Source organism: Sorangium sp. So ce1153, from assembly GCF_051521595.1.
Lineage (GTDB): Bacteria > Myxococcota_A > Polyangia > Polyangiales > Polyangiaceae > Sorangium.
Genome location: NZ_CP150361.1, coordinates 5350415 through 5408085, shown reverse-complemented (window position 1 = coordinate 5408085; position 57671 = coordinate 5350415). Strand labels below are relative to the sequence as shown.

Annotated in this window: 36 protein-coding genes (2 of these 36 running past the window's edge); 30 read left to right on the top strand and 6 right to left on the bottom strand. The window is 67.2% G+C overall.

Annotation, left to right across the window (positions count from 1 at the left end):
- The 9 genes from WME85_RS19310 to WME85_RS19270 all read left to right on the top strand — a co-directional run.
- Window positions 1–1883, top strand: partial view of a type VI secretion system Vgr family protein gene (locus tag WME85_RS19310; protein ID WP_437840098.1) — the 3' portion only. The gene continues 268 nt to the left of window position 1, outside the view; only the last 1883 of its 2151 coding nucleotides appear in the window; its start codon lies beyond the left edge, outside the window; it ends in the stop codon at window positions 1881–1883.
- A gap of 54 nt (window positions 1884–1937) precedes the next feature.
- Complete coding sequence (locus WME85_RS19305) at window positions 1938–2408, top strand: hypothetical protein (RefSeq protein ID WP_437840097.1); 471 nt, start codon at window positions 1938–1940, stop codon at window positions 2406–2408.
- A gap of 18 nt (window positions 2409–2426) precedes the next feature.
- Window positions 2427–2738: a hypothetical protein gene (locus tag WME85_RS19300; protein WP_437840096.1), complete on the top strand. Its 312-nt coding sequence runs from the start codon at window positions 2427–2429 to the stop codon at window positions 2736–2738.
- A gap of 60 nt (window positions 2739–2798) precedes the next feature.
- Window positions 2799–6485 carry an RHS repeat-associated core domain-containing protein gene (locus WME85_RS19295; protein ID WP_437840095.1) on the top strand — a complete coding sequence of 1229 codons (3687 nt, stop codon included), beginning with the start codon at window positions 2799–2801 and terminating at the stop codon, window positions 6483–6485.
- A gap of 2 nt (window positions 6486–6487) precedes the next feature.
- Entirely contained in the window at window positions 6488–6775 is a 288-nt protein-coding gene (locus tag WME85_RS19290) for a barstar family protein (RefSeq protein WP_437842321.1), read from the top strand.
- Window positions 6776–6904: 129 nt separating this feature from the next.
- Window positions 6905–9478, top strand: a complete 2574-nt coding sequence (locus WME85_RS19285) for a type VI secretion system Vgr family protein (protein WP_437840093.1) — start codon at window positions 6905–6907, stop codon at window positions 9476–9478.
- Window positions 9479–9548: 70 nt separating this feature from the next.
- Window positions 9549–10559 carry a hypothetical protein gene (locus WME85_RS19280; RefSeq protein WP_437840091.1) on the top strand — a complete coding sequence of 337 codons (1011 nt, stop codon included), beginning with the start codon at window positions 9549–9551 and terminating at the stop codon, window positions 10557–10559.
- A gap of 56 nt (window positions 10560–10615) precedes the next feature.
- Complete coding sequence (locus tag WME85_RS19275) at window positions 10616–12265, top strand: hypothetical protein (RefSeq protein WP_437840089.1); 1650 nt, start codon at window positions 10616–10618, stop codon at window positions 12263–12265.
- Window positions 12262–13251 carry a DUF2169 family type VI secretion system accessory protein gene (locus WME85_RS19270; protein ID WP_437840088.1) on the top strand — a complete coding sequence of 330 codons (990 nt, stop codon included), beginning with the start codon at window positions 12262–12264 and terminating at the stop codon, window positions 13249–13251. The genes WME85_RS19275 and WME85_RS19270 overlap by 4 nt, the downstream gene beginning before the upstream one ends.
- Here the strand turns inward: WME85_RS19270 and WME85_RS19265 are convergent.
- Window positions 13193–13573, bottom strand: a complete 381-nt coding sequence (locus WME85_RS19265) for a hypothetical protein (protein ID WP_437840087.1) — start codon at window positions 13571–13573, stop codon at window positions 13193–13195. The two genes, WME85_RS19270 and WME85_RS19265, sit on opposite strands and share 59 nt — an antisense overlap.
- Window positions 13574–14929: 1356 nt before the next feature.
- Here WME85_RS19265 and WME85_RS19260 point away from each other — a divergent pair.
- From WME85_RS19260 to WME85_RS19160, 21 genes are all read left to right on the top strand, one after another.
- On the top strand, window positions 14930–15445 hold the full coding sequence (locus tag WME85_RS19260) for a TIGR00725 family protein (RefSeq protein ID WP_437840086.1): 516 nt from the start codon (window positions 14930–14932) through the stop codon (window positions 15443–15445).
- Entirely contained in the window at window positions 15442–16374 is a 933-nt protein-coding gene (locus tag WME85_RS19255; protein WP_437840085.1) for a polysaccharide deacetylase family protein, read from the top strand. The genes WME85_RS19260 and WME85_RS19255 overlap by 4 nt, the downstream gene beginning before the upstream one ends.
- A gap of 92 nt (window positions 16375–16466) precedes the next feature.
- Window positions 16467–17192: a M20/M25/M40 family metallo-hydrolase gene (locus WME85_RS19250; RefSeq protein ID WP_437840084.1), complete on the top strand. Its 726-nt coding sequence runs from the start codon at window positions 16467–16469 to the stop codon at window positions 17190–17192.
- A complete protein-coding gene (locus WME85_RS19245; protein ID WP_437840083.1) occupies window positions 17189–18760 on the top strand; it encodes a carbamoyltransferase C-terminal domain-containing protein in 1572 nt (523 codons plus the stop codon). Before WME85_RS19250 ends, WME85_RS19245 begins: the two co-directional genes overlap by 4 nt.
- Window positions 18757–19884, top strand: a complete 1128-nt coding sequence (locus WME85_RS19240; RefSeq protein WP_437840081.1) for a hypothetical protein — start codon at window positions 18757–18759, stop codon at window positions 19882–19884. Before WME85_RS19245 ends, WME85_RS19240 begins: the two co-directional genes overlap by 4 nt.
- On the top strand, window positions 19881–22142 hold the full coding sequence (locus tag WME85_RS19235) for a glycosyltransferase family 2 protein (RefSeq protein WP_437840080.1): 2262 nt from the start codon (window positions 19881–19883) through the stop codon (window positions 22140–22142). The genes WME85_RS19240 and WME85_RS19235 overlap by 4 nt, the downstream gene beginning before the upstream one ends.
- Before the next feature lie 236 nt (window positions 22143–22378).
- Window positions 22379–22642, top strand: coding sequence for a hypothetical protein (locus WME85_RS19230; RefSeq protein WP_437840079.1), 264 nt, complete (start codon window positions 22379–22381; stop codon window positions 22640–22642).
- Window positions 22643–23081: 439 nt separating this feature from the next.
- Window positions 23082–23339, top strand: a complete 258-nt coding sequence (locus WME85_RS19225) for a helix-turn-helix domain-containing protein (RefSeq protein WP_420894983.1) — start codon at window positions 23082–23084, stop codon at window positions 23337–23339.
- 9 nt (window positions 23340–23348) lie between these two features.
- Entirely contained in the window at window positions 23349–24062 is a 714-nt protein-coding gene (gene queC / locus WME85_RS19220) for a 7-cyano-7-deazaguanine synthase QueC (RefSeq protein WP_061607383.1), read from the top strand.
- Entirely contained in the window at window positions 24059–24700 is a 642-nt protein-coding gene (gene queE, locus WME85_RS19215) for a 7-carboxy-7-deazaguanine synthase (RefSeq protein WP_437840077.1), read from the top strand. Before queC ends, queE begins: the two co-directional genes overlap by 4 nt.
- Before the next feature lie 11 nt (window positions 24701–24711).
- Entirely contained in the window at window positions 24712–25071 is a 360-nt protein-coding gene (queD, locus tag WME85_RS19210; protein ID WP_437840075.1) for a 6-carboxytetrahydropterin synthase QueD, read from the top strand.
- Between the two features lies 1 nt (window position 25072).
- A complete protein-coding gene (gene folE2 / locus WME85_RS19205) occupies window positions 25073–25939 on the top strand; it encodes a GTP cyclohydrolase FolE2 (RefSeq protein WP_437840074.1) in 867 nt (288 codons plus the stop codon).
- Between the two features lie 8 nt (window positions 25940–25947).
- Entirely contained in the window at window positions 25948–26904 is a 957-nt protein-coding gene (locus WME85_RS19200; RefSeq protein WP_437840073.1) for a hypothetical protein, read from the top strand.
- An 11-nt stretch (window positions 26905–26915) separates the two neighbouring features.
- Window positions 26916–28082, top strand: coding sequence for a DGQHR domain-containing protein DpdB (gene dbpB / locus WME85_RS19195; protein ID WP_437840072.1), 1167 nt, complete (start codon window positions 26916–26918; stop codon window positions 28080–28082).
- Window positions 28079–29380 carry a tRNA-guanine transglycosylase DpdA gene (gene dpdA, locus WME85_RS19190; RefSeq protein ID WP_437840071.1) on the top strand — a complete coding sequence of 434 codons (1302 nt, stop codon included), beginning with the start codon at window positions 28079–28081 and terminating at the stop codon, window positions 29378–29380. The genes dbpB (WME85_RS19195) and dpdA overlap by 4 nt, the downstream gene beginning before the upstream one ends.
- The gene (gene dbpB / locus WME85_RS19185; RefSeq protein WP_437840069.1) at window positions 29377–30534 is read left to right on the top strand and encodes a DGQHR domain-containing protein DpdB; all 1158 of its coding nucleotides are present in this window, start codon (window positions 29377–29379) and stop codon (window positions 30532–30534) included. The genes dpdA and dbpB (WME85_RS19185) overlap by 4 nt, the downstream gene beginning before the upstream one ends.
- Window positions 30535–30563: 29 nt before the next feature.
- A complete protein-coding gene (locus tag WME85_RS19180) occupies window positions 30564–33524 on the top strand; it encodes an SNF2-related protein (RefSeq protein WP_437840068.1) in 2961 nt (986 codons plus the stop codon).
- Window positions 33525–33533: 9 nt separating this feature from the next.
- Window positions 33534–35945: a DEAD/DEAH box helicase gene (locus WME85_RS19175; protein WP_437840066.1), complete on the top strand. Its 2412-nt coding sequence runs from the start codon at window positions 33534–33536 to the stop codon at window positions 35943–35945.
- On the top strand, window positions 35942–36820 hold the full coding sequence (locus tag WME85_RS19170; protein WP_437840065.1) for a hypothetical protein: 879 nt from the start codon (window positions 35942–35944) through the stop codon (window positions 36818–36820). Before WME85_RS19175 ends, WME85_RS19170 begins: the two co-directional genes overlap by 4 nt.
- Window positions 36817–40140 (top strand): hypothetical protein, encoded by a 3324-nt coding sequence (locus WME85_RS19165; RefSeq protein WP_437840064.1) that lies wholly within the window; start codon window positions 36817–36819, stop codon window positions 40138–40140. The genes WME85_RS19170 and WME85_RS19165 overlap by 4 nt, the downstream gene beginning before the upstream one ends.
- Window positions 40133–40843, top strand: a complete 711-nt coding sequence (locus tag WME85_RS19160; protein WP_437840063.1) for a hypothetical protein — start codon at window positions 40133–40135, stop codon at window positions 40841–40843. The genes WME85_RS19165 and WME85_RS19160 overlap by 8 nt, the downstream gene beginning before the upstream one ends.
- A gap of 17 nt (window positions 40844–40860) precedes the next feature.
- On the opposite strand, the gene WME85_RS19155 is transcribed toward WME85_RS19160, so the two are convergent.
- The 5 genes in view from WME85_RS19155 to WME85_RS19135 are tightly spaced (at most 13 nt apart) and all read right to left on the bottom strand, a layout consistent with a single transcriptional unit that may run on beyond the window.
- Window positions 40861–47289, bottom strand: coding sequence for an AAA domain-containing protein (locus tag WME85_RS19155; RefSeq protein WP_437840062.1), 6429 nt, complete (start codon window positions 47287–47289; stop codon window positions 40861–40863).
- A complete protein-coding gene (locus WME85_RS19150; protein ID WP_437840061.1) occupies window positions 47286–49559 on the bottom strand; it encodes a hypothetical protein in 2274 nt (757 codons plus the stop codon). The genes WME85_RS19155 and WME85_RS19150 overlap by 4 nt, the downstream gene beginning before the upstream one ends.
- Window positions 49556–50986, bottom strand: a complete 1431-nt coding sequence (locus WME85_RS19145; protein ID WP_437840059.1) for a hypothetical protein — start codon at window positions 50984–50986, stop codon at window positions 49556–49558. Before WME85_RS19145 ends, WME85_RS19150 begins: the two co-directional genes overlap by 4 nt.
- A gap of 13 nt (window positions 50987–50999) precedes the next feature.
- Window positions 51000–56273, bottom strand: coding sequence for a hypothetical protein (locus WME85_RS19140; RefSeq protein ID WP_437840058.1), 5274 nt, complete (start codon window positions 56271–56273; stop codon window positions 51000–51002).
- Window positions 56270–57671 carry the 3' portion of a CHAT domain-containing protein gene (locus WME85_RS19135; RefSeq protein ID WP_437840057.1) on the bottom strand. 587 nt of this gene lie beyond the right edge of the window, so the window shows 1402 of its 1989 coding nt (coding positions 588–1989); the start codon falls outside the window, past its right edge — the gene reads right to left on this strand; it ends in the stop codon at window positions 56270–56272. Before WME85_RS19135 ends, WME85_RS19140 begins: the two co-directional genes overlap by 4 nt.

Below are 57671 nucleotides of genomic sequence, written 5' to 3'. Positions count from 1 at the left end.
GCCTCGTGCCCAGGCTCGCGGCGCTGGCGGACAACCTGGATCATGCGGTGTTCCTCGATGAGGACGCGCTGGACATCGCCGCGTCCGTGCTCGGCGCGCACGGCGTGCGGCTGGAGCGCCGGTGCGAGCGGCCGCTCCCGCGGCGGGCGCAATGCGTGCAGGCGTTCGAGAGCGACTTGGCGTTCGTGACGCGCATCCTCGCCGACGAGGGCATCCTCTGGTTCTTGCACCCGGAGGAGCCGGACGTCCTCGTGGCGGTCGACAACCCGGGGGGCTTCGCGCCGCTCGCGGGCGGCCCGCTGGTCGTCCGGCCGCCGCGTGGCCTGATCGCGGCACGTTCCGCGTGGGCCGTGTCGCTCGCGCGGCGCGCCGCGAGCGACAAGGTGACGCTGCGCGAATTCGATTTTCGCAATCCCGGCGTCGATCTCACGGCAGATGCCGCGGTCGGCACCGGCACATCGGAGCGTTATGAGTACCGGGGCGGATACGCCGATCCGTCGCTGGGCAAGCGACTCGCGCAGATCCGGCTGGAAGAGCACCGGCGCCACGGCGCTGTGCTGCGCGGCACGACGAACGCGCGCGACCTTGCTCCTGGATGCGCGATCGATCTCGAGAACGGTCCGATCGACGACGTGAACGGGCCGTGGATCGTGACGGCCGTCGAGCACGACGGTTCCGGCGTGATCCGATTCGTCGCGGTGCCGCGCGCCGAAGGGTATCGTCCGGCGCGGAGCGCCCCGCAGAAGCCAGGGTTTGGCGGGGCCCAGACGATGGACGTGACCGGCGCAGGAGGCGACGAGATCCATACCGATGAGTTCGGCCGCGTGAAGGCGCGGTTCCGGTGGGAGCGAACGCGGCCGGCGGACGACACGGGCTCCGCCTGGCTTCGCAGCGTCCAGCCCCCCACGTCGGGCGGCTTCTTCCTGCCGCGCGTGGGCTGGCAGGTGCTGACCACCTGGTTTCACGGCGCCCCCGATGAGCCGCTGGAGCTCGGCCGGCTCTACACCGGCGCCGATCCGCCGCCGGCCGGTTTGCCGGGCAAGAAGGTGCGATCGGACCTCGCCACGAGGACGACCCCGGGCGGCGGTAGCGAGAACGGCGTGCGAATCGACGACACCGCGGGAAACGAAGGAATGGCGTTCTCCGCGTCGAGGGACTTCAACGAGCGGACCGAGAACGACAAGGTGACAACCGTCACGGCGGACGACGGATGGGCCATCGGCGGAAACCGGAGCACCGTGGTGACCAAGGTCTACAACCTCAAGGTCGGCGGCGCGCAGGCCTATACGGTGGGAGGCAGCCGCACGGTCAACGTCGATGCAAACAAACTCATCGGGGCCGGCTCGGAGAGTGTCACCGTGGGCGGCGCGCGGATCTTCGACGTCGGCGGCGACAGCACCACGCAGGCGTCGAGCCTGACGCGGATGGTGGGCGCGGCGAAGATGGTGGCCCCGATCGAGCACCAGAGCCAGCTCGTGACCGGCGCGGCGAGCATCCTCGTGGGCGGCTCGTGGAATCAGCTCTCGGGGCTGTCGGCGGCGGTCGACGTGGGCGGCGCGAGCGTGGAGACGGTAGCGGGAGCCAAGATGATCAAGGCCCTCTCCTACGGGCTCAGCGTCCGCGGGGCCCTGACCGAGAGCTTCGCGTCGAAGAAGGTCGACGCGGGCACCGATGCGATCGACGCCGCGTCGTCGAAAGGCACGTTGCGCGCCGCCGGTAGCGTGAAGGTGAAGGGCGCGGACGTCATCTTCATCGCCGACACGAGAATCCAGATCAAGGCCGGCGGCGTCACCATCAAGATTACGCCGAGCAGCGTCACCATCCAGGGCAAATTCAAGAGCTCTCAGAGCGCGGTGGACGACGCGAACGAGGACTACGACTGAGGTTGGCATTGCCGACGATGGCGCCCGGCGGACAGACGGCACGACGGAGGGCTCATGGCGAAAGGGAAAAGCACGGTAGCGAGAAAGCCGAAGCAGGCCGTCGAACGGCTCGGCCCGGGTCTGCACCTGGTCCACCTCGACCTCGGCACGCCCGACGCGACGACGGTACGCACGCTCGACGGCCGGCGGCTCACGGCAGTGCTGGCGGACGAGGTGGATCCGCGCCTCCTCGTCGAGTGCCGGCGCGCCGGTAGGCCCGTGATCGCGTGCGACACCGCCCGAGGCCCTACGGTCGTCGGCGCGCTCCAGACGGCGCCCTCGGTGCAGCACGAGCCCGACGGGACGCTGGTCCTGGAGGGCAAGCGGGTGCGCATCGTGGCCGAGAAGGGCGTCACCGTCGAGGCGGGCACGGCGGCGTCGATGGCGCTGGAGTCCACCGGCAAGGCGCGGCTCGTGGGCGACCGCATGGTCATCGACATGAGCGCGAACGTGCGCGTGCTCTCGGCGCTGGTCGAGCTGCCCTGACAAGGCGAGGAGGAAACGATGCCGACGACGATCGGTGGCAAGCAGGTGATCACGACGTCGAGCAACCATAGCTTCGTGGGCCCCCCGGCGGTGAGCAACATCCCGCCGATGACGCCTCCGAAGCCGGACGGCGTGCCGGCGCCGTTCCCCTACACAGGGCGGAGCGCGACGGGAAAGGGCACGTCCGGCAAGCTCAAGGTCGGCGGCGGGAAGGCGTTCGTAGCGGGAAGCCATGTGTCGGTCGATCCGCCGGGCAACCAGCCCTCACAGCCCGCACCTATTCACGACCTCGTGACGATGCAGGTGAATGCGAAGATCCATGTCCCGTAACGCAGCATGAGGCTGACCGTACGCAGGATTGCTTAGAAACGACGTGGAGCGGGGCCCGCAATGGGAGACACGAAGTCCGATGGGAAGGAGGTCAAGACCACCACGGCCACGTCGCCGGCGGACGGAACCTCGAAGAACGGGCCTACCCAGACGACGGACGCGGCCGTCGGCGGTGGGGGCATGGGAACGGCGAACCCGGACGAGAAGAAAGAGGACGCCAAGGACGACGAGAAGGGCGACCCCGTCGCCGTGGCGAAGGGCGCTGTCACCGAGAACGTGCTCGATCTCGCCCTGCCTGGGCTCGTGCCGTTCCAATGGCGCCGGAGGTACTCGTCCACCGATTTCGGAAAGACGACGCCGCTCGGACGCGGGGGGTGGACGCATGACCACCACCAGTGGATCGAGCCCGAGGGCGACGGGTTCCTCCTGCGAAACTTTGACGGTGTGGATCTCTCGTTCGGGCCGATCCCGGCCCAGGGCGGCACCTTGCACCGCGGGCGACAGCTCTTCCTTCAGCGCAAGGGGGACCGGTTCGATGTCCTGGATCTCGCATCGCGCTGGACGCGCTCGTACGCCCCGTCACGTCAGGGGGGTCGCGCGTGGCTGCGGTCGATCGCGGACTGCCGCGGAAACCGCATTGCGTTCCACTATGAGGGTGAGGCCCTGGTGCGGGTCACCGACACTGCCGGGCGGGAGATCCACCTGCAGCTCGACGCGAAGGGGCGGATCGTCGCGCTCGACGTCGAGGTGGACAAACGGGTTCATCGCGTCTTCACGTACGGCTACACGGATGCAGGAGAGCTCGCGTTCGCGGCGGACGGGCTCGGGCAGCCGATCCGTTACGCGTACGACGGCAAGCATCGCGTCGTCCAGAAGTGGCTGCGAAACGGCTTCAGCATCCGTTACGAGTACGATCCCGTCCACGGGCGCGTGGCACGGACGCGGGGTGACGAGGGCTATCACCAAGTCGAGTTCACCTACGACTTCGACAAGCGCACGACTACCACGCACGGCGAGCCGCAGCCGCGCGTTTATTACTGGGACGCGCACGGCAACGTCGTGCGCGAGGAGACGTTCGACGGGCGGCATGTCATCGAACGCACATGGGATCGCGATCGCCTGCTCGTGTCGGAGAAGAACGCAGCGGGGGAAGAGCATCGCTACGAGCACGACGCGCGCGGCTTCTTGATCAAGGCCACCGATCCGGCGGGAAACATCACCCGGCATGAGTATGTGGACGACCTGCTCCGGCGCGTCATCTTGCCGAACGGCAACGTGCGTGCATACGACTACGACGGGTATGGGGCCCTGTGGGGGCTTACTTTGGAGACGGGCGCGCGCTACTCGGTCGACCGCGACGGGAAGGGGCGCATTGTCGCGCTGTACGGCCCGGGCAGCTTGCTCGAACGCTACGAGTACGACGCACACCACAACCTCGCCAAAGCCACGAGCGCGCGCGGCGCCGTCACGAGCTACGACTACGACGACCTCGGGCACCCGACAACGCGCCGCGACCCGCTCGGGAGGACGACTCGGCTCGAATACGACGTGGGGGGCCGCGTTATCGCGGTAACCCATGCGGACGGAACCCGCATCGACCTCGAGCACGACAGCCTCGGCAAGGTGACGCGCATCCAGAGGCCAGGCGGCGACATCCGGATGGAGTACGTCGCCACGGGCGCGCTCGCGCGAACGGTCATGGAGGACGGCGGTGAGTGGCGCATCTCGTACGACCGAGAAGAGAAGCCGGTCCAGATCGAGAACCCGAAGGGCGAGCGCTATGAGCTCCGCTACGATCGGGCGGGGCGTGTCGTCGAGGAGCGCACGTTCGACGGGCGCGTGATCCGGTACAGCTACAATGCGAGCGGGCGGTTGCATCGCATCGAGCGACCAGACGAGACCTGGCGTGAGTTCGTATACGATACTCTCGGGAACCTCGTCGAGGACACGTCTCCGCACGGCCCAATCACGTTCGAGCGTGACTCCCAAGGGCGTTTACTGAAGGCGACGCTCGAAGAGGGGCCGGTGGTCTCGACGGTGACCTTCGAGCGTGACCATTTCGGCCGCGTTGTTGCCGAAACGCAGGATGGCAAGACGTTCCGCTATGAGTATGATGCTGAGAGCCGAGTCACCGCCCGCATCCTGCCGACCGGAGAGGTGACGCGATTTCGTTACGATCTCGACGGCGAGCTCGCCGAGGTGGAACATGGAGGGCAGGCGGTCAGGATTGCGCGCGATGCTGCGGGGCAAGAGCTACTGCGGCACTTCGCGGAGAGTCCGACGGCAGTGGCGTCGAGTTATGACGCCATGGGCCGCCTCGCATCGCAGGAGGCCGTGCCGCCGCAGCCCGAGGGCGCGGCGTCGATCGCAGCGCTCCTGCGGCGGCGGTGGGAGTACGACGCGGTCGGGCGGCCGCTGCGCATCGAGGATGCTCGGTGGGGCACGACGGAGTACTCGTACGACCGTACCCACAACTTGGTGCGCGCGCAGCGCGGCCGGCTGGACGAAGAATTCGAGTACGATCCGGCTGGCGCACTGGTGCGGACGTTTCAGGGGTTCGCCTCGCGCGGGGAGCGCTGGTCGATGCGCCAAGGCGACGTCCTCGTTCGGACGGAAAAGGCTGCGTACGAGATCGACACGTGCGGGCGGCGCACGAGGAAGGTCGAGCTCGCGAACGGGAAGCCCACCGAGAGGGTGACGGAGTACGTGTGGGACTGCCGCGATCGGCTCCGCGAAGTGCGGACGCCAGGCGGGGAGGTGGTTCGCTATTTTTATGACGCGTTCGGCAGACGGACGCGCAAGATCGTGTTTCCCCTCAGGCCGGCCGAACCGGGCGCGCCCGCGCCGCCTCCGCGTGTGGTGCGCTTTCTGTGGGACGGCGACGTGCTCGCGGCGGAGCTGGACACGGGCCGCGGGGCGCGCGCGTTCGTGCACGAACCAGGAACGTTCCGGCCGATCCTGCAAATCGAGCAGGGCGAGGTGTTCCTGTACGTGCTTGACCAGGTCGGGACACCCCGAGAGCTGCTGGACGTGCAGGGGCGCGTCGCGTGGGCAGCGGCATACAGGGCGTGGGGGCGGGTCGCGGAGGTGCAGCCGGATCCCATGGCAGCGCGAGCGCGCGCTGTAGAGTCACCGTTCCGGCTGCTGGGACAGTATGCGGACGATGAGACAGGGCTTCACTGGACGCGGTTCCGGTACTGGGATCCGGACGTGGGAAGGTGGTGCAGCCCGGATCCGCTCGGAATCGAGGGGGGAGCGCGGTTGTTTGCGTTCGACGGGAGTCCGACCCTGCTCGTCGATCCTTTCGGGCTGGACACACGTCCCGCCCATGGAGCCGCACAGCTGGACACACGTCCCGCCCATGGAGCCGCACAGTTCGCCAAGCTCAAGGATGCATTAAGAACGGCTGAAGCGGCCAATCCATTAATAGAGAGCCTCCGGACGACCGGGAAGCTTCCGTCAAACTATCTAACTAAGGCTCAAGCGGCGGCAGCAGGCTGGCAGGCGGGCAAGCCTGTGGGTACTCATATCCCCGGAGGACAGATCGGCGGAGATGTGTTCCAGAACACCACAGGAGTGCTACCCAGCGCTCCTGGTCGCACGTGGTATGAGGCCGACGTTGGGTTATCCAGCACAATAAGCCGATCCAAGCAACCCGGGACACGGCTGCTATACTCCAGCGACGGACTACTTTACGTAACCGCAGATCACTACGAAACCGTTCACCTTATTGGAACATGGAAATGAACATGTTGGCAGAAATAGACGGACGACGCATCACGAGCGAAATGGATTTTCACAGGGAAATTTCGCTCGCACTCGACTTCGGTCCCTATTATGGAAACAACCTGGACGCGCTCTGGGATCGACTGTCAACCGACGTGGAGCGTCCAGTGACGCTCATATGGAATCACTCAACCGACTCCAAGGAACACCTCGGTGATATCTTCGACAAGATCGTCCACATACTCTATCGAGCGCAGAAGCAGGACGAAGAACTTGGATGGACAGAACGGTTTCAATTTGAGCTGAGGTAGGCACATCATTACACCGGTCCACCTTCACGGCATAGGACACGAGCACTCGCCGTTGCAGGCATCCAAGATGCCTGAATCGTAGAATCGGCAGCAAGGAGAAACAACGCAACGGCCCGCTCCAAGGAACGCATGGCGACAACCGTTACGCTTTACCTCGACGCCCCCTCGCTCCCCCTCTCGCTGCGCGCCGTGACCGGCACGGAGCGCCTCGGCGAGCCCTCACGCCACGAGCTCGACCTCTTCTCCCCGGAGCCCGTGGAGGTCTCCGCCGTGCTCGGCAAGTCGTGCGCCCTGCGCCTCGCGAGCGACCTCGGCGAGCGGTGGATCTCCGGCGTCGTGACCCGCTTCACCCGCGTCGCCACGACGCACGCCGCGCCGTCGCGGCGCTACCGCGCCGTCGTGGAGCCGGCCTGGTCGCTCCTCCGGCTCGGCCGGAAGGTCCGCGTCTACCAGCACGTCACCGTGCTTGATCTCGTCAAGCAGCTGCTCGCCGAGGCAGGCTTTCCGGCGGAGCGGATCGACCTCCAGCTCGGCGGGAGCCACGCGCGGCGCGAGTATGTCGTGCAGTGGATGGAAGACAACCTCACCTTCATCCGGCGGCTCTGCGAGGAGGAAGGCCTCTACTTCCGCGCGGCGGTCACCGCCGACGGCGAGCGCTTCCTCCTTGAGGACACCTCCAGCGCGGCCGCGCCGTTCGACGGCATCGTCCAGATGACCGACGGCTCCGGGCTGACCCGGCCTGGGCTCACCGCCTGGGCCCCGCGCCTGGTCACCGAACGCCGCGCCGGCAAGGTCACGCTGCGCGACCACAACCCGGCTCGGCCCGCCGCTCAGCTCTCCGGCACCGCGTCCGCGGGCGCGGGCATCGAGATCGAGACAGAGGTGTACCTCGCCCCCGGCCGCTTCCGTTCTCCCGCTGAAGGCGACGCCCGCGCGAAGGCACTGCTCGAGAGCCTGCGGGCCGACGCGAGGCGGCTGTCCTTCGAAACGAACGCGTTCGGCCTCGCGCCAGGGCATGTCGTCACGCTCGAGCATGGCGGCGACTACGCCGGCGTCCCTCACGTAGAGGGCGAGCACTTCGTGACGTCTGTCTCCATCCGATGGGAGGAAGGCAGCCACGACCACGGCGTCACGGTCGAGACGATCCCTAAGAGCGTGCCCTTCCGCCTGCCGCGCCGCACGCCGCGCCCGCGCATCGAGGGAGTGCAGGCGGCGGTGGTCACCGGCCCGCCCGGATCCGAGATCCACCCGGACGATGCCGGGCGCGTCTTCGTGCGTTTCTTCTGGGATCGCCTCGGGCCCACGGATCACCGGAGTAGCCTCCCCGTCCGGGTGGTGCAGCCGAACCTGCCCGGATCCATGGTGATCCCGCGGGTGGGCTGGGAGGTGGCGGTCGCGTTCGAGGACGGCGACCCGGACCGTCCCTACGTGCTCGGCCGCGTTTACAACGCGAAATCGCCGCCGCCGGTCGCGCTGCCCGCCAACAAGACCATGACCGTGCTCCGCTCCTTCAGCTCTCCGGGCGGCGGCACGCACAACACCATATCTTTTGATGACGCTGCCGGACGACAGCATGTCTCAATCCACGCCGGGTTCGGCAAAACGACCGACGTCGGCAACAACATGATGGTGCAGACGGCGAAGGTGGAAGAGCAGATCATCGGCGCGAGTCAAACGGTGAGCGTGGGGGTGAAGGACTCCTTGACCGTCAGGGAGGCGCTCATCGCCGAGGTAGGCTCGCAGGCGGCCACGGTGGGCGGGACTCAGGACATCTACGTCAAAGGCGATTTCAGCGTGTCCGTGGGCAGCGAGAGCGTCGTCGTCGGTGGGGCGCTGCTGGAGAAGGTGGGCAATCCCGTGACGGGCGCGCTCAATTTGGGCGTCAACGCGGCGCTCGCCGGCGCCGGCGCGCTCGGGCAGGGACTCGGACGCGTCGGGCAAATCGCCACGACCGTCGCGACGACGGCGGCCGGCGTGGGCTGGGGCATGGTCCAGGCGGCGTCCGCCCCCGGCGCCGGCCCGAACGCCGCGCGCGACGCGGGCGTCCTCGGCCTCGTCGGTGCGGCGGCGGGCTTCGTGCCCGGCGGGAGCGCGCTGTTCTCGTCGATCGCGGGCGGCGGGCGAGCGCTCCCATGGCAGGCGCCGCCGCAGGGGTCCGGCGGCGCCGAGGCTGGCGGCGGCGCAGGTCGTGCGGCGAGCGACGCCGCTGCAGCCCACGGCCCGGGCCCCGGTCACCGGAACGAGATCATCCAGGGGCCCTATTCCGAGATGATCGGCGGCGCGCTCGTGGTCACCACACCCGGGAACATCGCCTGGCAGACGACCGGCGCGTGCTGGATCACGGTCGGCGGAGGCCACGCCACCAAGGCCGTGAGCGTGGGCGCGCAGGTGCTCGGGGCGTCGGAGGAGACGCTCGGGAGCCTCCACATCAACGCCGCGACGTCGGTCGGCCGCGAGGTCAAAGGCCCTGTCACCACGAACGTCGGCGGGAGCCTGAAGGTCAAGGCGAACGGGAGCTACTCGATGAAGGCGGGGTCGAAGATCACGGTGCAAGCGGGCGGCTCCATGAAATGCGATGGCGGCGTGGTGGCCTTCGTGGTCGGTAGCTCGGTGGTGGCCGCGTCGTCGGGCGGTGTGCTCGTGAAGGCCGGCACGATCAAGATCAACGGCGCCACGAAGCAATCCGGGGACACGACACATTGACGAGGACCGGACGCACAGCGGGGGCCATCGTAGCAGTCGCAGAGCGGAGACCGACCACAGGAAGCATGGAATGAGCAGCGCGGTGATCGTCGGGTGTGGCCTCGTTTCGCCGCTCGGGTTGGGCGCGACCGAGCACGCGTTCTACCTGCGCGCGTCGGTCGGCGCGCCGCCGCCTCCGGCGTTCGAGACGGCGGACGGAAAGCCCGTCCGCGCGAGGCACTGCGGCTTCCTGGGCGCATCGCTCGGCATGGCGGAGCGGCTGTCGCGGATGGTGGAGATCGCCGCGCACCAGGCGCTCTCTCCGTGGGAGACGGCCTCTCAGGCGGGCCCGTTCGCGCTCGCGTTCGTGGCGCCGCGCCGCGCGGGCATCCTCGCGGCCGACGTGGCCAAGGCCCGATCCCACGCGGCGAGGCGCTGCGGCGCCTCGGTGGTGCAGACCTGGGTCGACGCGGCAGGCGCGTTCGCCGCGCTGGAACAGGCGGGCGTGTGGCTCTCGGACGGATGCGCGTCCGCCGTGCTCCTCATGGGCGTGGACTCGTTCATCCACCCGGATGCGCTTGCGGAGGATCTCGAGTGCGGCGAGAGCCCCTGGTGCCCGCGCCGTCCGCCTGCCTCCGAGGGCGCCGCTGCGCTCCTCCTGACGCGACCGGAGCGGGCGCGCGCGCTCGGTCTTTCCGGCGCGCGCGTGCGCGGGAGCGGGACCGCGGTCGGGAAAGGCACCGACGAGGACGACGCGATCCTGGACGGCACCGCGATGACGGCGCTCCTGCGCGCGTTTCCTCCGCGGCGGATCGACCTCGTGGTTGGCCAGGAGAAGGTGGACGATCTGCGCCAGCGCGACTGGCACCTGGCCCGCGCGCGCGAGGCGAGCCGATTCGCGGAGGAAGCGGAAGCCGTGACGCTGGAGGACGAGACCGGGAGGCTCGGCGCGGCGGCGGGTGTCGCCTGCATGGCGTTCGGCGTGGGCGCGTTGCAGCACGGGATCTTCCGCGGGCTTTCTCCCACGGCGCACCTCATCGCATGGGCGATCTCGCGCGACGGCACGCGTGGCGCCGCGCTCGTCCAGGGAGGGGTCGGATGACGCCACGCAGCCTGCACGCGCTCGTCGCAGCGCACGAGGGACCTTCGCTTCGTCAGGTGCAACGCGACCGATTCGAGATCGCAGCCGTCCCGCCGGCAATGCTCGAGGGCGAGCTCGCGGAGGAGAGCGACCGCGATGCGCCCCAGCGAAGCGATGGTCCGGACTCCCCTGCGGCGCTCGCCGCGACCGCGGAGCCATTGCCCGCCGTGCTCGGCGCGCTCGACGGTACCGAGGGCGAGCCTTTGGCCCCTTCTTCACCTGGAGACAACCAGACCGCGCCGGTGCGCCAGGCGAAGGGCAAAGGCACCCCGATCCCGCTTATCGCGACGTATGGTGAGGTCATCTCGGCGTGTCTCGATGGCATCGCGCTGGCCGCTCGCCACCGGGCGTTGCTCCCGCGCGAAGGGCGGGCCCGGGAGGAGGAGCGCATCCTGTCCTTCTTGGACGCCCTCGTCGTCACCCCGCGGTTCCCCGCCCTGCTCATCGCCTGGTGGGAGGAGGCGGTCGATCTGCCGGATCCATGGAAGGCCTGGGCTCCCACCTTCGTGCTCGCATGCCTCGACGGCGAGGATCTGCCCGAAGCGATCGCCACGATGGTGCGTCGCCTGCCGGAGGACGACGCGGAGGCCGCTGCAATCGCGGGCGAGGCGCTCGCGCTTGGCGCTCACCCCGAGCGCTTCGACTGGGCTCGCCACCTCATCGACGAGGCTCATCCCGCGGTACGGGCCGCAGGAATCGAGGCGCTCTCGCTGGCAGGCGCGCTCGGGCCGGACGAGCTTGCGCGTGTGCTCGCGTCCGACGCCGCTCGCACGGTGCGCTGGGCGGCTGTACGGGCCGCCGCGCGGTTGCCCCGGACAGCACTACTGACGGACGCCCGACCCACGCCCGAGGAGCGGCGGCTCGATGAGCTGCTCCTGGCCGAGCTGAACCGCGCGCCCGACGCGGAGCTCACCTGGCAAACCGCGCGCGCCCTCGCGCTCCGGGGCATCCCCGCGGGGTACTACGGCATGGTGCACGACGCGTCCATGCTACACCGACTAGGGCCTCGCGCCCTCGACGTGCTGGCGTTCTTCGGCACCGGAGACGACGCGCCGCTCGCACGGCGGATTGTCGCGCGCTGTGGTCTCTCGTCGGCGGTGCTGCGCGGGCTCGGGCGCTACGGGCATCCGGGCGCGGCGCCGGTGCTCGTGAGAGCGCTCGGCGACGAGGACGCAGCGGACGACGCGAGCGCGGCCCTCGTAGCGATCTTCGGGGTGCCCTTCGAGGAGCAGAGGCTCACCTCCTCGGAGGCATGGCGCACCTGGCTGGCCACCGCGGCGGTCGACGAGGCTGTGCGTCACCGTTTCGGCAAACCCTACCGTCCGGGATGCATGACAGAGGCGGCCGCGGATGGCACACGGTCGCAGGCCGAGCTCTCGTGGCTCGTCGATGAGGCCAACGTGCGCGCGGGCCTCGCTGAACGGCCGGCGCTCTGGCGCTGGTCGCCCGCTGCCGACGCCTCGCTCGCCCCCGCGCTCGCCGCGATGTCGCGAGCCGATGGGGGCTTTCTGGGCGATCCCTGGCGCTCGGTCCTGCGCTCGCGGCAGAGACGCACGCCTGCTGCCGACGCGGCTTCGACGTGGAGCGCAGGCTCACCTCCGGGGTCCGCCTCAACGTCGATCGAGGAGCGACCGCCCCCACGGTTCCCTTGGACGAGGGACAGATGAGCCTCTTGAACGCGACCAGCTATCCCGCGCTCGACGTGCCCTATGTCGATCCGAGCGGCCAGCGCGTGGTGATCGCCATCATCAAGGCGACGTTCGAGCTGAGCCGCACGGACAGGCTGGTGCCGTCGGCGGAGCCGTCTCCCGTGCGCGTGGCCGACGTGCTCTGGGACGAGCAGCGCCCTCAGGGCAGCGTCAAGTACCCGTCCGACGTGTGCTGCGCGAAGCGCGGCGCGGACGTGGTGGTGGTCGGGGCCGCCATCTCCCCACGGTCCGTCGCGCGCATGGACGTCCTCGTGCGTGTCGGCGCGCTGGAAGCGCCGCTCGTCGTTCACGGCGAGCGCTTCTTCGTCAAGGGCGCGCGCGGCGTCGTCATCGGCCCTGCCGCGCCGTTCGAGGCGATGCCGGTCGTGTACGATCGCGCCTACGGCGGCATGACGGCCGACTGCGCGCTCGCCGAGGAGCGCAATCCGGCCGGCGTCGGCGTGGCGCACCGCGACAAAGATCTCCTCGATACGCCCGCGCCGCAGATCGAGCACCCCGCCTTCCCGCACACGCGCGCGGGTGAAGACCATGCCCCGGTGGGCTACGGCGCGACGCGATCGCACTGGATGCCCCGTCGCTCGTACGCCGGCACGTTCGACGCGACATGGAAGAAGGCCCGCATGCCGCTCTTGCCGCTCGATTACGACCCGCGCTTCGAGAACGTGGCGCATCCTTCGCTGCAACTCAAGGCGCCACCACCGCCGGGAACGGAGATCGCTGTCCTCGGCATGTCCGAGCGCGGGCTCTTCCGGTGCGAGCTGCCCGACACGAAGCTCGTCGTGCACGGCATTCGAGGTCAGGAGCGTACGACCGTGCGGCCGGTGGTCGACACCGTGCTGATCGAGCCCGCGCGTGGCCGGGTGGAGCTCGTGCATCGCGCTGTCTTCACGATGGGGCGCGGCAGGACGCTCCTCCGAGAGATCCGGGTGGACACCGATGCCTGAGCCTGAAGACGACGTGCCGCTCACGCTGTACGCCGCGGTCGTGGCGGCACTTGGCGAGGGCTATCCGGTTGAGGTCGTCCTCGAGCACGAAGGCCTCTCGCTCGACGCGTGGGAGGCCGCGGAGGAGCGGTGGGTGGATCGCTTGCAGGAGAGCGCCGAGGGGGACCTGTCGCTCTTCGATGCACTCGATCGGGCCCTCGCGACCCAGCGCGCACGCTTCGCTCGTCCCGTGGCTCCGCTCGACGACGACCTCCACCAGTTCCTTGCGTTCCAGCGCCACCTGGCCGAAGCCGAGAACCCAACCGCGATGCTGGCCGAGCACGGGCTCTTCCTCGGCGACTGGGTACGCGTGCAGGAGCGATGGGCCGAGCGCCTGGGCAGGGACGCAGCGCTCCGCGCGGAGGCGACGACGGCGTTGCGGTCCCCGGAGGCCCCGCCGCTCGCGGCGATCCAGGCGGGCGCGCGGAGGCTACCGCCCCCGCTTCGGACGCGGTCATCCGTGCCAGTCGTGGTCGCGGCTGGCGCTCCGGAAGAGGAGCTCCCGGAATGGGGGCTGGATGCCTTGCGGGCTGGAGCACCGCCCACCGCAGAGCAAGCGACGCCCGCCGTGCCGATCGCGCCTGCACCAGCGCCGCCGTCTTCCCCCGTCCTGCCCGCGCCGCCGCGCAGCATACCGGTGTCACCGCTGGAAGGGCTTCCTGGACGGTCGCGACCATCTCTCTCTGCAGTCCCGGCCCCCTACCCTGCTGCTAATCTCCCGCTGAACGACGGGGTGTACGAGGTACCACCAGCGTACTCGGCCCCTCCAGGCACCGTAACAACCGCAATAAGTCTGCCACAGGTCTCGCCGCCAACCCGCGATGGAGTTGAGTCGCGTGAGAGCAGAACGAACGTCAGCCATGACGCCGCTCAGACGTTGTCACCACCTGCGCTGCCGCGAGCAGCGCCACTCCCCTTCCATTCTGACGGGTCACCCCCCTCGTTGGAGGCTACCCTCTTCATTCCCACAGCCCTGGCTCCGGAGGAGCATGGCAATACTCCCCCCAGAGATCTCGCCCAGACGGTGACTTCGCCGCTCGCTCCCCAAAGCTCGGCATTACCATTTCGCCCCGCCAAACTTCCTTCATGGCAGCGAGCTGCTCAGACGCACACAAGCACGAGTCACGACGTCGAATCGCCACATCTTGAGGCCACCACGACCGGAGTCGCCCCTTACGGACCAAGGGGTCCAGCACTACCGTTCCGACCTCCTACATGGACAGAGGACAGCCCCGGAGGCGCTGCAACCGGCCAATCTGACGAGTTCGAAACCAGTCTTTATATCGATCAAAACAAGCCGACATCGGAGGCGCTCTCGCTCGGTCAATATGCCTCGCTATGTGCCGAGCTGGATGTAAACCCCAGCTTGGCCGAGGCGATTTTCCAGTGCTACGGGCTAGGTGGCAGAGAGAAGAGAGCGGCGGTCGATGCTGCCTGGAAAGAGCGACTCCGCCGCAGTCCAATGGAGTACCGGACCTGGCAAGAAATGTACCGACACTATCACGATTACTGGACAAAGCGCGGCACACCGGTGAGGTAAACCCTCTCGCCGGCCACCGCTGCCGTCCTTTACCGGGATCACAGCTTGGGGCTACCCTGGAGCTCTGGGGGACACAGGATGCGCCGACCCGTTGCCGCCGTGATCGGAAGCACTCGCGCGACGACCGACCAGCTCGCGCTTGCCCACGAGCTCGGGGCGGCTCTCGTCGACCAAGGTTTCCGGGTGCTTACCGGCGGGCTCAGCGGCGTCATGGCCGCGGCGCTCCAGGGTGCGCGCTCGTCGGCGCGGTACCAGTCCGGAGATACCATCGCCATCCTCCCAACGTACCGCGCGGGCGACGCGAGCGACGCCGCAGACGTCGCGATCTGCACGGGGATGAACCATGCCCGCAACGCCGTGCTGATAGCATCCTCTGACGTGGTGCTCGCGGTCGGAGGGCGAACGGGTACGCTGGGAGAGCTCGCGCTCGCGTGGGAGCTCGGGCGACCCATCGTGTGCGTCGGCACCTCGGAAGGATGGGCGACGCGTCTCGCCGGCGAAACGCTCGACGACCGGCGCGGCGATCGCGTGCACGGCCCCCTGGCACCTCGCGAGGCAGCGCACCTCGCCCTGACCCTCGCCGAGGCGGTCGTCCCTCCGCCCTCGTTCGTATGACGGGGCAGCTCGCGGTCCTCTGCTACCACCGGGTGATGCCGGATGCGGACCGCACCGGCGACGGATGGCCGTACTTCTCCCGCGGGACGGCCGTCTCGCTCAGCAGCTTCGCGCGCCAGGTGGAGCAGCTCGTGCAGCACGTCACGCCCGTGGACGAGGCGGCAGTCTCCGCCTGGGCCGACGGTCGCACAGAGCTCGACGCCCCTTCCGCCTGGATCACCTTCGACGACGGCTATGCCGATGTCGTCGAGCACGCGGCGCCGGTGCTCGCAGCAGTGGACGCTGCGGCGAGCGTCTTCGTCACCACGTGCACGCTCGCGACGCCGCCTCGAGCGCTGCCCGCGGATCGCTGGTACGCGGCGCTCGCACGCGCACGGAGGCGCCGAGGCACGCTCGTGGTGGGTGGGCACCGCTGGGCGTTCGATCTCAACCGTCCGGACGATCGGGCGCGGCTCGTTGATGGCCCCGAGCGGCGACGTTGCCTCCAGGCTCCCGAGGAGGAGCGGGATGCGATCCTGGCCATGCTGGGCGAGGCGCTGGACGCGCCAGCCGAGCCATCGCGGCGGTTGTACTTGCTGGCCGAAGAGCTTCGCGGCCTCGTGCGGCGGGGCTGGTCGATCGGAGGCCACGGCGCGACGCACAGGCCGTTTCCGGTGCTCGATACTCCAGCACTCACGGCCGAGCTCGACGAGGTGGACCAGGTCTTCGCTCGGCATGGCTTTCCGAGGCCGGCGGCCCTCGCTTACCCCGATGCAGCGTGGAGCGAGGGGTCCGAAGGGATCGTCGCAACGCACGGCTACCGTCTCGGCCTCCTCCTCGGCAACCAGGTGACCCCTCGCCAGCCGCTGCGGATCTGCAGGTTCGTGGTGCCAGACGAGCCTCGCTGGGTGGAGCAGACGCTGCTGCCAGCGCTCGGGAGGCGCGGATGAGCGCTGCATGGCATCGTGAAGCGGAGTGGCTCGACCGCGTCGGGCGCTGGGTCGCCCTCCACCCCGTGTCCGGAAGCGCGTCGGCCCTGGAGGTGGCGACCGAGGTTCACGCTGAGCTGCGCGATCTCGGCTTCGCCGTGGAGGAGCTGCGGCGCTCCGGGCATGCTCCGCTGCTCGTCGCGCGACGTCCCGCGCCGATCGGGATCCCGACGATCGGGCTCTACGGCCACTACGACGTCGAACCTGTGCACGAAAGCTGGCATGGCGACGCGCTGCAGCTTCGGGTCGCCGCGGGGCGCGCCTACGGGCGTGGCATCGCGGACAACCTCGGGCCGCTTGCGCAGCGCCTTCTGGCGGCGCGAGACGTGCGATCCTGGCCCGGCGTGCTCTGGGTGATCGAGGGAGAGGAAGAAACGGGCTCGCCTGTGCTCGCCGGGCACCTTACCGCCCTGCGAGAGATCGACGTGGCGGTGTGGCTCGACGAGACCGGATACTTCGAGGCCCCGGAACGGCAGCGCATCCTGGCGTTCCGATCGGACGAGCGCCTCGGTGATCTTTGCCGCCGCTGGCGGGAGCTTGCCCACGAGAAGTCGATCTCGATGGTGCTCGAAGCCCGCGCGCTGAACCGCGCGTCGGCGGCATCTGCCGGGCCCGTCGGCTCGCTCTTCGGCGAGCGGCCCTATGCGGCCTTCGGACCCAACGACGCGCGCTCGAATGTCCACGGCGCCGACGAGTCGCTGCCGCTCGGCACGCTTGCGTTGACGGCGCACCAGCTCGTCGCGACGCTGGAGCACATGGCCTCGGGGGGGCAGTCATGAAGGTCATCGCGTTCCATGTCCAGCACGACGCGGGTCTCGCCGTGGCCCGCGACGGCGTGCTCGAGCTCGCGCTCGAGCTGGAGAGGTTGTTCGAGGAGCGGTACTTCGCGAGCGCGTGGGATGCCGAGACCTTCCGGGCGCAGTGGCGGCGGGCGATCGAGGTCGCCGTACGAGCAACGGGGATCGAGCGCTTCGACGTGGCCGTGACGAGCTGGGTGATGCCCTCCCTCCGCCGCATCCTCGCCGAGCTGGTCTCGGCCGAGCGCTGGGTGACCGTCGACCACCACCGCGCCCACGCCTTGCACGGGATCCACGACGCGCCCTTCCGGTGCGCCCTCGTCATGTCCTTCGATGGCGGCGGGAACGACGGGACGTGCAACCTGTTCCGCGCGCACGACCGGGCGCTCACGCACCTCGGCCGCGTGCCGCTGAACCTCGGCACCCCGTACCGTTTGCTCGCCACCGCCATGCCCGAGGTCACCGGACGGCGTCCTCAGCCGCGGGCGGGGCACCTCTCTCTCGCTGGCAAGCTGATGGCCTACGCCGCCCTCGGGCGCATCCGTGAGGCGTGGCTCGGTCCAGTCGAGGATTACTACCTGAACTTCCAGGAGCCCTTGCAGGCCCTCTACTCGCTCGGCGAGCAGCTTGGCCTGGAGCTCGAGGCCGACGCTGCCCCCGAGGAAGAAGCGCGCGATCTCGCGGCGACGAGTCAGGCGGTGTTCGAGAAGCTCGTGCTCCGGATCGTCCGAGAGCACCTCGCGGAACACGACGAGGGGATCGTGCTCACGGGCGGATGCGCGCTCAACGTGCGGGCCAACGAGCTCGTCCGTCGGATGTTCGGCCGCCCGGTCCATGTGCCGCCCGCGCCCAACGATGCCGGCATCGCGACCGGTGCGCTGTGGTCCGTCGAGCCGCCCTCAGCGCCGCCGGACGTGTTCGTGGGGCCATGGCTCGACATGGACGTGGGCGAGGACGAGCTTGTGCGGCGCGGCGCCGTGCGGACCGGCGTCGAGGGGATCGCGTCGCTGCTACGCCGCGGCGCCGTGATCGGCGTCGCCCACGGCCGCGCCGAGCTTGGACCACGAGCGCTCGGTCACCGCTCGCTGCTGGCGCTGCCCGGCTCTCGCGAGGTGAAGGAGCGGATCAACGCCCGCATCAAGTCGCGGGAGTGGTACCGGCCCTTGGCCCCGGCCGTCGCGGCGGCGCGAGCGGGAGAGTTCCTCCTGGATGCGGCCCCCTCGCCCTACATGTCCTTCGCCGTCGAGATGCGCCCCGAGGCGCTCGCCCGCTTCCCTGCCGCAGCGCACCTCGACGGGACGGCGCGGGCGCAGATCGTCGCGCCAGAGACGTTCCTGGAGCGGTTGCTCGACGCGCTCGAGCAGCAGGGTGAGCCGCCCATCGTGCTGAACACGTCCTTCAACACGAAGGGCCGTCCCCTCCTCCAGCGCGCCAGCGCGGCGCTGGACGCGCTCGATGAGACGCACCTGGACTTCGCCTGGATCGAGGGCTGGCTGGTGCCGCGCGACGAGGCAACGGTGCAACGGTTCGCAGGAGGAGTGCTCCCGTGACCCAGCGACCGCGCCTGCTCTGCGATGCCAACCCGATGGCCTACGGATCGAGCTCGGCGCTCCTGGCCATCCTGGAGCACGTCAACGCCGAGGCGGTCGCACTGGTGCGCGACGTCACGGCCGAGTTGCTCGGCGCCGACCCGGCGATCACGCGCACCATCGCGGTCGACGTGAAGGATCCCGACGCCGTTGCGAGAGCGCTCGAAAGAGAGCACTTCGACGCGGCGCTCGTGGTCTCGAACCTGGCCAACATCGAGGTCTACCGCCGGCGCGGGCTGCCGATCTTCTTCGTGGATATCCTGTACTGGTACAGCGCACGCAAGGACCATGCGGTGTGGACGGCTGCGCAGCGCGGCTACGCGCAGGCGTTCCCCGGCGTCCGTGAGCGGGTCGAGGTCCTGCCGCCGGACGTGCGGCCGGTCGTGGTCGGCCCCTTGATCCGGACCGTGCCTCCGCGGTCGAAAGCGCCGCAGGGCACGCTGATCAACCTGGGCGGGGTGCGCTCGCGCTTCATCGATCCTGGCCGGGCGCCGATGTTCCTCGAGTGGGTCGCCCGTATCCTGCACGAAGTGGAGCGACTGCTACCTCCCGGGCCGATCCTCATCGCCGCCGGGAGCGATGCGTGCGCCGTGCTTGGTCCCATCCTGCCGCCCCGCGCGAAGGCCGTGAGCCTGCCGCAGCCGGCGTACCTGCAGGCGCTCGCCGACGCCGCGCTGTTCCTGACCGCCCCCGGGCTCAACGCGGTCTTCGAGGCGCTCTGGCTCGATGTTCCTGTGGTGTTCCTTCCCCCGCAGAACGCCACGCAGGTGCTCCAGCTTGCCCGTTACGAGGCCGTTGAGCTCGTCCCGCCTGGCATCAACCTCCCGGGCCTGGTCCCCGCGTTGGACCTGCCCGAGCGGATTGATGATGAAGGCGCCTACACCGAGCGGGTGCTCGCAGCGCTCCGGACGGCGTTACGCTCTGGTGCGGTGCTGGAGGCGGCCGCACGCCACGTGGCGATGCAGATCCGCGAGGTCGCCTCTCGCGAGGCTGCCCGGCGCCGATTCCGGTCATCGCTGGGCGCGCCGGGCGGGGCCGCGATCGCGAGCGACATCCACCGCCTCTGGCGCGAGCGCGCTCCTTGAACGACCAGATCGACGCCGCCGTCATCGTGCCCACCACGGGGCGCCGGCCCATCCTGCTGCGGAGGGCGCTCGCTTCGGTGCTCGCTCAGCTCCTCAGGCCACGCGAGATCCTCGTGATCGTCGACGCGGCGGAGGACGCCGTGCCCGATGTGGCTGCGCAGACCGCGGGGCTCCCCTGCACCGTCCTGGCGGTGGGGGACTCACGAAGTGCTGGAGCCGCGCGCAACCACGGGGCCCGCGTCGCGCGCGCCCACCACCTCTGCTTCCTCGACGACGACGATGTCTGGAAGCCTGGTTACCTCGCCGCGGTCTTCGCGGACGGACCGGCCTTCGATCTCGCGCTGACCGCCTTCGAGAAGCACAACCGCGACGGGGTGCAGCCCGAAAAGGTTCCCCCGGAGACGCTTGATGCGGGGGTGTTCCTGGTGGCCAACCCCGGTCTACGGGGCAGCAACCTCGTCGTGACGCGGGAGCTCTTCTGGGCAGCCGGGGGCTTCTCCGAGAGCCTGCCGTCGTTCAACGACATGGATTTCGGCCTGCGCCTCGTCGCGGCGCAACCGCGCCGCTATCGGCGAATCCTCACGCCCTTGGTCGAGTACCACGCCCACGACGGGGAACGCTTGTCCCGTCGCGGAGCGCAGGCCATCCCGCCAGGGCTCGAAGGGTTCCTGCAGCTGAATGGCCCGAGGATGGATCATCGGCAGGAGGCCGCGTTCCGGACGCGCGCGATCGACCTCTGGGGTGTAGACCCCTGGGCCCCGGCGGCGCTGGAGCGTCGGCTGCAGCAGGCGCTCGCCGCGGGCACGATCGCGGCGCACTTCCCAGGACTGCTGCATGCCGCGGAGACGGCGCTGATCGAGGAGACGTGCTGCAGCGACACGGACGTCGACGCACGGCAGGCGTTCATCGACCGCCTGTGCGAGGCGTTCGAGCGCGATGGCGCTGCGCCGAGGCTTCGGTCCCTGCGCATCGTCGTCATCACGACGGACACGGCCGGGAGCGTGGCAGCGCTCCTCGCGTCGCTTCAACGCGCGCTCGAACGTTCACGCTGGCGGGCCGGCGCAGGGGGGCCACTCGTCGAGCTGCTCTTCGTTCGCAACGACCGCGACCCCGAGATCGACGACGAGCACGGCGCGACGCTGCGGACGTGGACCGACCCCAGGATTGTGGTCGCCGAGGTTCATGTCCCGAGGTCGTCCCGCCCGCTCTCCCTGTGCGAGGCCAGGGCCTTCGCGTTTCGCGCCGCGTGCGAACGCGGATGGGAGCCATCCCCCGAGGCGCCCGTGTGGTCCCTCGACGAGGATTTCCGCTTCGAGGTCCTGGTTCCCTCGATCGAGCGCGGCTTCCGGCGCGTCGCCGGAGGCGCGCTGCTGCATCGGCTCGAGCTCCTGGCGCTGCGTTGCGGCCCGAGCGGCATCGATGCGCTCGTCGGCGGCAACAGCGGGGCGGCGCCCGTGCCTGCGCTCGGCCTCCTCCGGCGGCAGCTCTTCGATCTGACGTCGACACCGGCTCCAGGGGGTGAGACGTCAGAGAGGCGGCGGATGCTCGCGGCTTGGCTGCGACGGCGTGATCCGTACTACGATCTGACAACGGATCGGGGCGAAGAGCTCTGGATGCCCGTGCGCGCGGCCTGGTGGCGTGAATCGGATGATTGGATGTGGGACGAGGTGGTCGAGCGGCTCATGCTCGGGTTGCCGGTGACGCGGCCGGCGCTGCCGTCGCTCGACGAGATGCCTCCGACCGCATGGGGGCACCTCGATGCGGCGACGGTCGCTGGCGGCAACACGGTGCTCTTGACGCCGCGGGTGCTACGGGCGGACGCATTCGTCCAGGTTCGGTGGGGCTCGGTACGATCACGGCGAGGCGACACCACGTGGTGCATCAACTGCCGGAAGAGCGGGGCGATGATCGCACGCGCTTCCATCCCGCTGCTTCACGATCGGGCGCCACGGCGGGGCGCACCTGCGCGTGAGACCACGGTGCGCGACGCGGTGGCCGATGCCCTGGGGGTCGGCCTCTATGAAACGCTCGGCGTCCTGGGACGCGCTGATCAGGAGGCGACCAGCCGCGGCGCAAGGCGGCGACTGGCTGCCGTGATCGAGAACCTTGCCGCCGCTACGGCTCAGCTGGAAGCGCCGGAGACCCACTTCCCACCGGAGCCACGCTCGAAGTTGCTCACGCTCTTGCGTGACGTCGCGGGCGCCCTGACCGGTGCGCAGTTGGAGGGCATCGAGCTCGCCGAGGCTTCGGTCCGATAGCGGAGAGCCCCCGCAACACTGCGTGTTCGTGAGCGTGCATCCAGAAGAACGCGCATACACTGAACGAACGTTCCCATTCGGAGCTACTGCCCACCAACCCTGCATCTCTGCGCGCAAACCGGCAGCCTCCACCGTCCGCTGGTACTGTTCTTGCGCACTTGGTGCCGGGGCTGAGGGTGGCCCACTGACCTCGCTCACGACTATTCTGGCGGCGACCGAAGCCTTACGAGGTGGAAATGGCGACGACTGGAGAGCGATTCGGGAAAATTCGGCGCGAACATGTAGAGCAGGCATGCCGGGAGCTCATAACGAGCGGGGCGCCGAAGGGAGGTGGGTCTTACTTCGTCCGCTTCGATGGTCGTGAGCTGCCGGCCAAGCGGGTCCTGCGCGACGCCTACCGCCACGCTAACGAGCGGGAGATCGAGGCGAAGGACTTCAGCGGCGGCCAGTTCGTTGCGAAAATTCTTCAGCGGCTTGGCTTCGAGGTCGTCGTGCATTGACGTTGCTCCTGCCTAACGCCGGGCTGAGCAGGTGCCGACGGGGAACTTACGCAGGAACGGGCACGCGAACGCCACTTCGTGGAGACACCGAGGCGCCCACGTACATCTTTAGACAACGCGGTCGCGGCATCATCCCAGCGCTGGGTGGTGCAGTCACTTGCTGAGAGACATTCCGCATGGGCGCTGGAAGAGCATTGCGATGTTCTTCCGAATTTTCTCCCCTTCACCTCTGGATAAGCCCATCACCTAGCCTCCGACCCCTCAGGAGCAGGAGACCCAGGGCAAGCCAAAAATTTCACCTAAGACACATTTTTCCAAGAGTACGCTACCCAGCCGTTCCCCAGGCCCTTGACGGCGCACGACGCAGCGGGATAGGTTGCACCAGAACCTGACGGTTCGTGACAGCTGTTACGCTCTGCAACCTGAACACCAGTACAGCATGAGTTTCGTGCTCGACGGAACTACCTACTTCTCCGCCGCCGAGGTAGTCCGCGACATTGGCGTGTCCCGCCAGACTCTCTGGCGTTGGAGGCAGGACGGGAAGATCCCAGTAGGCCGGCGCTACCGGGACCGTCAGGTAGTCTTCACAGCCGACGAACTCGACACAATACGTGAATTCGCCCATCGACTCGAGCCCATCGATGACACACCTCCCAATCAACTGAAGCTGTTCAACGGCAGGCGAGCCCAACGCTGAGGGAGAATCATGCTGAACAAACCGAAAGCTGTCGTACTCTTGAGCGGTGGACTCGACTCTACGACCACACTGGCCATCGCGCAGAGCGAGGGATACGACACTCACGCTCTCACCTTCCGCTATGGCCAGCGACATGAGGGAGAAATCGAAGCCGCGCGACGCGTTGCCCAGCGCTTTGGCGGCATCCAGCACGTCGTCGCGCAGATCGATCTGAGGGTGTTCGGAGGCTCCGCTCTCACGAGCGACATCGCCGTGCCTAAGGGGCGTTCTCTCGACGCTATCGGCAACGGTATCCCCGTCACCTATGTCCCTGCACGGAATACGATTTTCCTGTCCTTCGCCCTCGCATGGGCGGAAGTACTCGGCGCGAGTGACATATTTCTGGGTGTCAACGCCCTCGACTACAGCGGCTACCCGGACTGCCGCCCCGAGTACATCGAAGCTTTCGAGCGTATGGCGAATCTCGCGACGAAGTCAGGTGTAGAGGGGCGACAGCATCTCAAGATCCATACACCGCTCATCCACCTGACCAAAGCACAGATTATCCAGCGTGGATTGGCGCTCGGTGTCGAGTACGAGCTGACCCTCACCTGCTACGACCCGTCTGCTCAGGGCGAGGCCTGCGGGCGATGCGATGCTTGCCTCCTGCGTCTGAAGGGCTTCGCGGAGAGCGGCCTCACAGATCCAGCTCCCTACCGCGTCGATGCGCGTGCTCTCGCATGACATACTTGGTTAAAGAGATCTTCTACACTCTGCAAGGCGAGGGAGCCCAAGCTGGTAGACCGGCCGTCTTTTGCCGCTTCACTGGGTGTAATCTTTGGACGGGTCGCGAGGAGGACCGCCAGGGAGCGGTTTGCCGCTTTTGCGACACAGATTTCGTGGGCATGAACGGACCAGGCGGTGGACGGTTCACAACTGCGCAAGACCTCGCTCAAGCCGTAGCAAACGCCTGGCCCCATACCGCCGCGCCGGTCAACCGGCGTTACGTCGTCTGCACAGGAGGCGAACCGCTTCTCCAACTCGACAGGGCGCTCGTTGAGGCATTCCATGCAGCGGACTTCGAAGTAGCAATCGAGACGAACGGAACGCAGCTCCCACCACCTGGGATCGACTGGACATGCGTCAGCCCCAAGGCGGGCACCGACCTGTTGCTTAGCTCCGGGGACGAGTTGAAACTCGTATTTCCCCAGGAAGGCGCCGAGCCTCACGTCTTCGAAGGCCTCAATTTTTCGCGCTTCTACCTGCAGCCGATGGATGGCCTGTTGCGACAACGAAACACCGAACTCGCGCTGCGCTACTGCTTGGAGCATCCCCAATGGCGGCTCAGCCTTCAAATGCACAAGATGCTCGGAATCCCTTGAGAGGGTGACGCATGGAGATTTTCAAGGAATTCACCTTCGAAGCCGCGCATCGGCTGCCCAACGTGCCCCCCGGCCATAAGTGCAGCCGACTACACGGACACTCCTTTCGCTGCGAGGTCCACGTACGCGGCGACGTGGAGAGGGAAACCGGCTGGGTGCTGGATTTTGCGGATATCAAGGCTGCGTTTGAGCCTGCGCACAAGGCACTCGATCACAATTTCCTCAACGAAATTGAAGGTTTATCTAACCCGACAAGCGAGAACTTGGCGAAGTGGATCTGGGGAAAGCTCGCCCCATCGCTGCCGGGCCTCTCGGCGATCGTCGTTCGTGAAACGTGCACCTCCGGCTGTATCTATCGAGGAGAGGGCTAAGATGGAGGACGTGCAGGGTCGTCGTGACGCACGCGGCATCCCCATCAACCAGGCTGGGGTCAGCGACCTCGCCTACCCGATCGTGGTGCTCGACCGCGCCCACGAGCGGCAGCACACCATCGCAAAGATCTCGATGTCCGTAGGGCTTCCCCACGACTTCAAGGGGACGCACATGAGCCGCTTCATCGAGGTGCTCGAGGAGCACCGCGGTGAGGTGACGGTACGCACCCTGCCGCGGATCCTGCGCGCCCTGCGCGAACGACTGCATGCGGAGACCGCCCAGGTGAAGGTTGTGTTCCCCTATTTTCTGGAGCGGCGGGCCCCGGTGAGCGGCGCCTGCGGCCTGATCGACTACGAGTGCTCGCTCACCGGCGAGACGAGCGGCACGAGCGAAGACTTCGTGCTCGGCGTCCGGGTACCAGTCACGACCCTCTGCCCCTGCAGCAAGGCCATCAGCGACTACGGCGCGCACAACCAGCGGACCTACGTGACGATCGAGGTCCGTGGGACGTCGCCTACGCCCGATCCGTCGAACTTCATCTGGATCGAGGAGCTCGTCGAGGTCGCCGAGGCATCGGCGTCGGCCCCCGTGTACCCCCTCCTGAAGCGTCCGGACGAGCGCCACGTGACGATGCAGGCCTACGACAACCCGGCGTTTGTCGAGGATGTCGTGCGCGACGTGGCGCTGAAGCTCCAGGAGGACCCGCGCGTCGCCTGGTTCAGGGTGCACGCGAAGAGCGACGAGAGTATCCACAACCACAGCGCGTTCGCGCAGGTAGAGCAGGCGCGGAGCGGCAGGCAGGAGCCGCCGCAGCGTCCCCTTGGCGGGGGATCCGGCAGCGGTGTAGCGCCGCGCCATTTTCTGTAGAATCCAAGGTGATCGTGACTCGTCCGGTCGTCCAGATTGTCGCCGGTTGCACTGATCGGAAGCGGCTCCCGGTCCCGGGAGATCTGCGCATCCAAGCCGTTCGCGAGAAGCGCCCGGGGGACCTCTTCGGTGCCTGGTGGCGCACACTCGAGCAGCACAGCTCGCCGTCGGTTCCGGCGGTCGATCTCTACGCTGGCGATCATTGGACCGTGGTCCGTGACCTGCCGCGCGTTGCACATGAGGCGGGGCTGGACGCTCGCTTGTGGGTGGCGTCCGCTGGGTACGGACTCGTGCCCGCGGAAGCGCACCTCCGCGCGTACGGGGCGACGTTCACGCCGGGCCACCCGGACTCCGTCGCGGAAGGCAGCGCGGGAGATGAGACCGCGCGCCGCTGGTGGCATGCGCTGGCCGGGCGGCCGGGGCCGCACCAAACCGCACCCCGGACCCTGGCGGATCTGGCGCTTGCGTCTGCGGGTGCGAAGCTGCTCGTCGTGGCCTCGCCCCGATACGTCCGCGCGATGGCGGACGACTTAGCGCAAGCCGCATCCGCGCTGCGGGATCAGGACGACCTGCTCATCGTCTCCGGAGATCCAGGGACTTCCCATGAAACGCTGCGCCGGAATTGGGTCCCATCTGTCGCGTCGCTGCAGACGACGGTCGGCGGGAGCCGACTCTCCCTGCATGCACGCATCGCCCGGCGCATCCTCGAGGAAGCCGCCCGACGCGGGATCGCCGCCACCGCGGTCCGAGATCGCTTCATCGGTCTAGCCCGCGCGGCACCGCCTCCTCAGCAATATGAGCGAACCCCACTCGACGACGAGGCCGTTCGCAGCTTCGTTGCCCAGCACCTTCGAAGCAATCCAACGGCCACGCACACGCAGTTGCTCAGGGCCCTCCGCGACAGCGGGCGCGCATGCGAACAGGCACGGTTCAGGCAGCTTTTTCTCCAGGTAAAGGAACGTTGATGCCGCGCGCCGTGAAGAAGACGACCGCCCACAAGGGGATCATCCGCCGTGCGGTGATCCGTCGCAGGGCACTGCGCATCATGCAGGATCCGGAGCGACCTCTTTACCTCTTCAGTCTCCGCGCTGAAGAGATCCTGAAGATCGCGGACATCTCGCGCATCGCACGCGACGCCCGAGGCGAGTTGCTCGGCTACCAACGTCCCGAGGTGCGCCAGCACATCCGAAACATCCAAGCCTACCTCGACGGCCGCCAAGGCGGCATGCTGTTCCCGAACTCGATCATCCTGTCCCTCTCCTCATCCGTACGCTTTCAGCGAGAGCGCGGCCCCGAGAGCGATGACGGGCTCGCCCATGCAGGGACCATCGTGATCCCGATCCCAGGCATCGACCAGCCGAAGCCCGCCTGGATCGTCGACGGCCAGCAGCGTGCGATGGCCCTTTCCCGGAGCCAGCGCAACGATTTCCCCGTCGCCGTCAACGCCTTTGTCGCCGACGATATCGCCACGCAGCGAGAGCAATTCCTGCTGGTAAACAGCACCAAGCCGCTGCCACGCGGGCTCATCACTGAACTCCTTCCGGATATCGACACGACTCTGCCGGCGAACCTCGCCATCCGGCGTGCCCCCGCAGTCCTCTGCGACCTTTTGAATCGAGATCCGAAATCCCCCTTCTTCGGCCTGATTCGCCGGGCTTCGTCAACGAAGGCGGCGCGCAAGACCGAGGTGCTCGCCGATACGTCTGTCATGCAAATCCTGCAGGAGAGCCTCACGACCCCCTCCGGCTGTCTGTTCGCCTACCGCAACGTGGCCACCGCGCAGACTGATTTCACCAGCATCCGAAAGCTCTTGCTCATTTACTGGAATGCCGTGCGGGACACCTTCCCCGACGCCTGGGGGCTGCCGCCCACCCAGAGCCGCCTGATGCACAGCGCCGGATTGCGTGCGATGGGTCGCTTGATGGACCGGGTGATGGGATCCATCGACATCCATGCTTCCGACGCGCACCGGCGCGTGCTGCGTGAGCTTGCGCCACTCACCCGCGTGTGCTGCTGGACATCGGGTTCCTGGAGCGACCTCGGCCTGCGGTGGAACGAGGTCCAGAACGTGCCGACGCACGTCCGCAGCCTGACAGATTTCTTGCTTCGAACCTACCATGACCGATCGGGGGTGGCGCGATGAAGTATTTCCTGCCTGACAGCCAGGACCTGGTCGATCCGAGCTTCGACTTCGAGCGGGAGCGAAGGTCCGCGACGCGCCTGCGCCAGCGCGACGACCTCTACGCCCACGAGATTTTCGCGGAGCGGGTACTCGACGGCATCCTGGTCTCGAAGGGCATCGTCGACGGCTCCGAAAACTCTGGGGGGCGCTACACGCTGGCGCAGCGCCACCGCCTCCTCCGCGTTGGGGCGCGCGAGTTCTTCCGCATCGAGCGGAAAGACAACATGCCCATCGCAACGATGGGCGATTGCGGCGCATTTACGTATGTCAAGGATCAGGTGCCGCCATACACAGTCGACGAGGTGATCCAATTCTATGTTGACTGCGGCTTCGATTACGGCATCTCAGTCGACCATGTGATTCTCGCATACAGCACCGAATGGGACAAGCCCGGCGCCGAGGTGCCTGCCGAACTGCGCGAGCGACAGGAAATAACGCTTGAGCTGGCGCAGGAGTTCTTCACACGATGGAAGAATGATCACCTCCCGTTCGAGCCGCTCGGCGTCGCGCAGGGCTGGAGCCCACGATCTTACGCACGGGCCGCTAAGGAGCTCCAGAAGATGGGATATCGCTACGTCGCAGTCGGCGGGATGGTTCCCCTCAAAACCCCGGAAATCCTGGCTGGGCTCGAGGCTATCGACGTCGTACGGCGCAAGGATACCCGGCTTCATCTCCTCGGGGTCACACGCACTGAGCAGATGCATGCCTTCGCGCGGATGGGCGTCGAGAGCTTCGACAGCACCTCGCCGCTTCGGCAGGCATTCAAAGACGAAAAGGACAACTATCACACGATGGACCGCACCTATGTGGCCGTGCGTGTCCCCCAGGTGGAGGGGAACCCGAAGCTTCAGAAGCGGATCTCGTCGGGCAACGTGCCGCAGGGCAAGGCCCGCGAGCTCGAGCGTGCCTGTCTCGACGGGATGCGGCGACTCGACGCGGACGAGATCAAGGTCGAGGTCGTACTCGACGCCCTCCAGCGATATGACGAACTGTGCGGCGTTCCGTCAAGCCATCGCGACGCGTATCGCGAAGTACTCACCGATCGTCCCTGGAAGCAGTGCCCCTGCGACGTCTGCCGCGAACTCGGCCACCATGTGATCCTGTTCCGTGGCGCGGAGCGGAACCGTCGCCGCGGTTTCCATAACACCTGGGTGTTCTACCGAAAACTCGCGCGGGAACTCGGCGGCGGCGTCGCCGAGGCCACCGCGCGAGAGTCTCCACGCGCACGCCGCGTGTCCGCCTCCGAGGTATTCTCATGACGACCGAGCTCCGTTTCCCGGCCATCGAGGTGCGCCAGTCGCCTGAGCGCACCCTCTACACCTTCGCGGTGGACGCTAAGCTGGTGCCGAAGTTCGCGACGGTGTCCCGCATCCGGCGGAAGGACGGAGACGAACTCCAGGGCTATCAGCGGCCGGAAGTCCTGGCGCATATCGAAGAGATCCGAGCCTACGTGGAGAGCGAGTCCCCTATGATCCCGAACGCCGTGGTACTGGCGTTCGACTCTCGTGTTCGCTTCGAGCCGCACGCGGGGCCATGCAGCCCCTACGCTCGCCCGGGCACGCTCGTCATCCCGGTCGATGACGACGCCCCCGAGGAGGAGCGGCCCGGCTTCATCGTCGACGGTCAGCAGCGCCTCGCGGCGATCCGGGACGCGACTATCGAATCTTTCCCCATTTGCGTGAGCGCGTTCGTGACGGACGATGTGCGTGAGCAAACGGAGCAGTTCATCCTCGTCAACTCGACGAAGCCGCTCCCGAAGGGGCTCATCTACGAGTTGCTTCCCGGTACCGATACCGCTCTCCCGACGCTCCTCCAGCGCCGGAGGCTGCCTGCTTTTCTCATGACCCGGCTGAATCAGGACCAGGCCTCGCCGCTTCACGGAATGATTCACACAGTGACGAACCCGTCGGGCACCATCAAGGACAACTCGGTCCTCAAGATGCTGGAGAACAGCCTGAGCGACGGGGTTCTCTACCGCCTGCGGGACGGGAGCGGGAGCGAGGTGGATACGGACACCATGCTCGGCGTTCTCTTCGCGTTCTGGAGTGCGGTCAAAGAGGTGTTCGGAGAAGCGTGGGGGCAGCCCCCCAAGAAGTCGCGCCTGATGCATGGCGCCGGCGTCGTGAGCCTCGGGTTCCTAATGGACACGATCTCGGAGCGGTACCGCAAGAAGGGGCTGCCGACCAAAGCGATGTTCGCGAAGGACCTGAGGCCGCTCAAGCCGCTCTGTCGTTGGACCGACGGGTACTGGGACTTCGGTCCCGGGCAGCAGCGGAAATGGAACGAGGTCCAGAACACGACCAAGGACATCCAGATGCTGACCAACTACCTCGTGGTTCAGTACAAGTCGCTGGTTTGGAACCGCCCGGGGGCGCCCACGGGCCGCCAGCTTGCGTTGACTGTCGGTCGCTGATCCGAGGTCCGCTACGGCGAGATACGCGCATGAGCCAACCCCTGGGACCTGCCGACGTACGAAGCCTGCTGGGACACCTCCTTACGAAGGGTCTACGGCCGAGCGCCATCGCTCCTAGCGCCTTCTTCGCACGCAAAACGCTCCGTGAGGCAGCGACGAGTTGGTATCTCGACACCGATGGCTTCCCCTCGCTCCTCGGCGCGCGAGTCGATCCGCTCGCGCACCAGCTCTACGCGGCCTTACGGGTGCTGCGGGATCGCGAGCAGCGGTTCCTCCTCGCGGACGAGGTCGGGCTCGGAAAAACCATCGAGGCAGGGCTCGTCCTGCAGGCCCTCTGGCACGATGCGCCCGATCTGCGCGTGCTCGTCGTCGCGCCGGGGTCGATGGCCGAGCAGTGGCGTCGCGAGCTCTATCTACGCTTCGGAGCGCGTCCGTTCTCCGTCATCAGCGCCGTCCAGCTCGGCGAGGCCGAGCGCACTCGCTGCATCGCCTCGCGTCATTTGATCGTCACGATCGGTGCTTTGAGCCGCGACGAGCGCCTCCGCGAGCAGGTCGCGGAGCGCCCTTGGGACGCGCTCGTTATCGACGAGGCCCACCACATCGACGCGTCGCACCAGCTCTATCCCTGGTTGCATGGGCTCGCCAAGGCGGCCAAGCACGTGCTCGTGCTCTCCGCGACGCCTTCGCGCCGCGAGCTGAAAGGCCTCGCGGCCCTACTCTCGCTGGTTTCTCCCGGCGAATACGCGCCCGGCGATGACGCGCGGTTCGAGGAGCTCGCGTCCAAGCGACAAGGAATATGGGTCGCCATTGACCAGGCTCGGCAGCTCCTCGACGCCGCGGGCGACGAGCTCCGTTCGGAAGGCGCCGTCGACGTCGGCATCGTCATCGACGGCTGGCCGGTCGAGCTTCTCGGCGAGCCGCGCATGGCGGCCTGGCTGCAGGCGGCGCGGCAAGAAAGGAAGCCCAAGGCCGCGCTCGAGCTCATGCGCCGAGCGGTCGTCTGGGCGCGCGAGCGCTGGTGCATCGATCACCGGATCATCCGCACCCGCCGCCGTACGCTGAGGCAAATGGATCAGAAGTTCAGCACGCGCATTCTCGAAGCCGAGCTCCAGTACGAAGCGAGCCCGTACGAGCTCGAGGTCGCCCGCACGTTGAAGGGGATGGCGGTGCCGCAGACCCAGGATCAACGTGTCTTCGCGGCGATGCTCAACCAGCTCGCGGCCTCTACCCCGGACATGCTTGCGAGGTTCGTGCAGAAGCGAATCGACGCGCTCGGCCAGCTTCCGTCGACCGATGACGGAACCCTCGCGCTTGCTTGGAACAGCGACCTAGGCCCGGAGGAGGAAGCCATCCTGCTCGAGGAGGCACCCCGCCGCTGCTCTCGCATGCCTGCGACGGTCGACGGCGAGAACGAGCGCGATTGGCTTGTGCGCCTTCAGCGCGCGGCGAAAGCTTGGGCGAATAGTGACGGAGACGCCCCCCGTCGTCACCAAGAGGCGATCGCCTGGATCAAGGAGCGCGCGGCGCACGACGCGGGGCGTCGCTTCCTCGTCTTCGCCCAGAGCGCGGAGGTGGTCGAGGCCTTCGCTGAAGCATTGCGCGACCAGATGGACGAAGACGATCAGGTTGCCACCTTCCACCAAAAGAAGAGCGAGCAAGACCTCGACAGGGCTGCCTTGGAGTTCACTCGCCCGGACGGCAGCGCCCGCGTGCTGGTGAGCGACGCGCTCGGCGCCGAGGGCCGCAATTTCCAGGTCGCATGGGCCATCGTTCACCTGGACCTGCCGTTCTCTCCGGCGCGCGTCGAGCAGCGCATCGGTCGCGTGGACCGGCTCGGACGCCCAGCGGGAGAGCCCGTCCGCTCGGTAGTCGTCCTCGGGCCAATGCCCGCCGAAGAGGTCTTTCACAAGGCCTATCGGGAAGTCTTCCATGTCTATCAGGAGTCCATCGGCGGATTGGAATTCGTGATTCCGGGCCTGGTACGCCGCCTCCGGGAAGCTGCGGCCCCCGGGGCGAAGACCGACGTGATCCTGTCCAGCGTGGCGAAGGAGGTCGAAGCGGCGCGCGCCAGCGCGGACGAGGCCTTTCAGGCCGTGCACGACGTGGCCCGCCCCGCGCTCAACGCCGCTCGGGAGCTCGCCGACAGCCTCGCGGTGGATCGGAAACCGGAGCAAGCGATCAAGCCCTCTTACTGGCTTCGAGAGCTCGGAGCCAACGTCAGCACAAACGGGCAGGGCGGTTGCACGATCACGTTCCCTCCCAGCCGCGTCGAGGATGAGGCGAGGCATCTGTCCGTCCCCGCGTTCACTGGTACGTGGCTGCGTGGCGTCGCCCTCCAGGACGAGACGCGCCAGTTCCTCGGTCCGGGCCATCGGATCATTGACGGTTTCTGCGCCCTCCTCGACACCGCACCTCACGGTCGGGCGGCGCTCTTCCGCCGCTGGCTGCGTCCCGCGAACAAAGGAGTCCTGTTCGCCATGCTCGTGTTCGTGACCGAGCTTCCGGACACGGACGAGTTTCCGGCCGGTCTCATCGCCCGCGCGCGCGCGGTCATCGGACGCGACGTCAATCTCTTGGTGCTACGCTTCGATGCACAGCAGCGGCGCTGGGAGATCGAGCGGAAGCAACCGGAGATCGAGCGCTTTCAGCGGCCCTTCGAGAGAGCGAGGGGCAGCGGGGACGCCGACGCCGCGGATCACGCGCCCGAGCTCTTGAGCAAGCTGGATATCCCCGCACTGGAGCAGGCGGTGCGGGATGCGCAGGCAGAGATTCAGGATCGAGAGCTCAAGAACGGACGGAGGTTCGCGGACGAGCTCGTCGAAGCATGGGCTGACGATTTCGCGTACTTCGATGCCGTGATGGAGTCTGCTGAACCGGCGGAAAGCGAGCGGGCGGGGCACGAGCGCCAGCTGCGAGAAAAGATGCTGGACAAGGTCCGGGCCCTCACGCCGCGGCTCGACGCGCTCGCGCTCGTCGTCGGGGAGGGCTGAGAGGTCGCGATGGGTTGGCCGGACGAGCTCTCGCAACGGCTGCACGAACGGCTGCGGTGCGCCCGCACCCCGGCCGACCGCGGCGCGCTCGTTCGGGAATTGGCGCGCCTCGCGGACGGCGAGGTTGACGTTGAGGCGTCGTCGCTTGCAGACGTCGATCCCAGCCGCTTCGGGCTGCTCGTGACGCTGGAGGGCCAACGTGCTCGGGTGCGCCGGGTCGCCCTACCGCCGACACGACCGGTCGAGCTGGGGGAGGAACTCGCCCACGTGCTGCCCGTCGATCGCCAGCTCCGACGGCCAGATCGTCCGACGGCGGCTGACGCGGTGCTGCGCCGGCTGTCGCCGCATACCCGCTATAGAAACCCCACGCAGAAGGCCGCCGCGCGCGCGGTCCTCACGATGCCCGGAGGAAGCGTGCTGCTCGCGACGATGGCGACCGGAACCGGCAAGAGCCTCCTCTTCGAGCTCGGCATGCGATGGTGGCGCGAGCAAGCCGAAGAGGGCGTCCATCCGGTAGCGGTCGTCCTCGTTCCAACCGTGTCTCTGGCGCTCGCCCACGAAGACGCCTGCCGGCGATTCCCCGGCCTCGAAAGCGCCGCAGCGATCACGGGCGATACCGACGGTGCCTCGCGTGAACGCATCGAATGCGAGCTCTTGGAGGGGAAAATACCCCTCCTGTTCGTGTCGCCGGAAATGGCTCTGGGACGGCTCGAAACCACGCTGCGCACGGCCGCGCGGCCCGTCGGCCACTCCGAGAGGTCGTCGGCCGTGCGCGCGCGTCTCGACGCCATCTTCGTCGACGAGGCGCATGTCGCCGCGACTTGGGGCAAAAGCTTTCGGCCGGAAATGCAGCGTATTCCCGCCCTCGTCCGTATGCTCCGGAGCGATCATCCGGAGCTCAAGACGGTGCTGCTCTCGGCGACCATCGACGACGAGGCCCACGCGCTCCTCCGGAGCCAGTTCGGCCTCGGAGACGGTCGCTGGTTGGAGATCACGGAAGTCATGGCCCGCCGCGAGTTCGATCTGATCCAGTATCGCTTCGAAAGGCCGGAGGATCGCGACCGCGCCGTCATCGACCTCGTCGACGTACTACCCCGTCCGGCGCTCGTTTACACGACGCAGGTCAAGCACGCGGAGGAGATCGCCGCGAAGCTGAAAGAACGCGGCTACGAGCGCCTCGGGGTCTTCACGGGCGAGACCGAGGGGGTTGAGCGCAAACAGATCGTCGAGGCGTGGCACCGCGGCACCCTCGATCTGGTCGTGGCCACGAGCGCCTTCGGCATGGGAATCGACCAGCAGGATGTCCGTGCGGTCGTCCATGCCTGCCTTCCGGAGAGCGCAAGCCGTTACTATCAGGAGATCGGTCGAGCCGGGCGCGATGGTCATCAGGCGTTCGCCCTCCTGCTCACGGCGCCGGGGGACGACGAACTCGCGGTGGGACTGGCGCTCGGATCCACGCTCCGTCTGGACGAGGCATCTAAGCGCTGGAACGCCATTCTTCGCTCGGCCGAGTATGCCGGCGAAGATCCGTGGACCGGCCGGCAGCGCAGAAGCGTGAATCTGAGAGCGCACGGAGACCAACTCCCCCGCGAGCATTCCGGAAAGCGAAACCGCCGCTGGAACGAGTCGATTCTCGTCCAACTCCAGCGCTACGGCGCACTCGAGATCGAGGCGGGCGAACGCGACGCGGACTCGTGGCGAATCGTCATCAATCCGAAGTACACGGATCTCTGGGAGCCCGAGTTGGCCGAAGGTGCGCTCCAGCGCTTGCAGGAGGCTCGCGCCGCAGAGGAGGGTGCGGCGAAAGCGGCGGTCCGCAATTTCGTCGAGTTGTGGCGGGACGGGACGCGCTGCCAGCTCGCAGTCCTCTTCGAGGTCGTCGAGGCGGGGCGGCCGACCGCGGCGCCGTGCGGGCGCTGCACGGTTTGTCGAGGCGCGGGCGAACTGCCGGCCAAAGCGGATGGGCACGGCGGCGCTTCGGTGCAATGGCCGTCGCGCGCTGGCGCGAAGAACTCGGCGCGCGTTCTGCTCGTCGATGGGCACCGCCTCCAGATGCCGCACTCCTGGCTGCCTTATCTGGAGGCGCGCGGCGTCGAGCAGATCGTCGCGCCGGATGTCTTGGCCGATTCGATTGCGGACGTCTGGGCAGGCTCGACCAAGCGGGCCGGGTGGGTGCTCACGTGGTCGGAGGTGCTGCGCAACACCGCTCCCATGCGGCCTCTTGCTGTCCCAACGGCGGTCTTGCTGCCCACCTTCCCGGCCGAACGACTCCGCGCCTTTGTGTTCGCACGAGGCTGGTTGCGGGAGGGATTCCTCTCCTTCTGGGTCGCGCTCCCCGGAACGGAGATCGATCACCAGCGCCTCGAAGACATCGTCACCAATGAGCCCGCTATCGATTTGCCGAAGGAGATGATTCGATGACCGCGCCCAGAACGGTTCTCGGAGACCCCCGCGTGCGGCCCGACGTCGTGCTGGCGCTCATGCGCTTCCTCGGGCAATGCAAATCGGAGCCGACGGAGGAAGAAGTCTCGGCGTGGATGTTGCCGGCCACGGCGTTTTCCGCGTCTCCGGACCGGGTCGAGCATCCGGCGAAGCGCGCGCGAAACGTGCGTCATGTCGCCGAATATTTGGGCCTCGTCGCTGAAGATCGTTATCGGCTCCTCGAAGAAGCACCGAAGGACTGGGACGCGTTCGGTGACCTTCTGCACGAGAAATTCATCAAACACCACCAGTACGACGTTATCGACACCTATGCATCGATGGTGGTCGAAATTGAGTTGCAAGGCACCGTGTGGCTCACCGAAAGCGGAGTGAATATCGCGACCAAGCTCGCCGAGCGGGTAAGGGAAAAGGATCGAGCCGGCGAGACAGCGCTCTTCAATGACACCCGTCTTCCCGCGTTCCAAGCGTGGGCGACGGCTATGGGGCTCGGTCTCCCCGGACCGGACAAGGTGACACCTTTCTTCCCGCATCCTGCAGCGAGGCTCGCACGCGTAGTGCGTACTCTCGGCGAGCTCGCCGATGGTCGCGAGATGCGGGCCGATGCTTTCCTCGAAGTGATCGGCCGGAGAATGCCCTATCTGGATCATGGCGAACGCTACGACGCCGCCTGGTTCCGCGCGAAAGCTCGCCCAGCGCGTGAAGTCTCGCGGGTGCTGTCGCACGCGCTGCTCGATCTCGAGCGCAACTTGCACCTGGAATTGCGCTACGAGGGCGGTGACCGGCCCGGCGCCAGACGGCTCGCCGATGGAGTACGCGCGTTCGCCACCGTGCGACTCGGGGAGGCCGCGCGATGAGCTTCGTCAGGTATGCGTGCTGGAGCGACAGCGAGATCGACACCTTCGTGCGCACCACCGCGCTCGAGGGAGATAAGGCCATTTTTCTTGGCGTTCACCTGCCCATTACCGGCTTCGAGTGCGTGGCGGGGCAGCTGCCCGAGCCGACCGAAGAAGCGCTTTTCCAGGCGCTCCACCAGCGCCGTACTCATGTGCTCGCGCTCGTGGAAGGCGAGCCAGGCTCGGGCAAGTCGCATCTTATCCAGTGGCTGCGCTACCGATGGCCCGAGCAAGGGAACGATCACGTTGTCATTGTCCCGCGCAGCGACGGAAGTTTGCTCGGCGCCTTAGAGCGGCTCCGGAGCGGGCTCGGCGATCCCTTCGCGGAGCCGCTGCGCGGCCTGGGGCAGGTCGCTGAGCACTCGCTGGAAGGGCGCGCGCAAGCTTTTCTCGGACAGCTCGTCACGTTCTGCCAGAAGGCGAGTTACGCGCAGGGCGTGCCTCTCCCAAAGCATGCCGACTGGCTCGATCAAACCAGCGCCTGGCGCGTCCTGAACCACAACGCGCTCCGCAGCGAGTGGCAGGCTCCGCGAGAAATCGTCGACATTCTCGGCGGTGCGGGAGGCAAGCGCGATCAGCAGATGGCGCGTTTCACGCCGGCGCACGTCGTGCAGATGGTCGAACTCATCCTCGCCAACGGGGGCAAGATTGGCTCGCTCGCTCCCCAAGCGCTTTTCGTGCAGCTGCAGCGCGAGGTGAATTCGCTCGTCCGAGGAGTGGTGAAGGAGCATCGCGATGACGTCGACGCGCAGCTCACCGCACTCGGAAACGGCGCCCCGAACACGAGAAGGCTCCTCGAAGCCCTCGACGCCCGGTGCGAGCACGCGGTCCAGGGGCTTCTGGGCATCCAGCGCGACGAGTTGCAAAAGCGCTTCCTCGAGGTGCGCAGGAGGCTGCGGGCCGCCGATCGCCGCCTGGTGCTTCTGCTCGAGGACATCACCAACCTACAGGGAGTCGATCGGCAGCTCATCGAAGCCCTCTTGCCGTCGGCCGCAACTCCCGAGGAGAGGGACCTCTGCGATCTCGTAGCCGTTCTCGGCGTCACACCACAGTACAAAGAGCAGTTTATCGAAGACCTCGGAAACCTGCGCGATCGCCTAACCTTCCACATTCAGCTCACGACCTCCGAAACGAATGAGGTCCTCGCGCGCAGAGCGCATTTCCTGATCGGTCGGGAAACTCGCGCGCGCTTCGTCGCGACGTATCTCAACGCTGTCCGTGCAACACACGCACGCATGATGAGCTGGGTCGCAGACAGTCCCGATAGCCCCAGACCGAACGCGTGCAAGGGGTGCGTGCACCGCGCATCGTGCCATGCGGCCTTTGGTGCTGTCTCGGTTCCCGGGGTGGACCACGGTCCGGTCGGGCTCTACCCCCTAACGCCGGAGAGTATCGAATTGCTCTGGGAGCACCTCACCGACCCGGAGCGCAAGCGCACCCAGCGGACCCCCCGCGGTCTCCTGAGCAATGTCGTTTCGGTCGTGCTCAAACAACGCGCAGCGCTCATCCAAGGGCAGTTCCCGACCGAGGCGCTGGAGCATCGCAATCTCAGAGAGACCCATCCCGGTGCGGCCGTGGATGACTTGCTCTACAAGGTCGTCGATCCCGAGCAACGCCAACGCCTTGCGAGAACCATCGTCTGGTGGGGTGACAAGGACAATGGCAGCGTTCGCACAGAGGACGGTCGCCGCCTCTACTCGGGGGTTCCGCAGGGGGTGATGGCAGCGTTCGCCCTCGAGTGGCCGGGCGAGGGAACTGTTCAGCCCGAGCCAGAGGGGGCGCTCGAAACCACGACGCACAGGGCTCCCCCAAACGACGGTCGCCCATCCACCTTCGCAGCTCCCGTAGCGCCTCCCTCGTCTGTCGCGAAATCGTCGCCTACACCGGTTGCCGCGCCGCCGCCGAACCCGGCGGCATCGGAGCCCCCGCTTTCTAAAGAATGGATAGAGAGGATCGAGCACCTCGACGCCTGGGCGGCGAGAAAGAAGCTCGTGAGCGCTGCAGCGTGGGAGGCTTTGCTCTTTTTGGCGGTCAATGCGCTCGCACCGGAGGACCTCGGAGCGCCGAGATGGCTCTGGCATAGAGTGATGACCAAAGAGAACGTCGTCCTTGACGAGACGCGCGACAACCCCGATTTCCTTCAACTGGAGATCAAACGTGGGCCCATTGTCCATCACGGTCTCACGTCGCTTGCATGGCTGCGCCATGGGAAAATAACCGACGAGGCCAAGCGCGTGGAGCACTACGGCAACACCGCACGGTTTCAGGCCGAACTGGCGCGGAGGGCCGTCGAACACGTCCGTGATATCGAGTCCAAGGTAAAAGAGTATCTCGGCGGCGATCCGGGCGAACTCGCCGTAAAAGCGCTCGTGGTGTTCGCCTGGCTCTCGGCCGAACTGCCCGACGAGGGCGACAGACGTCTACCCGCCGCGCCCCACGCCATACAGTGGCAATCAGCCTTGAGGACTAGGCCCCCTCGCGCCGGTCTCACGGACGCATGGACGAGCCTGGGAGAGTCGTACGAGGTGTGGATGGACCGTCTCCAAGAGATCATCGCCGAGACCGAGCGTGTCGGCCAGTATCCTCAAAGAGACACAAGCTTAAAATCGGCGCTCCTTGATCCGGCAGCCCTCGAGCTCGCCGTACGCGAACTGGTCAAGGCACCGACGCGGTGGAAGCCGACGCACAAGACCCTTCCCGCGAAGAGCCTGCGTGTATTCCTCGCACCGGTTCACGACATCGTTGGCAAGCTCCGCGCCGGGTTTGAGAGCGCGATCGAAGCCGAAGACCAGGCCACGCTCGCTCTCGTGAAGGCGATCGATGGTCATACCGGGGGCAACGACGTGGAAGGATTCCTCGCCCGCACGCGACAGACGGTCGAGGGTCTCAAGCAGATCGACCCGAACCTCGTCCCAACGAACCTCGCGACCGAGTTCTCGCAATCGCTCAAGGAGATGTCGCAGTGCGAGCTCGGCGCCGGCAGCGAGAGGGTCCGGGCCGCGGACGAGGCAATCGCCGAGCTCGCGGGAGCGCCGCCCGAGGCCGACATCCCGACCAAGCTCACGCGGGTGGTGAGAGCCCCGCGTCTCGATCTCGCGACCATGCACAAGGCTGTCGACTCGGGGGCGCGCGCCATCCAACACGCACACGAGAAAGCCTCGCGCTGGATGGCGGAGAGCAGCGTGGAGGGAACCGACGAGGTCGAGGCGGCCGCCGCGCGCATCGAGCAAGCGGCGAAGAAGGTCATCTCGGCGCTGGGCAAGGGAAACGGCGATGCCTGACGCCAATGCGCTCGTCGACGAGCTGATCGGGTGGCTCGACAGGGGAGATCTCGCCAAAGCGGCCGAGAGGCAGCGTCTCGGTCGAGAGCTCGGACAGGTCGAGGACGTGCTCCGCAAAGGGAAGCCCGATCTCGATCGGCTCGACCGCATCGCAGAGGCGGCGCTCCTCCTGCGCGACGCTCCCCATACCGACGTGCGCCGTGAAATCAAGCGGCTCTCCGATACCGCGGCGGCGCTCCGCGGCGCACAGACGCCCGAAGCGCTCCGCGCGTTCCGCCAGCACCGATGGAAGGACGTGAGTGACGCCGGCAAGGCGCTGGAGAACCACCTCGTGGTTGCCTGGCGAAGCCGCTGCGCGGCGATCTTCGTCGATCACGAGGCGCTCGCGAAGATGCTCATCGGCTTCGAGGTGACCCGTTCGCTGGGCAAGCAGATGGCCACGACGGCGTCGAAGGGGCTCGCGCTGCGTTCACGCTTCCCCGACCCGAGTGTCCGCGCGGAGCTCGAGATCCTCGTAGGCGAGGTCAGCGGGCAGCGCGAAAAGCTCGAGCAGGCCGGCCTGACCGAGGGCGTGAAGCAGCTCCTCCTCGCCGTCGTACGGGGCGACGCCACCCTCGCCGATCTCTCGAACGAAGCCCTGAATTGGCTGCGAAAGGCGGACGCCCTCCGGTCTTTTCGGATCAGCCTGCGCAATCCGCAGTAGCCGCGCGCACCGGTGCTTCAGGAGGCGGGCGTCCGCGCTGCGACGAAGGCGCCGAAGCGCTCGAGAAGCGTCCGGCTCGTGCATACCTCCGCGAGCGCGTCGTCCATCGAGCCGTTGCCGGTGTGGAGGCACCCGGGACACCCATCGACACAGAGCTTCGCGCTCAGGCGATAGGCCAGCTCGGCGACCCGCCCGTCGGGCGAGAGCGTCCCTTCGTCAGAGGCATCGTCCAGATCGACGTACATTTGCCGGAGCGCGCTGAATCGTGGGACGAGAGGCGCGCGATCACGGGCCAGGCGGACGATCGTGCTCACCAGCTCCCAGTCGGTCGCTTCGCGCTTGAAGTTGTCCGCGGTCCGGCGGCGGACGGTGAGCACCTCGCCGAAGAGGTCGAGCAGGTCGAACCGCACGGGGCCGATCGTCTCCGCGCCGTAGATCAGGCGGAGCACGACGTGGAGCGTGGCGCCCTCGCGCGCGGACACGGAATCGAGGCCGAGCTCGCCCGCGAGCCGTGCGACCCAGGCAGCGTCGCGCGGGTCGTGCGAGCGCCAGCGCGCGTGGTCCACGGAGCGCGCGTGGACGCTCTCGAGGACACGATCCGACGCGGCGTTGGGGCAGGCGACGAAGCCCTCTCTTCTCCAGGCGTCGAGGACGTCGGGCGCGCGCTCGAGGAAAGCCCGTGTCGTCCCGTCGCCGCCGCTGCCGCGCTCGCACACGGTCAATACGTCGTCGGCGTCACTCCCATAGTGAATCGGGACGCGCGCGTGCCCAATCACGCTGCGCTCGTCGCCGAGGCCATGGATCACGAACAGATGGCGGAGGCGCGTGAGCAGCCCGAGGAGCACCACCGACCGGAGATAGTCTGGCAGCCGTTCGGGCTTCGTCGTCTCATTCGACGCTTCCTGCAAGACGCGATCGAGGCCCGAGGTGCCGAGCCGGTCGAGAAGCTCCTTGACGCGTCGATCGGTCAGTTGGGGGTGCGCCGAGAGGTGCTCGTTCCAGCCGGTGCAGAGCGCCTGCCGGAGCCGAACCGTGTTGCGGCGCGAGAGGCCGACGCGCAGGTCGTCCCGACAGGCTTGAACGGCGGCGGCAGTGGTGCAGAGCTCGGCGAGCTGGCGCGCCTCGAACCGCGTCAGACCCGCGCTGCCGGCCCGGGTCATGACGAGGTAACGCAGAAGCTGACCATGGTGCCACCGGCTGCGGGCCTCGTCTCTGGCGAGTGCGGCCATCTCGGCGTCCAGGAATGCGTCGAGCACGCCCCGTTCGACCGAAATGCGAATGCCTTCGGGGCACATCCCGTAACCCACCACGCGGGGTGTCTTTCCGTCGTCGGGATCGACGAATACCTGACGGGCATAGACGCGGTCGCGGCGAGGCGTATTAAGCACGATCTCGATGTCGCTGCACCAGTAGGCCTGGGTGACTCGGAGCCCGGTGAGCTTCGACCCCTCGCGCGCACGATGGACGAACATCGTTCCGCCGGCAAATCCTTCGAGCGCGGGAATGTGCAGCGCTTCGGGCGCACGCTCCTCGATGGCGACGACGAAGCCCTGGAGCCGAGCCTGTGTCTTGTGGTGGATGGGAACGGTTCCCTGGATGCCGGCGGAGATCTCCACGGCGCGCTCCTCGGCGGCGTCCCAGCCCCACCAAGGCTCCCAGTTCGTGCTCGACAGCTTCCCGGCGACGATCGGCGACATCTTCGTCGGGCGTAACACCATTGGATGAAGCGAATTTTTCAAGGCGATCCGCACGTCCTCGGGGATGAGCTTCAGGCGGCTGGCAGCGTCGGATTTGGGCACGAGGCTGAACTCTTTCCACTCGTCTTTCCCACGCTCCAACCAGGGCGCTTGCCTGCCGGCGGGAGGACGCCAGTGGGCCTCCTGCCAGCCCCAGCGCATGGTCACCCGCCCCGGGGCGCATTCCGCGAGCCCCAGCGTGATATCCTCGGTCTTCGTTTGGTTGGAGATGGTAAGTTGATGATTATTGATCGAGTCGAAAAGGCGCTTCGGGATCCACGGCAGCTGTTCCCGCCACATCGAGAGCGCCTCTACCTGTCCGTCCCTGATCTCTGCCTCTCGCCAGGCGGCGCTCCAGAGCTCTTGAAGAGATGAGAAATCGAGTTCCTGGTAGATCCCGGAGCCTAGGACGGCGCGCACGGCCTGGTCGGCCCCGCAAAGCGCGTCCTGGGGCACCGACCGGCTCGGTTGCCAGCCGGTCTTTGCCGAATAACGCGCCAGCGTGTCCAGGATCAGAGTCAGCGCCTGCCCGCGCTGGACGAAGACGTTGCCCATGTTTATAGGTACGCGGAAGTCGGCCGCGCCGACCATCTGCCGCGGAGACCGGAAGTACCATGCGTCTCGGGCCGAGTGGATCGACAGCGTCACGCCAGTCAGTGGTCGATCCGCCGCGCGCCGCCCGCCCCGCCCCTTCCGCTGCACGAAGCTCGCCAGGTTGGTCGGCGCGTAGTGTTGGTAGACGAGGGAAATGGCCGGATCGTCGTATCCGACTTCGAGCGTCGACGTGGCAAACACAATATCTGATTTCCGGATCATCCGATCGACGTTGCCGCCGGTGCCCGAGAATACCGGCAACCGACACACCTGGTAAGCGTCGCCGGGTCGCTGCGGACGCCCATCTGCGCGCACCTGACGCGCGTCGGTCGCCGCGAAGTACCAGCATTCACCCTCACGGAACCGCTCGCAAGTCTCCGGCTCTCCGCAGCAAGCCGTACGCAGGCGGCTTGGATCCTGCTGATCGGGTCCATACAATCGGGTCCGGAATGCAGCGAGTTCCTTCTGTTGCTCGGCATCGATGTAATCGCGGTGCAGCCGCTTCAGCTTGTCGATGGAGTCGAGGAAGACGATGCCCCGGAAGCCTCCCTCGTTCCCCGAGCGCCGGCGCATGCCGTGGCTGAGCAGCAAGAGGGACTGGATCGTGGCCGACGTGCCGGCGATATCTTTGCCCCGCGATTCGACCTCGGGCTGGACGAAGTAGAAGTACTCGCGCCCTCGCGGGTTCTCCAGGCGCTCGCTGCCCGTTGGGCGGATGTGCGCGACCTGGTCCGGTGCGTGTCCGGAGAGCTCGGCCCAAGCACGGACGGGATCATTAAGCGTCGCGCTCATCCCGATGGCGAGAGGGTGATCCTGGCCGTTGACACGACAGCGCCAGAGCAGGCGCCGCAGGGTCCAGCCGATCTGCGCACCGTGAATGTGGGCATAGAGGTGAATTTCGTCCGCGAGGAGCGCTCGCGGCGGAGCGTAGCGATTCGCATGGTCTCCAAATATTACTCCATAGCGTGGATTATGGAGCCATTGATGGAGCGACTCGGTCACCGGGAGGAAGAGCGCTGGAGGATCGCGCTGGAGACCAACCTTGGTACCTACCCATCCGGCGTAGGTCCACGTACACCCGTTGCAGCGGAGCGTATCGGCCTCGTCGCCCTCCATCCCCTGCTGGAGGGTGAGCCGTCCGCCGCACACGGGGCAGGGGAAGAAAGGAAAGACCCATTCCGTGGGACCGATGCGCTGCCATGGATCGTCGCTCGCGAGCACCTGGTCGGCACTCGGCCATCGTTCGCGGACGTCGCCCGTTTGCAGTCCGACCGTGATGAGAACGCCGAGTTCGTCGCCGAGGGCCTGCGCGTAGCGAACCAGGCGCGCGGCCTGGTTCACCGCGAGCCGGATGCGCGGGTAGACGAGCACCGCGCGGGTTCCACGCACGCCGCGCAGCCGATCGATCGCCGAGCCAACAAGCAGCGGAAGGCACGCCGCCTCGGTCTTGCCGGCGCCGGTGTCGGCCGTGATGACGGCGGCAGGGGTCACCCCGTTTGCGCTGAGCCAAGCGGAGACGAGGTGTTCTAGGCTCCGGCGCTGAAAGCCCGAGAGGCGGAGCGGCTCCTCCGTTCGCAGCTCGAAGACTGGTCGAAGTGCACGGGGGAGTGCCTCGAGGACGCGGAGCACGATGGTGTCGTTCGGAAACTTCGCGGCGATCGCGGCGATGGCGTTTTCGATGGGCACGTCGCGCACGGGTTTATCACGCGTCATCGCTAGCAGCTTGAGCGAGCGCACGAGGAACGGCCGGCGGTCCTGGTCCCCGACGCGGAATCGCTGCTTCACGTAGCGCAGCTCGCGAGCGAGCTCCGCGATGCGCGAGCGCACCCGGCCTTCACGGACGAGCACGAAACCGTGCTCGGCGAGGCGCGCAGCCGCGTCGGCGATCGCGCGCAGGCTCCGGAGCGCGGCGAGCTGCGATTTGGTTTCGGCCGCCGCGCGCCACTCCGCGAAGGTCACCCACGCTTCGAAGACACCGAGCTCGATGCGACCGGACTCGATATCTTCGAGGCAGTTCAATAGGCCGAAGTCCTCGTCAGAAAGCTCCGAGTCGGGCGGAGGGGGTACGCCAGCAACCGCGTCACCGGAACTCACGACATCGACGGTGATTCCCTTCTCCGATTCCACGAGCTCGATGACGTTCTCGTCAGCCAGCTCGCGGAGGATCGGCAGGAGTACGTCTTTCCCATTTGCGTCGCACCAGACGAAGCGGTCGCGAACGCCCCGCCGCCCCTTCGAGGTCAGGTAATACGGCGAGAGCTCGCCTCGACGGCATTCCGCGACCAACGCGGCGATGTTCTTGCGGACGCTCTCGCGCGTACAGGCGAGCGGAACGAGGCCGTCGACCATCGGCCGAAGGCTCCAAAAGAAGCCGCCGGGTGCGGATCGCCCGTCCATCGTGAGGCGACCCAGCCGAAAGAGATCGCGGTATTCGGCGAACGAAACTTTCTTCGGCCGCAGCGCGCCATCGACCTTATCGCTGGTCGTCGTCCCCCATTTCTCGTTCCGTGTGGCGAGATCTCGGATCTTGGCGTCGATCTCTTGAAGCGCCAGGGTCATGATCACAGCAGGCTCGACGGCCACCGCCTGCTGCTCGATCTTGGGAAGCGGCACGGTGTCGTCGAACGCGCGCAGCCGGACGTCCACCCGCACGCCGAAGCCGAGTGCATGATGCTCGAAGCTATCGGCGAGCTGGCTGCCAAACACCCACTCTCGAAGGATGCGGACGGCGTCGAAGACGTCCTCGTCCGGAGGAAGCACCTCGAGCAGCCGCCTCGAGAGGACGACGATGAGCTTGGAGCGCGGGCGCGTGATGGCCACGTTGAAGCGCTCCGGCGCGTACAAGAAGGGCGCCTCGGCCTGCGCGAACTCGGGATCGGAGACGCCGTACGACATCACGATCGCGTCACGCTCGCGACCCTGGATGCGATCCACCGTCTCGACGGTGCAGCCGTCGCCGCACCGGCCCGCGCGCAATCTCCTCCGGATGGCCACGTTCTGTGCGCGGTGCGGGGTGACCACGGCGAGGCCCTTCGACCAGAGTTGGTCGCCGTACGGCCGGCCCTTCCCATCGACGAGGCGCGGAGCGAGCGCTTCGATGAGCTCGGCGACCACCGCCGCTTCGAACGGGTTCGTCGTCGCCGCAGGGGGCCCGTCGTGCAAGAGGATGCAGACGGGAAACTCTGGGTCGAGTGCCACCTTCATCCACGAAGCGAGCTGCGCGCTCCATCCATCCACGAGCCCGAGCCTGCGGTCGGCGACCGGCTCGGCGGAGACGTACTCGTCGTAGAAGAACTCGGAGGGTGGGCGGGCGAGTGGCGCGTTGAGACGGAAGGTCTCGACCAGCGCGAAGACCGGCACGTTCGCGTCACGCAGGAAGGTATAGAACGAGCCGGTGAGCGTCGTGTTCACCTGGCTCCACGCCTCACCCCCGATGGGCGCGAGTTGCTTGTCGTCGCCGGCGACGACGATCCGGCCGTCATCCTTCAGAGGAGCGAGCGCCATCAGCGCCTGTCCGACCTTCATCTGAGAGGCCTCGTCCAGGCAGACGAGGTCGAAGATCTCTGCGTCGAGCGCGGGATCCCCTCCATGATGGCCTTTGGAGAGGGCGCGAAAGGCGCCCCAGGTGGTCATTCCGACGACGGCCTGGTCTCGAGCGAGCCACGTCGCGAGCTCGCCGTCGTCGATTTTCGACACCCCGGGGCCGGGGACGGCGTCGCCGCCGAGGACGGCGATGTCGACCTCTTCGGTCAGGGTCTTTGCGTGTGCGGCGATGTCATCGAGCACGTTGTCGATCGCGTTGCGCGTGAAGGCCGTCACCAGCACGCGGCACGGCCGGCCGGCGCGCCGGCGGGCGAGGAGATAGCCGAGGATCATCCACGCGAGCACCGTCGTCTTGCCCGTCCCCGGGGGGCCGAGCAGGAGCGCGCAGCGAGGCTGGGCGAGGCCGAGATATGCAGCTTCCTGCCGATTGCGCAACGCATTCACGCCAGCGGCGCGCATACCGGGCCCGACGATCGCGTGGAAACCGTCGAGCCAGTCCTTCTGCGAAGTCTCGTCGGCGGAGCCGAGCGACGCGGGGGCGGCGACGAAACGGCGAATGATCTCGGCCTTCACGGACCCTCCCGATCCTGAGCGACGTGGCGGAGAAAAGTCGCGAGCCGCTCGCTGTTCACGTCGAAGTACCCGCGGTCGAGGATCCACCCGTCATTCCCCAGCCGAGCAAGGCATTCCTGGAACACGGGCGATTCAAACACCTTACGCCCCATGGTGAGGAAGAGCAGAGAAGGATCGTCCTTGGGTGGGTGCAGTTTGACGCTAAGCTGATTCCAGATGGACGGGTCGAGGATGCGATCGGGATGCCCATCCGAGAGCAGCAGCATGAAATCGCCGGGGGCGATGTCGGCGTCGATCGCCTCGGCCGGCTTTTTGAAGAGGAACCAGACGCCACCTCCTTTCCCCGTTTCCTGCTTGACTAGCCTCATCGGCCCAATGGAGCTCAGCCGGGATCGGCGGCGCTCGACGGGCTGCGCGAGCTCGTGCAGCGTGGCGACGAGCCCGGTGTGCTTTTCGAGGAGCGCCTGAGCGCGCAGGATCTCCAGCGAGGGAGCGTTCAACGGATCGACGGTGGCGTGGAGCTGGAAGGGAGCCTTCTTCAGGCGCAGGAACCGGTCGGGCGGCGCGAGGGCGGCGTCGGTCGCCTCGAGCCATGCCACGAGACCGGCCATCGCCGAGAGCCGCGCGCCGACGTCGTCGACGATGGCTTTCCGATCCGCGCCGCCTTCAGCGACCTCCCGGCAGCGCGCGAGAGACAGGCGAGACGAGAACGGCCGCGCAAACTCCCTCGCAGGGACATAGGGATCCTTCGGAGCCGCTCGCGACGTCGCGAGCGCGGCGCTCACGCGGGCGAGGTCGTACGAGACCCGGGCGGGCAGAGCGAAGAGCTCTTCGACGACGCTGCGAAGCGCGCTCGCCGGCAGATGATGGTAACCGCGATACGCCGGTTCCGGCACGACGAAGTCGGGCGGAAAGATGCGCACGATCTCGAGGAGCTCCAAGACGATACGTGGATCGTGCAGGTTACGCCCCAGGGCCTCGGCGAGGTCCACCGACTCGGCCGGTTCGAAGACGAAGACGTGCGCCACGTTCGCCGCGCCACGAAGGTTGGCTTCGTGGGCGCGTCGCAGGGCGTCACGCACCACGCCGAGCGCTTCGAGGAGCGCCACGGCTTCATCCTCCGCACGGGCGACGAGCCGGATGACGCGCGCGCTCTCCGTCCCTTTTTCGACCACGCTCGCGCCCACCGTTGCGAGGCGCGCCGCCATCGGATCGCGATCGGCAACCAGATGAATCTGAACATGCGTCTTCGGCGGCATGCGCAGCGTCACGCGTCCGGGTATGTGATGAGGCGCGCCGGCCACGATCGCCGCTGCCCGCTCGACGATCTCGCGTCCGTGGGTCGACAGTCGCCAGTCGGCGACGCTGGGCTGGAACACCCGCCCACGCCCGTCGATGAGCGCCCCAACGGTCGTGATCTGCATCCGGCGCAACGTGCTCTTGCTCTGCTGCGACAACCCCGGCACGGCGCTGACGTCTAGCTGCCGGGGAGGTAGAGCGTCGGCGATCGCCATACCGCAGTGCAGGAGATACGAGCACTGCTCGCACTTGAAGTAGATGTGGAACCGCGTGTCGTCCCGCTCGGGATGGACGGTGCGCGCCACAGCTTCGCGCAACTCGCGCCGCGCGAAGTCCTGAATCACAGCCTCGTAGCTCCGGAGCGGAAAAGCGCTGACCTCCCACGGTTCTGCCGGCACCCCCGCCGACCGGTGCCAGATCTCTCCGATCGCATCGAGGGAAGCGTCGACCGCGTTCTGCTCGAGAACACCGCGGAGCATCCATCCGTACCAGGCCAGTTGCATCTTGTGGAAGGGCAGCGCCGCGTGCGTCGACTTGATGTCGACGAGGCGGAGCACACGGCGCCCGCCGACCTGCTGCGCGAGCAAGAGATCCACGATACCGCGGCGAAATTCAATATCCATCCCTTCCAGACCGAGATCCCTCCGGAGCGCGCTCGTGCCGGTGAGGACGAGTTGGTAAGCCGCGGTCGTGCCCGTGCTCCCCTGGAGGAACTCGAGGCTCATCCGCTCTCCTAGATCGTTCTCTCCGCTGAGCGGGGCGAGCAGGCGCACGCCGGACATCTTCGCGTACGCCGAGACGACCTCCCCCTCGTACTCGCGGCCGAAGTCGGCCCAGGGAGCGGGCAAGGTCTGCTCCAAAATTGGAATGGTCTTGCGGAGACGGTGGTCCATCGTCTCGTACACGAGCTTTCGCTCGCATCGATACTGGAACCAGTTTTTGATAGCCGACGCGCTGAGCGATAATTTCATGATCCGGTACGATCGCTAGGAGTCTCGCCGAGCGGTACGTCGCCCCCGACGTCTGCGAGTCTCGTGAACAGCCACCGCGCGGTGTGCTGGTCGACCGTGTCGATGCGCTCCGTCTCCCGCCTGTCGCGCCACCGGGTCTTGCCCCGCACCCCTCCGCGCTGCGCGTCCTTCATGGCTCCGATGAGCCGTTCCTGGGCGTCGCCGGCAGCATAGTTCTCCGGCTCTCGCTCGAACGCCAGGCGAGCTGCCGCCGCGAGCACCCGGGGATCCCGCGCGCCGATCAGCTGACGCCGGAGCGCCTGTTTGGCCGCCGTCTCCGCCTCGCGGTGATGGCCGACCGTGAAGGAGAACGCGGCGTCGAGACGGCCATTGCCGAGCTCGGGATAGGGGCCCTCAAGCAGGGCATCCGCCACGATAGGGAGGTCCGCTTCGAATTCGGGCATGGCATGGTCAGCGTAGACCTGCGTCCAGTTCGCGCGGAGAGCCGCAGCCTCCGGTGCGAATCCGGTCTTTTGGAGCACCGTCGCGCTGAAAAGGAAGCGGAGCGCGTCGATCGGGTAACTCCCCCAAGTCGGGGCGAGGCGCTGCTCGCTCGTGACCGAGCGCGGATCCCGAGCCAGGAAATCGCCCAGCGCTCCCGCGAACGCCGGCCCTGCGGCCAGGCAACCCCAGAGATCGGCGAAGATCTCCCCGAGCCACGCGCGCCACGCGGGGCGGCGGGCGACCGGCACGCCGCGCGTCTCCATCGCGGTGTCGAGCAGCCTCCCGAGCGTCGCGGTGAGGCTGAAATCGTCTTCCACCGCGTGGCCTACCTCGTGGGCGACGACGAGCAGTTCCGGCAGGAACTCGGCCTGGAACCAGGGAATGCCGACCACCGGGATCGGCAGCACCTTCAGGACCTCCTTGAACTCGGGCGTGTTGAAAACCTCACCGGGCACGGCCTCGGCTTGGAAGGAGGAGCGCCGGGACATCACGAATGGGTTCGAACCGCCGTTGAAGAAGACGAGCGGCGGCTCCCTGCTCGGGCTCCCCTGCCCGCGTTTGAGCGCGGGCTCGTAGCAGGCCCACGCGAGCTCGTCGGCGATCAGCAGGTAGTCGCGGAACCGCGTGGCCTCGCGAAGGACGAGCTTGCTCCGGAAGAACTCCCAGATCCGATGGACTTCGAGGATCATGCGTTCCAGCGCGCGACATGCGGCAAGCACGCGGATGGGAGACGAGGATGCAGGGGGGGACTCCGGCCCGGCGTCGATGCGTTTCTGGATCTCCAACTGGAGCCGTCCCAGGATCGCGGCGAGGCGGCGAATCTGCGTGTGGTGCTTCGCGAACGGGCCATTCGCCTCGCTGACCTTCTTCCAGTGCTCGAGCTCGTTTCCGAGCGCACCGAGCTTGCGCCGGATCTCGATCGTCTTGCGGTTCGGGAGATCCATAGGGCCTCGTGCGCTAGCGGAGTGGTAGCGGTCGACGGTTCGGGGTGCTGCTGAAGAGACCGATGGCGAACGCAGCGATGTCGCCGCGGCCGTAGGGGTCCATCGAGAGCGCCTCGTACGCCTGATCCCGGAGCATGCGCAGGACGGTCGCTCGGGAATCGCCCAGCGTGTCGCCCGTGGCTAGAGCACGAAGCAAGGTATCGTACGCGATCTCCTGCGCATCCGCCGGAAACAGCCCGGTGGCCACGATCGATGTCGACACGTGCAACTGGTGGAGCACGGCGGCGAAACTATTCCGCAGAAGAAGTTGCCGGAAGATCTCCGTTTCGCCGGTGGGCCGGTAGGTATCCAAGATCAGGGTGGGATTTGTCTTCATCCCGCGCAGCATGCGGGCGAGCATCGATGGAAGAATAGCTTCGGATTCGCGCATCTCTGCCCAGTCGGTGCTCCGCGCCGCTCCACTACCGGAGAAGTCGAGCTGAACACCGCCCTGGGTCGAGGCTTCCTTGAAGCCCGTGCGAACGTGAACGAGCGCGGGCTCGAGCGCCGCCATCTCGACGACGTCGTCGAAGGACGGGTCTTCGAAAATCCTCACCTCGAGCCCGGTGCTCCTGTAGAGCGCGGGGATCGACTTACCGTAGTAGGCCTCCCGGCGGCTCCGCTCCTCGACCGCGGCGCTCGGCTGGAGAATCGCCACGACGGGGTGCCGGCTCTCGGAACGATAATCTGTGAAGAATTCGCGCTCGGGGTTCACCGACCGGCGGTAGATTCGGAGTCTCCCCGCGAGGGGGCTCCCGGTCTCCGCAAGATCGAAGACCAGGACACCGAGCTCCCAGGGAATCGCGGCGAGCGAACCACCGTCGATCTCCAGGTGGAATGCGATTGGCTCGGTGGTGCTTTTCGCGAGTTGGAGCATTTCGACCGCGAGCTGATCGAAAAGAATGCGTCCAATCTCGTCGACGACGCGCCTGGATTCGGCGGAAAGCATCTTTACGAGGCCGTAGGACACCACCTCGCTGGTGCGGGTGAAGCCGCTCTCCACCGCCTCTCGGAGGAGACTGTGCTTCCGCGTCTTAAGCGTCCACGAGCGTTGCTGCGGAGCGAGCTGCTCCATGAGCATCTGCGTGGGGTCGAGGAGACGGACGCGGACACGGATCTCGCCCTCTGCCCCCGTCGCCTGCGCAATCGCCGGCGGAATCCCCTGCAGAATCGGCGGCGAAATCCCCACCGGAGTCGCCCTCGGAATCGCCTCCGGAAGAGCGAGGCCGGGACGTGAGCTGGGCAAGGGCACCGCGTGCGCCGCCGTCTCGCGGGCGAGCTTCTCGCGCAGGGCTCTGCTGCGTGTTCGCCATGCCGGCAGAGCGCTGGTCAGGTGCTGCTCGGCTTCGGCGGCCACCTCCATGGCTGCGGGATGGGCGATCCTCGCGAGCCGCTCGGCATGCTCGATCGCGAGCACGCCGGCCAGAAACCCTGGGCTCGCGGGATTTCCGGCGAACGGCGCAAATGGCCTCGCCTCGTTGAAGAAGGAGTGCGCTGAGAACGGCGCGGCAGGGATCTCCGGCTCGAGTCGATCGAACGCGAGGAAAACATCGCGCAGCAGGACGGGAGAGCCGGCTTCGTTCACGTGCGAACGCGCCTGCTCTACCATCTGTAGGGAACCCTGGCCATCACCGAGGACGCGCAGCAACTCCGCCCGTCGAAGCAGATACCGGGCGAGCTCCCCCGGACGCATGCCCGATTCGCGCTCGGAGTCGTCGAGGACGAGAAGAGCGAGGAGTTCTGGTCTGAAAGTCCCCAGAGCTCCCGTCGGACAGCGCGCCAGCGCATCGGTCAGCTCGAGCCGAGCCCGCGCGGACTCCATCCGGCCGAGCGCATTCACGAGGAGATCCCCCCAACGTTGCCGGAAGGACACGTCCGCGTTGGTGAGCCCCTCTAACGCGAGCCTCGCGAGCAGATGGGGAGGCCTCGTCGATCCGAGTTGCGCCTCGGCGCGCGAGAGCCTCTCCTGCGCCGCATTGGAGTCGCCGCGCCGCCGGGACAGCTCCGCGTACAGGATGGCGAAATGGACGGCGGCCTCGCTTCCATCGCCTAGCGGGAGCTTCTCCGCTTCCCGCAGCATCGCCTCGGCGTCTTGTGCGTCGTCCGCTAGGTGGAGCGAAATCTCGACGCAGCGCTGAAGGCAACGCGCTCCGTTCTCGTCCCCGCTCGGCCCGCTCCATGAGTACCACTCGGAACGAGCCCGGCTCAGCGAGCGCATGGCACCATCGACGTCCAGCGAAGCGGCGAGGATCATGCCCTCCAGCTCGTGGCCGGAGGCGCGGAGCTCGCGCACGCGCCGCGGGTCGAGCCCCGTCCTCTCAAATGTCTCCGATTCACCGGCAACCTGCTCCAGTGCCCAGCGAACGGGCTCAAGAGCTCGGGCGAGATCACCCAGGAGGAGAAAGGCACGCGCCCGCAAATGAGCGCGCTCGATCGCCTCGGCGCGCGGCCAGCTCGCGGTCTCTTCTCGATCGAGGAGCTCGAGCGCGCGGGCGGCGCGACCCTGGCGGAGCAGGATATCGATCTGGAGACAGCACCATCCGGGTACACGTGCCGGTGCGTCCCGATTCGCGCAGGCGATGGCCTCCTCGCAGGTCGCAACGGCTGCGTCGTGGCGATCGAACACGACCTGCAATCGCGCGAGATCCTCGAGGACGCGCAAAACCTCCCAGGGCGCGAGCGCGACACCCTCCTTGGCGAGCGCGACCGCCTTCACGGCATGGTCGACGGCGCCTGCCTGGCCCATCTCGCCGAGCACCGCCGCGTATTCGGACTCCCGCAGGAAGCGATCGCGTGAACCGGAGACCGCCTGGGCAACGACGTTGAGCACCGCGAGCGCCTGCCCCAGCCTGCGTTCGTTCCGAAGAATCTTCACTCTCGCTACCGCGATCTCGGTCGGAGACGGCCGCAGCTGCGGGTCGAGGCCGAGCTCCTTCCGGATGCGCTCGGCGACGTCGAGCGCGCCCTTCGCTTCGTTCCAGTACGGGCTCGCTGGGTCGCCCGCCGCTCGGGCGAGATCCAGGCACGCGGCCGCCCGTTCGTATTCTGCTTCTGCCTGCGTGGAGCGCGAGATGATCTTGACGTCCTTCTGGTCTTCACGCAGCGGCTGCGGCTGGCCCGCCTCGTCGATGTAGATCGAGCTCACGAGGCGACGCGCGAGCGCGTATCGCGGCTTCGCATCGTCCTCAGTTTTTGCCCGGTCGATGCACGAGCGAAAGTAGCCCCCCGCGGCTTCGCCTAGGAGCTGGAAAGCATGGTAGACGGCCTCGATCGTCCACTCAGTCTGATGCTCGCGATCGCTCTCGGCGAGGTGCTGGAAGTGCTTCAGCGCGGCTTCGTGCAGCATCCGGAAGACGTCGTGCTGACGGAGCAGCCGGCGCATCGGATTCGCTACGTCCGCATGGAAGGTGAGCTCGTCGCGTTTGCTGTCGTAGCTGACCCACGAGCTGCCACCCGCGAAGCGGGCGAGCCGGCCCCAGAGCTTACGGAGGATGGTCTCGTCCGGCGCGTCCGGCAAGCGCACCTCAGGACCCTGGGGAAATACGTTCTCGTTCCGGACTCGCTCCGGCAGCCCCTGGGTGGGATCGTCGTAGGTCGCGATGCCGGCCATCGCAGCCGGGAGGAAGCTCACCATCACGTCGCGCAGGAACGGGAACGTCAGCCGACTCGGCACCGCGCCATAACGCAGCAGCCATTGCAGCTGTGGATCGGAGAGCCGCTTGACCACGCGTTCGATGAGGTAGACGAGATCGACGCTCGGATAGTCGCGGATCTCCTGTGCCCCGAGCGCGGGCTCCTGCTGAAGCGTGTCGGCGAGCAGGGCGACTTTGAAGGGCAGTCCTTCCGCGCGCTCGATCGCAGCCTCGACGGCTTCGCTCTGCGGAATCCCGCGGATCTCGACGAAATACCGGCGGGCCTCCTCGGGCAGGAAGGGCTCGACCGGCAGCGTCGTGGTCACCGCCCCGAAGCGGCTTTGGAAGCCCGGCAGGCGCTCGCGCGGACCTCCATCCCCCTCGGCGTTCTCGCCGAGATCGTACCGGCTCGCGAGGACGATGCGGATCATGGGGCAAGCCGCGTGCAACTCCGCGAGGTAGTCGAGCGCCTTGGAGAGCTGCTCTTGCCGATGGAAGAGGGCCTCCTCGAGCGTATCGAGGATCAGAATGACCGGTTTGTCGAGGCGCGCCTCGCAGAGCGCCGACGTGAAGCGATCGGTGATCTCCGCGGCGAATGCCGCGCGGTCGGCTTCGGATCGGCGCTCCGCCGTCCTTTGGTACTCGGAGGCTTCGCGGGCAAGCGTCGAGAACGCGGTCCCGGCGATCTGGCGATGCAGATGTTCGGCGAACTTCGCGGCAAGGCGCCACGGTTGGCCGCCCGGCGAGGAGGCCACGTCCAGGTCGTGGTCGAAATCGATGCGCGCGCACGGGATGCGCCGCGGCGACGGAACGCACACCCGCGCGATGAACCAGCGCAGGGCCATGGTCTTGCCCATCCCGCCGCGAGCAAACAGCTGGAGGATCCAGCGGTCCTCGCGGGTGAGCAGGGCCTCGAACGCCGCCTTCAGGGCGGGTCGCTCGAGGAATCGTCCGGACTGATAGTACTCGTCGTCGAAGTGACTCCGTACATCGAGGTAGATGCGGCGATCGGCATGGAGAGCCACGAGCTCGCTGTTGGGGAGAACGTGCTCGACCCCCTCGACGCCAAGCGTCTGCCCCTCGAGGAGGAGCCGGAGCAGATCCCAGCAGCGGGCGAGATCGAAGTCCCGATCCGCTTCGTCGTAGAGCGTCTCGAAGAGCGCACGCGCCTCGTTAGGCGCGACGAGGGCAGCGTGATAGAGCAGGTCGTCGCGCATGGCGCCCTCGCGGACCACAAAGTACGCGAGGAGCGCGTGCTCAATCGCCACGAGTTCCTCGGGCAGCGCGGCACCGGCGGCCGGAGGGCCGCTGGGGAACCAGCTCCGGAGGTGCTCGGCGCGCGCGCGCGTCTTCACCCGGTATACACCGGGCTTGCGCGGCACGGCCTCGACCGCTTCATTCTTCAGAAGCCGCTCGAAGGGTAGGTCTTCGCGCCCCGGGACCTTGCCGAGCGTGGTCGTCCAGAGCTCCTCGTCAAACCAGCGCACCAGCGCCGCGCGGCGAAGCGCGTCGCGCTCCTCGTGTGGAATCAGCGAACGGGCGATGTCCGCGAGGCCCTCTCCTTGCCGGAGACGGCGGATGATATCCTCGTACGACATGGGCAGCGATTCCATCATCGTGCCGTCCGCAAAGGCTTCAAAAGCTGTTGCACGATGCGTAGCGTACGGGGCTTCCACGAGTCCGTCAGCTGCGAACCATAGGCAGCCAACAAATTCGTCTGTTCACCGAAATTGTTGTAGCGACAGAACTCGCGAGCCAGATCGAGGAACTCTTCGGGCCTGAACGCCAAGACGCGGACCACGTGCTCGTTCGCCGCATGGCCCGGCACGAGCGAATCGAGGTCAAAATCCTCAAAATCGCTTTCTCTGACTGCGACGACAACACGGACGTTGCGCACACGTCCTTCCATGATGGGCTTGAGTAGCAGCGGCTTGATGTACTTTTTGAAGTCTTCGCGAAAGACCCACCGCAGATGATCGATGACGATGAGTAGAGGTTCGTCCTTGGCGGCCTGTTCGAGCGCGTTCCGGAACGACAGAAAAATTCGTGGGATCGAGTTCTCCGCTCCGCGTTGAAGCCGGCGAGTCGGATCGATGTCGACGGGCCCGGTGAGCGGCAGATCCGACGCCGGCGGCTCCTTTCCGTCGAGCAGATGGTTGAGCTCGAAAAGGAAGCGCCGGAATGCCGGCTCCGGGAGCGGCTCTCGAATCGGTGAGCTGGTGTCGTCGCCCTCGTCCCCACGAAGACGGTGAAGGAAGGAAAGGAATCCATGCGACTCTTGCCCATCAAGGTCGACGTAGCGTACGCGTCGGTCTCGCAGGGCATGACCCTGAAGACACCAGCGCAGGAGAGCGGTCTTGCCCACATCGTCATCGCCGCGAACGATGACGAGGTTGCGCTTGTTCTTGCTCGTGGGCTCGACCTTCTGCCAGAGCGAGCGCCGCTCGAGCCTCCTGTCCACGAAGTCGTGTAAATCGGCAAAGTCAGTGGCCTCGATGATCTGCCGGTACGCCTCGCCGGAGAGGCCCAGGTCCAGCGGGAGCACGCGCTCGGGCGGGACGGTCAGCACGAGCCGGGGAAGCGTCCAGTGCCGCTCGATGCCAGTAATGGTGGTGATGTCGACGCGCGCGGCAGCGACCGCAAGATCGAGGGGGCGGCCGAGCGCTAGATCGCTGTAGACACGCTTGGCGATGACCGCGGCGGCCTTGTCCCGCACGTCGCCGCGCATGCCGAGGACCGCAACGGCTCCGGCGTCGAGGAACGCGCGCGAGAGGTTCCAGTTCGCCGCCTCCTCGGTTGAGGAGCGGCAGGCATTGAGAAACGTGAAGCGCGGTGCGCATGCTGAGAACACGGAGTGTATGTCGTCGGCCTTCCAGGGATTCGCGCCCTTAGACGTTTCATCCCAGAGCTCGAGCGCCGGGCGCCCGGATTCCTCGTCGATCCCTCCGTGGCCAATGAAGTGGAACACGTGTGGTCGAAATGCGGCGACCTGGTCACGCAGCATGGTAAGCGAA

Excerpts from the sequence above, each read along its gene's own strand:
- WME85_RS19290 (WP_437842321.1), top strand. The coding sequence starts at position 6,488 with ATGTTGGCAGAAATAGACGGACGACGCATCACGAGCGAAATGGATTTT.
- WME85_RS19175 (WP_437840066.1), top strand. The coding sequence starts at position 33,534 with ATGGGTTGGCCGGACGAGCTCTCGCAACGGCTGCACGAACGGCTGCGG.
- WME85_RS19305 (WP_437840097.1), top strand. The coding sequence starts at position 1,938 with ATGGCGAAAGGGAAAAGCACGGTAGCGAGAAAGCCGAAGCAGGCCGTC.
- WME85_RS19225 (WP_420894983.1), top strand. The coding sequence starts at position 23,082 with ATGAGTTTCGTGCTCGACGGAACTACCTACTTCTCCGCCGCCGAGGTA.
- WME85_RS19245 (WP_437840083.1), top strand. The coding sequence starts at position 17,189 with ATGAAGGTCATCGCGTTCCATGTCCAGCACGACGCGGGTCTCGCCGTG.
- dpdA (WP_437840071.1), top strand. The coding sequence starts at position 28,079 with ATGAAGTATTTCCTGCCTGACAGCCAGGACCTGGTCGATCCGAGCTTC.
- WME85_RS19160 (WP_437840063.1), top strand. The coding sequence starts at position 40,133 with ATGCCTGACGCCAATGCGCTCGTCGACGAGCTGATCGGGTGGCTCGAC.
- WME85_RS19300 (WP_437840096.1), top strand. The coding sequence starts at position 2,427 with ATGCCGACGACGATCGGTGGCAAGCAGGTGATCACGACGTCGAGCAAC.
- queE (WP_437840077.1), top strand. The coding sequence starts at position 24,059 with ATGACATACTTGGTTAAAGAGATCTTCTACACTCTGCAAGGCGAGGGA.
- WME85_RS19145 (WP_437840059.1), bottom strand. The coding sequence starts at position 50,986 with ATGGATCTCCCGAACCGCAAGACGATCGAGATCCGGCGCAAGCTCGGT.
- WME85_RS19295 (WP_437840095.1), top strand. The coding sequence starts at position 2,799 with ATGGGAGACACGAAGTCCGATGGGAAGGAGGTCAAGACCACCACGGCC.
- WME85_RS19165 (WP_437840064.1), top strand. The coding sequence starts at position 36,817 with ATGAGCTTCGTCAGGTATGCGTGCTGGAGCGACAGCGAGATCGACACC.
- WME85_RS19140 (WP_437840058.1), bottom strand. The coding sequence starts at position 56,273 with ATGATGGAATCGCTGCCCATGTCGTACGAGGATATCATCCGCCGTCTC.
- WME85_RS19285 (WP_437840093.1), top strand. The coding sequence starts at position 6,905 with ATGGCGACAACCGTTACGCTTTACCTCGACGCCCCCTCGCTCCCCCTC.
- WME85_RS19170 (WP_437840065.1), top strand. The coding sequence starts at position 35,942 with ATGACCGCGCCCAGAACGGTTCTCGGAGACCCCCGCGTGCGGCCCGAC.
- queD (WP_437840075.1), top strand. The coding sequence starts at position 24,712 with ATGGAGATTTTCAAGGAATTCACCTTCGAAGCCGCGCATCGGCTGCCC.
- folE2 (WP_437840074.1), top strand. The coding sequence starts at position 25,073 with ATGGAGGACGTGCAGGGTCGTCGTGACGCACGCGGCATCCCCATCAAC.
- WME85_RS19150 (WP_437840061.1), bottom strand. The coding sequence starts at position 49,559 with ATGAAATTATCGCTCAGCGCGTCGGCTATCAAAAACTGGTTCCAGTAT.
- WME85_RS19280 (WP_437840091.1), top strand. The coding sequence starts at position 9,549 with ATGAGCAGCGCGGTGATCGTCGGGTGTGGCCTCGTTTCGCCGCTCGGG.
- queC (WP_061607383.1), top strand. The coding sequence starts at position 23,349 with ATGCTGAACAAACCGAAAGCTGTCGTACTCTTGAGCGGTGGACTCGAC.
- WME85_RS19270 (WP_437840088.1), top strand. The coding sequence starts at position 12,262 with ATGAGCCTCTTGAACGCGACCAGCTATCCCGCGCTCGACGTGCCCTAT.
- WME85_RS19230 (WP_437840079.1), top strand. The coding sequence starts at position 22,379 with ATGGCGACGACTGGAGAGCGATTCGGGAAAATTCGGCGCGAACATGTA.
- WME85_RS19255 (WP_437840085.1), top strand. The coding sequence starts at position 15,442 with ATGACGGGGCAGCTCGCGGTCCTCTGCTACCACCGGGTGATGCCGGAT.
- dbpB (WP_437840069.1), top strand. The coding sequence starts at position 29,377 with ATGACGACCGAGCTCCGTTTCCCGGCCATCGAGGTGCGCCAGTCGCCT.
- WME85_RS19180 (WP_437840068.1), top strand. The coding sequence starts at position 30,564 with ATGAGCCAACCCCTGGGACCTGCCGACGTACGAAGCCTGCTGGGACAC.